58 protein-coding genes, 8 tRNA genes and 2 pseudogenes (1 of these 68 only partly in view) are annotated in these 56,997 nt (G+C 43.6%); 43 read left to right on the top strand and 25 right to left on the bottom strand.

From position 1 onward, the window contains the following. From BK820_RS10470 to BK820_RS10450, 5 genes are all read left to right on the top strand, one after another. A protein-coding gene (locus BK820_RS10470; protein WP_071320868.1) for a TetR/AcrR family transcriptional regulator crosses the window boundary here: on the top strand, positions 1-374 show its 3' portion. Its footprint begins 250 nt before the window's first position; 374 of the gene's 624 nt are visible here — the last part of the coding sequence; its start codon lies off the left edge, out of view; the stop codon is at positions 372-374. A 167-nt stretch (positions 375-541) separates the two neighbouring features. Next, a complete protein-coding gene (gene ahpC, locus BK820_RS10465; RefSeq protein ID WP_004813667.1) occupies positions 542-1,105 on the top strand; it encodes an alkyl hydroperoxide reductase subunit C in 564 nt (187 codons plus the stop codon). 325 nt (positions 1,106-1,430) lie between these two features. Then, complete coding sequence (locus BK820_RS10460) at positions 1,431-2,309, top strand: pirin family protein (protein ID WP_004813665.1); 879 nt, start codon at positions 1,431-1,433, stop codon at positions 2,307-2,309. Between the two features lie 414 nt (positions 2,310-2,723). Further along, on the top strand, positions 2,724-4,031 hold the full coding sequence (locus tag BK820_RS10455; protein WP_071320867.1) for an FAD-dependent oxidoreductase: 1,308 nt from the start codon (positions 2,724-2,726) through the stop codon (positions 4,029-4,031). 2 nt (positions 4,032-4,033) lie between these two features. Beyond that, positions 4,034-4,882: an SAM-dependent methyltransferase gene (locus BK820_RS10450; RefSeq protein WP_071320866.1), complete on the top strand. Its 849-nt coding sequence runs from the start codon at positions 4,034-4,036 to the stop codon at positions 4,880-4,882. A gap of 84 nt (positions 4,883-4,966) precedes the next feature. On the opposite strand, the gene BK820_RS10445 is transcribed toward BK820_RS10450, so the two are convergent. The 4 genes from BK820_RS10445 to BK820_RS10430 form a co-directional block, all read right to left on the bottom strand. Continuing rightward, positions 4,967-5,042, bottom strand: a tRNA-Thr gene (locus BK820_RS10445). 219 nt (positions 5,043-5,261) lie between these two features. Continuing rightward, positions 5,262-5,489, bottom strand: coding sequence for a hypothetical protein (locus tag BK820_RS10440; RefSeq protein WP_004813658.1), 228 nt, complete (start codon positions 5,487-5,489; stop codon positions 5,262-5,264). Between the two features lie 261 nt (positions 5,490-5,750). Further along, positions 5,751-6,101: a hypothetical protein gene (locus BK820_RS10435; protein WP_004813657.1), complete on the bottom strand. Its 351-nt coding sequence runs from the start codon at positions 6,099-6,101 to the stop codon at positions 5,751-5,753. A 470-nt stretch (positions 6,102-6,571) separates the two neighbouring features. Next, positions 6,572-6,662: transfer RNA gene (locus tag BK820_RS10430), tRNA-Ser, on the bottom strand. Positions 6,663-6,782: 120 nt separating this feature from the next. Here BK820_RS10430 and BK820_RS10425 point away from each other — a divergent pair. Next, positions 6,783-8,662: pseudogene (locus BK820_RS10425) on the top strand (potassium transporter Kup). Between the two features lie 64 nt (positions 8,663-8,726). On the opposite strand, the gene BK820_RS15860 reads toward BK820_RS10425, so the two are convergent. Further along, the gene (locus BK820_RS15860) at positions 8,727-9,188 is read right to left on the bottom strand and encodes a hypothetical protein (protein ID WP_071320865.1); all 462 of its coding nucleotides are present in this window, start codon (positions 9,186-9,188) and stop codon (positions 8,727-8,729) included. Between the two features lie 267 nt (positions 9,189-9,455). Between BK820_RS15860 and BK820_RS10415 the strand changes: the two genes are divergently transcribed. Together BK820_RS10415 and BK820_RS10410 are read left to right on the top strand one after the other, a co-directional pair. Next, on the top strand, positions 9,456-10,574 hold the full coding sequence (locus BK820_RS10415; RefSeq protein ID WP_004813653.1) for a DNA/RNA non-specific endonuclease: 1,119 nt from the start codon (positions 9,456-9,458) through the stop codon (positions 10,572-10,574). An 80-nt stretch (positions 10,575-10,654) separates the two neighbouring features. Then, complete coding sequence (locus tag BK820_RS10410) at positions 10,655-10,900, top strand: hypothetical protein (protein WP_004813651.1); 246 nt, start codon at positions 10,655-10,657, stop codon at positions 10,898-10,900. A gap of 188 nt (positions 10,901-11,088) precedes the next feature. On the opposite strand, the gene BK820_RS10405 is transcribed toward BK820_RS10410, so the two are convergent. Beyond that, positions 11,089-12,099, bottom strand: coding sequence for an AraC family transcriptional regulator (locus BK820_RS10405; protein ID WP_004813650.1), 1,011 nt, complete (start codon positions 12,097-12,099; stop codon positions 11,089-11,091). A 102-nt stretch (positions 12,100-12,201) separates the two neighbouring features. Here BK820_RS10405 and BK820_RS10400 point away from each other — a divergent pair, with 102 nt between their 5' ends. After that, a complete protein-coding gene (locus BK820_RS10400) occupies positions 12,202-12,807 on the top strand; it encodes a sterol desaturase family protein (RefSeq protein ID WP_004813649.1) in 606 nt (201 codons plus the stop codon). A gap of 343 nt (positions 12,808-13,150) precedes the next feature. On the opposite strand, the gene hisF is transcribed toward BK820_RS10400, so the two are convergent. Then, a complete protein-coding gene (gene hisF, locus BK820_RS10395; RefSeq protein WP_004813648.1) occupies positions 13,151-13,909 on the bottom strand; it encodes an imidazole glycerol phosphate synthase subunit HisF in 759 nt (252 codons plus the stop codon). A gap of 113 nt (positions 13,910-14,022) precedes the next feature. On the opposite strand from hisF, the gene BK820_RS10390 reads away from it, so the two are divergent. The 4 genes and pseudogenes from BK820_RS10390 to BK820_RS10375 all read left to right on the top strand — a co-directional run. After that, the gene (locus tag BK820_RS10390; RefSeq protein ID WP_004813647.1) at positions 14,023-14,970 is read left to right on the top strand and encodes a homoserine kinase; all 948 of its coding nucleotides are present in this window, start codon (positions 14,023-14,025) and stop codon (positions 14,968-14,970) included. A gap of 17 nt (positions 14,971-14,987) precedes the next feature. Further along, complete coding sequence (locus BK820_RS10385) at positions 14,988-15,614, top strand: DUF1294 domain-containing protein (RefSeq protein ID WP_004813646.1); 627 nt, start codon at positions 14,988-14,990, stop codon at positions 15,612-15,614. A gap of 25 nt (positions 15,615-15,639) precedes the next feature. After that, complete coding sequence (locus BK820_RS10380) at positions 15,640-16,032, top strand: DUF4870 family protein (RefSeq protein ID WP_005220665.1); 393 nt, start codon at positions 15,640-15,642, stop codon at positions 16,030-16,032. Positions 16,033-16,125: 93 nt separating this feature from the next. Further along, positions 16,126-16,473, top strand: a pseudogene (locus tag BK820_RS10375) (FAD-binding oxidoreductase); the annotation flags it as partial. An 81-nt stretch (positions 16,474-16,554) separates the two neighbouring features. On the opposite strand, the gene BK820_RS10370 reads toward BK820_RS10375, so the two are convergent. The 7 genes from BK820_RS10370 to hisB all read right to left on the bottom strand — a co-directional run bounded on the left by BK820_RS10370 (position 16,555) and on the right by hisB (position 22,328). Further along, on the bottom strand, positions 16,555-17,481 hold the full coding sequence (locus tag BK820_RS10370) for a DMT family transporter (RefSeq protein WP_071320863.1): 927 nt from the start codon (positions 17,479-17,481) through the stop codon (positions 16,555-16,557). Positions 17,482-17,553: 72 nt separating this feature from the next. Next, on the bottom strand, positions 17,554-18,276 hold the full coding sequence (hisA, locus tag BK820_RS10365; protein ID WP_071320862.1) for a 1-(5-phosphoribosyl)-5-[(5-phosphoribosylamino)methylideneamino]imidazole-4-carboxamide isomerase: 723 nt from the start codon (positions 18,274-18,276) through the stop codon (positions 17,554-17,556). Between the two features lie 196 nt (positions 18,277-18,472). Beyond that, a complete protein-coding gene (locus BK820_RS10360) occupies positions 18,473-19,243 on the bottom strand; it encodes a hypothetical protein (RefSeq protein ID WP_071320861.1) in 771 nt (256 codons plus the stop codon). A 452-nt stretch (positions 19,244-19,695) separates the two neighbouring features. Continuing rightward, positions 19,696-20,322 (bottom strand): 3'-5' exonuclease, encoded by a 627-nt coding sequence (locus BK820_RS10355; protein ID WP_071320860.1) that lies wholly within the window; start codon positions 20,320-20,322, stop codon positions 19,696-19,698. Positions 20,323-20,473: 151 nt separating this feature from the next. Further along, positions 20,474-20,983: a DUF805 domain-containing protein gene (locus BK820_RS10350; protein WP_071320859.1), complete on the bottom strand. Its 510-nt coding sequence runs from the start codon at positions 20,981-20,983 to the stop codon at positions 20,474-20,476. A 134-nt stretch (positions 20,984-21,117) separates the two neighbouring features. Then, entirely contained in the window at positions 21,118-21,735 is a 618-nt protein-coding gene (hisH, locus tag BK820_RS10345; RefSeq protein ID WP_071320858.1) for an imidazole glycerol phosphate synthase subunit HisH, read from the bottom strand. Next, positions 21,735-22,328 carry an imidazoleglycerol-phosphate dehydratase HisB gene (gene hisB, locus BK820_RS10340; protein WP_004813636.1) on the bottom strand — a complete coding sequence of 198 codons (594 nt, stop codon included), beginning with the start codon at positions 22,326-22,328 and terminating at the stop codon, positions 21,735-21,737. Before hisB ends, hisH begins: the two co-directional genes overlap by 1 nt. 96 nt (positions 22,329-22,424) lie before the next feature. Between hisB and BK820_RS10335 the strand changes: the two genes are divergently transcribed. The 7 genes from BK820_RS10335 (at position 22,425) to tehB (ending at position 26,745) form a co-directional block, all read left to right on the top strand. Then, positions 22,425-22,802 (top strand): GNAT family N-acetyltransferase, encoded by a 378-nt coding sequence (locus BK820_RS10335; protein WP_004813635.1) that lies wholly within the window; start codon positions 22,425-22,427, stop codon positions 22,800-22,802. Positions 22,803-22,995: 193 nt separating this feature from the next. Then, positions 22,996-23,071, top strand: a tRNA-Phe gene (locus BK820_RS10330). A 136-nt stretch (positions 23,072-23,207) separates the two neighbouring features. After that, positions 23,208-23,283, top strand: a tRNA-Phe gene (locus tag BK820_RS10325). Positions 23,284-23,556: 273 nt separating this feature from the next. Beyond that, positions 23,557-24,075 (top strand): hypothetical protein, encoded by a 519-nt coding sequence (locus BK820_RS10320; RefSeq protein ID WP_071320857.1) that lies wholly within the window; start codon positions 23,557-23,559, stop codon positions 24,073-24,075. 248 nt (positions 24,076-24,323) lie between these two features. Beyond that, a complete protein-coding gene (locus tag BK820_RS10315; protein ID WP_071320856.1) occupies positions 24,324-24,827 on the top strand; it encodes a hypothetical protein in 504 nt (167 codons plus the stop codon). Positions 24,828-25,002: 175 nt separating this feature from the next. Then, on the top strand, positions 25,003-25,752 hold the full coding sequence (locus tag BK820_RS10310) for a hypothetical protein (RefSeq protein WP_071320855.1): 750 nt from the start codon (positions 25,003-25,005) through the stop codon (positions 25,750-25,752). A gap of 120 nt (positions 25,753-25,872) precedes the next feature. After that, positions 25,873-26,745, top strand: a complete 873-nt coding sequence (gene tehB / locus BK820_RS10305) for an SAM-dependent methyltransferase TehB (RefSeq protein WP_071320854.1) — start codon at positions 25,873-25,875, stop codon at positions 26,743-26,745. 115 nt (positions 26,746-26,860) lie between these two features. Here the strand turns inward: tehB and BK820_RS10300 are convergent, their stop codons facing one another. The 5 genes from BK820_RS10300 to fadB all read right to left on the bottom strand — a co-directional run bounded on the left by BK820_RS10300 (position 26,861) and on the right by fadB (position 32,363). Beyond that, positions 26,861-27,286, bottom strand: coding sequence for a hypothetical protein (locus tag BK820_RS10300; protein WP_071320853.1), 426 nt, complete (start codon positions 27,284-27,286; stop codon positions 26,861-26,863). Between the two features lie 132 nt (positions 27,287-27,418). Then, a complete protein-coding gene (locus tag BK820_RS10295; RefSeq protein ID WP_071320852.1) occupies positions 27,419-28,210 on the bottom strand; it encodes a hypothetical protein in 792 nt (263 codons plus the stop codon). A gap of 1 nt (position 28,211) precedes the next feature. After that, positions 28,212-28,976: a hypothetical protein gene (locus tag BK820_RS10290; RefSeq protein WP_143045192.1), complete on the bottom strand. Its 765-nt coding sequence runs from the start codon at positions 28,974-28,976 to the stop codon at positions 28,212-28,214. A 48-nt stretch (positions 28,977-29,024) separates the two neighbouring features. Then, complete coding sequence (fadA, locus tag BK820_RS10285) at positions 29,025-30,197, bottom strand: acetyl-CoA C-acyltransferase FadA (protein ID WP_071320850.1); 1,173 nt, start codon at positions 30,195-30,197, stop codon at positions 29,025-29,027. A 12-nt stretch (positions 30,198-30,209) separates the two neighbouring features. Next, positions 30,210-32,363: a fatty acid oxidation complex subunit alpha FadB gene (fadB, locus tag BK820_RS10280; RefSeq protein WP_071320849.1), complete on the bottom strand. Its 2,154-nt coding sequence runs from the start codon at positions 32,361-32,363 to the stop codon at positions 30,210-30,212. 514 nt (positions 32,364-32,877) lie between these two features. Here fadB and BK820_RS10275 point away from each other — a divergent pair. Further along, positions 32,878-33,939: a diguanylate cyclase domain-containing protein gene (locus BK820_RS10275; RefSeq protein ID WP_071320848.1), complete on the top strand. Its 1,062-nt coding sequence runs from the start codon at positions 32,878-32,880 to the stop codon at positions 33,937-33,939. Between the two features lie 135 nt (positions 33,940-34,074). Further along, complete coding sequence (locus tag BK820_RS10270) at positions 34,075-34,491, top strand: PH domain-containing protein (RefSeq protein WP_071320847.1); 417 nt, start codon at positions 34,075-34,077, stop codon at positions 34,489-34,491. Between the two features lie 21 nt (positions 34,492-34,512). Here the strand turns inward: BK820_RS10270 and BK820_RS10265 are convergent, their stop codons facing one another. Then, positions 34,513-35,562 carry an AAA family ATPase gene (locus BK820_RS10265; protein WP_071320846.1) on the bottom strand — a complete coding sequence of 350 codons (1,050 nt, stop codon included), beginning with the start codon at positions 35,560-35,562 and terminating at the stop codon, positions 34,513-34,515. A gap of 225 nt (positions 35,563-35,787) precedes the next feature. Here BK820_RS10265 and uvrC point away from each other — a divergent pair, with 225 nt between their 5' ends. The 3 genes from uvrC (at position 35,788) to pgsA (ending at position 39,193) form a co-directional block, all read left to right on the top strand. Next, positions 35,788-37,587 carry an excinuclease ABC subunit UvrC gene (gene uvrC / locus BK820_RS10260; RefSeq protein ID WP_071320873.1) on the top strand — a complete coding sequence of 600 codons (1,800 nt, stop codon included), beginning with the start codon at positions 35,788-35,790 and terminating at the stop codon, positions 37,585-37,587. Positions 37,588-37,703: 116 nt separating this feature from the next. Further along, the gene (locus BK820_RS10255) at positions 37,704-38,498 is read left to right on the top strand and encodes an acyl-CoA thioesterase (RefSeq protein WP_071320845.1); all 795 of its coding nucleotides are present in this window, start codon (positions 37,704-37,706) and stop codon (positions 38,496-38,498) included. 107 nt (positions 38,499-38,605) lie between these two features. After that, positions 38,606-39,193 (top strand): CDP-diacylglycerol--glycerol-3-phosphate 3-phosphatidyltransferase, encoded by a 588-nt coding sequence (gene pgsA / locus BK820_RS10250; RefSeq protein WP_008302472.1) that lies wholly within the window; start codon positions 38,606-38,608, stop codon positions 39,191-39,193. 690 nt (positions 39,194-39,883) lie between these two features. Here the strand turns inward: pgsA and BK820_RS10245 are convergent. The 5 genes from BK820_RS10245 to argH all read right to left on the bottom strand — a co-directional run bounded on the left by BK820_RS10245 (position 39,884) and on the right by argH (position 42,445). Next, positions 39,884-40,105 (bottom strand): hypothetical protein, encoded by a 222-nt coding sequence (locus tag BK820_RS10245; RefSeq protein WP_071320844.1) that lies wholly within the window; start codon positions 40,103-40,105, stop codon positions 39,884-39,886. 17 nt (positions 40,106-40,122) lie between these two features. Continuing rightward, positions 40,123-40,371, bottom strand: a complete 249-nt coding sequence (locus BK820_RS10240; protein WP_071320843.1) for a hypothetical protein — start codon at positions 40,369-40,371, stop codon at positions 40,123-40,125. A gap of 17 nt (positions 40,372-40,388) precedes the next feature. Next, positions 40,389-40,637, bottom strand: a complete 249-nt coding sequence (locus BK820_RS10235) for a hypothetical protein (RefSeq protein ID WP_071320843.1) — start codon at positions 40,635-40,637, stop codon at positions 40,389-40,391. A 78-nt stretch (positions 40,638-40,715) separates the two neighbouring features. Continuing rightward, positions 40,716-40,985 carry an oxidative damage protection protein gene (locus BK820_RS10230; protein WP_005220695.1) on the bottom strand — a complete coding sequence of 90 codons (270 nt, stop codon included), beginning with the start codon at positions 40,983-40,985 and terminating at the stop codon, positions 40,716-40,718. 29 nt (positions 40,986-41,014) lie between these two features. Next, positions 41,015-42,445 carry an argininosuccinate lyase gene (argH, locus tag BK820_RS10225; protein WP_171260612.1) on the bottom strand — a complete coding sequence of 477 codons (1,431 nt, stop codon included), beginning with the start codon at positions 42,443-42,445 and terminating at the stop codon, positions 41,015-41,017. Here argH and BK820_RS10220 point away from each other — a divergent pair. The 18 genes from BK820_RS10220 to BK820_RS10135 all read left to right on the top strand — a co-directional run bounded on the left by BK820_RS10220 (position 42,436) and on the right by BK820_RS10135 (position 56,807). After that, positions 42,436-43,590, top strand: a complete 1,155-nt coding sequence (locus BK820_RS10220) for a sensor histidine kinase (protein ID WP_071320842.1) — start codon at positions 42,436-42,438, stop codon at positions 43,588-43,590. The two genes, argH and BK820_RS10220, sit on opposite strands and share 10 nt — an antisense overlap. 56 nt (positions 43,591-43,646) lie before the next feature. Further along, the gene (locus tag BK820_RS10215; protein WP_004813599.1) at positions 43,647-44,387 is read left to right on the top strand and encodes a LytR/AlgR family response regulator transcription factor; all 741 of its coding nucleotides are present in this window, start codon (positions 43,647-43,649) and stop codon (positions 44,385-44,387) included. Positions 44,388-44,493: 106 nt separating this feature from the next. Further along, positions 44,494-45,414, top strand: a complete 921-nt coding sequence (gene hemC, locus BK820_RS10210) for a hydroxymethylbilane synthase (RefSeq protein ID WP_071320841.1) — start codon at positions 44,494-44,496, stop codon at positions 45,412-45,414. A 5-nt stretch (positions 45,415-45,419) separates the two neighbouring features. Next, positions 45,420-46,199: a uroporphyrinogen-III synthase gene (locus tag BK820_RS10205; RefSeq protein ID WP_071320840.1), complete on the top strand. Its 780-nt coding sequence runs from the start codon at positions 45,420-45,422 to the stop codon at positions 46,197-46,199. Beyond that, complete coding sequence (locus BK820_RS10200; RefSeq protein WP_071320839.1) at positions 46,196-47,023, top strand: hypothetical protein; 828 nt, start codon at positions 46,196-46,198, stop codon at positions 47,021-47,023. The genes BK820_RS10205 and BK820_RS10200 overlap by 4 nt, the downstream gene beginning before the upstream one ends. 6 nt (positions 47,024-47,029) lie before the next feature. Further along, on the top strand, positions 47,030-48,223 hold the full coding sequence (locus BK820_RS10195; protein ID WP_071320838.1) for a heme biosynthesis HemY N-terminal domain-containing protein: 1,194 nt from the start codon (positions 47,030-47,032) through the stop codon (positions 48,221-48,223). A 10-nt stretch (positions 48,224-48,233) separates the two neighbouring features. Then, entirely contained in the window at positions 48,234-48,662 is a 429-nt protein-coding gene (locus BK820_RS10190; protein ID WP_071320837.1) for an acyl-CoA thioesterase, read from the top strand. Positions 48,663-48,804: 142 nt separating this feature from the next. Next, on the top strand, positions 48,805-49,131 hold the full coding sequence (locus BK820_RS10185) for an H-NS histone family protein (protein WP_026056799.1): 327 nt from the start codon (positions 48,805-48,807) through the stop codon (positions 49,129-49,131). Positions 49,132-49,315: 184 nt separating this feature from the next. Then, the gene (gspN, locus tag BK820_RS10180; RefSeq protein ID WP_004890585.1) at positions 49,316-50,059 is read left to right on the top strand and encodes a type II secretion system protein N; all 744 of its coding nucleotides are present in this window, start codon (positions 49,316-49,318) and stop codon (positions 50,057-50,059) included. Then, entirely contained in the window at positions 50,059-50,925 is an 867-nt protein-coding gene (locus BK820_RS10175; RefSeq protein WP_071320836.1) for a type II secretion system protein N, read from the top strand. The genes gspN and BK820_RS10175 overlap by 1 nt, the downstream gene beginning before the upstream one ends. Positions 50,926-50,963: 38 nt before the next feature. Continuing rightward, on the top strand, positions 50,964-53,216 hold the full coding sequence (gspD, locus tag BK820_RS10170; protein WP_071320835.1) for a type II secretion system secretin GspD: 2,253 nt from the start codon (positions 50,964-50,966) through the stop codon (positions 53,214-53,216). A gap of 64 nt (positions 53,217-53,280) precedes the next feature. Beyond that, on the top strand, positions 53,281-53,934 hold the full coding sequence (locus tag BK820_RS10165) for an FHA domain-containing protein (RefSeq protein WP_071320834.1): 654 nt from the start codon (positions 53,281-53,283) through the stop codon (positions 53,932-53,934). An 82-nt stretch (positions 53,935-54,016) separates the two neighbouring features. Continuing rightward, positions 54,017-54,685 carry a phosphoglycolate phosphatase gene (locus BK820_RS10160; RefSeq protein ID WP_048882243.1) on the top strand — a complete coding sequence of 223 codons (669 nt, stop codon included), beginning with the start codon at positions 54,017-54,019 and terminating at the stop codon, positions 54,683-54,685. A gap of 108 nt (positions 54,686-54,793) precedes the next feature. After that, positions 54,794-56,287 (top strand): anthranilate synthase component I, encoded by a 1,494-nt coding sequence (gene trpE, locus BK820_RS10155; RefSeq protein WP_071320833.1) that lies wholly within the window; start codon positions 54,794-54,796, stop codon positions 56,285-56,287. 98 nt (positions 56,288-56,385) lie between these two features. Beyond that, positions 56,386-56,461 (top strand) — tRNA-Thr (locus BK820_RS10150). Positions 56,462-56,517: 56 nt separating this feature from the next. Beyond that, positions 56,518-56,601: transfer RNA gene (locus BK820_RS10145), tRNA-Tyr, on the top strand. A 38-nt stretch (positions 56,602-56,639) separates the two neighbouring features. Beyond that, positions 56,640-56,715: transfer RNA gene (locus BK820_RS10140), tRNA-Gly, on the top strand. Between the two features lie 17 nt (positions 56,716-56,732). Continuing rightward, positions 56,733-56,807: transfer RNA gene (locus tag BK820_RS10135), tRNA-Thr, on the top strand. Positions 56,808-56,997 lie beyond the last annotated feature (190 nt).

Raw genomic sequence — 56,997 nt, 5'->3', positions numbered from 1 at the left:
TATCCCAAGCGAAAAGTGCTGAACAGGGTATTCATGCCATTATCCGAAGTTATATTGATTGGGTCATCAGTTATCCAGACTTTGCCCGTTTTCTCTATGCGGCCCATCATGTGGTACATACCTCAGAACTGCGTCAGGATCTGGAACAGCGTACCAGCCAGCGCAATCAGGATTTAAAGAAATGGCTGGCCCAGCAGTCAGATGCCGCTTGTCTGCAAGCTGTACCACCTGCTTTACTGACCTCTTTAGTAATTGGCGCGACAGAAAGCTATTGCCGTACCTGGCTGGCAGGTCGAGTCAAGGATTCTCCGCAAAAACATGCATCTGCTTTGGCGCAGTCAGTTTGGGATTCTTTACAGCATTTCTCTCGGTAGAGGTCAGGAGTTAAATTGGAATAAAAGATAATAAGTAAAAAATTAATAGAATTTATAAATCTAAAAAAACGATAGTTTTTATAAAAAGTTACGGTTTTATCTATTATTAGTTTTTGCGTATTCTTAGTTCATCGAATGAATTCCCGCGAACTGATAGGAAAAATCACATGAGTTTAATCAATACTGAAGTTAAGCCATTTAATGCAACTGCTTACCACAATGGTCAATTTGTTGAAGTATCTGAGCAGGACATGAAAGGCAAATGGTCTGTTGTATTCTTCTATCCTGCTGACTTCACTTTTGTTTGTCCAACAGAATTAGGCGATCTTGCCGATCAATATGCTGAATTCCAGAAACTGGGTGTAGAAATCTATGGTGTATCCACGGATACGCACTTTACGCATAAAGCTTGGCATGACACGTCTGACGTGATTGGTAAAATCCAGTATCCAATGATTGGCGATCCAACCTGGGCTCTGGCGAAAAACTTTGAAGTGCTGATCGAAGCTGAAGGTTTGGCTGACCGCGGTACTTTCGTGATCGATCCGGATGGTAAAATCCAGATCATTGAAATCAACGCAGGTGGTATCGGTCGTGACGCACAGGAACTGCTTCGTAAAGTAAAAGCAGCTCAGTACGTACATGCTCATCCAGGTGAAGTATGTCCTGCAAAATGGAAAGAAGGCGAAGCAACCCTAGCTCCTTCAATCGACCTGGTAGGTAAAATCTAATTCGATAAATCTTTATCAAATCTAAAAAAATCCAGCCTTCAGCGCTGGATTTTTTTATGGTTATTCGAAAATGAAAGGACAATTAAATCATATAGCCTTGATGACTTCCGGCTACGGCACGCAAACCTTCAATCAGATGCTCGATCAGTTTTTTCATCACCCGACGCTGGCTTTTACATAAGGTATAAACCAGTTGTAGGGTACCAGTACTGACACCAGTATTGTCTTATATTCGGGATACTGCATTTCATTGGCATAGTATCGATAGCTGTCCACAACGCATACAATGACTGCATGTTCATCCTATTCAGATAGGAGTAAAAAGATGAAAAAAGTCATAGGCGTTTACCGTAATCAACACATGCATTGGGTCGGTGATGGATTTCCGGTTAAAAACCTGTTTTCTTATGACCGTCTTGGTCAGGTCATCAGTCCGTTCCTGCTGCTGGATTATGCAGCGCCGTATCATTTTGATCCGACTACGGTGCAGCAGGGTGTCGGTTCACATCCACACCGTGGTTTTGAAACCGTGACAATCGCCTATCAGGGTGGAGTAACGCATAAGGATTCTGGCGGTGGTGGCGGTACGATTCAGGCAGGTGATGTACAGTGGATGACTGCAGGTGCAGGCGTGGTGCATGAAGAATTCCATTCTCCAGACTTTGCCCGGAATGGTGGTCTGTTTGAAATGGTCCAGCTGTGGGTAAATTTACCTGCCAAAGACAAAATGACTACACCGCGTTATCAGGCACTGACGGCAACTGATATTCCTCGGATTGAAATGGATGAAGGTGCAGGGCATATTCGGGTCATCGCTGGTGAACTTGATGGGCATCATGGTCCGGCGCATACCTTTAGTCCGGTCAATGTCTGGGACGGTGAGCTCAAAGCAGATTATGAAACGATGCTGCAGATACCTGCCGGTCATAATGCTTTGCTGGTGCTATTGAGTGGAGAGCTGGTAGTGAATGCTGGCCAGAAAGTTCTGGACAGTTCTATTGTGATATTTGCTCAGGATAGCGATCCTATAATCCAGATTCAGGCTTATCAGGACAGCAAATTCGTAGTCTTGACCGGTGAACCCTTGAAGGAACCCATTCAAGGTTATGGTCCTTTTGTGATGAATACCAAGGAAGAAATTGTCCAAGCCTTCCAGGATTTTAATCAGGGTAAATTTGGAGAAATTCCGGTAGCTGCTGAATAAAAATGTCAGTCCAGAAAGAAAGAAGCCTCTGCAGTGCAGAGGCTCTTAAATAGTTATGCGCTGTAAGTTCTTCTGATTATAAGATTTTTTAAATAACTTCAACACTGTGGAGGGCGATGGAGTTATCATTTTATTATGCAGAAAATTATAGCGCTTCTTGTATCTTTTGTAAAACGAAAGTTAAAAAATTGGTTAATTTAAATGTATTGTTTTTAAAGGATAATTTTTTTAAAAATACAAAAAATATCAATAAAAGCATAAATTTAAACAGTGTTAACTTTTTATATTAAAAATGTAAAAAATTATGAATTTTCAAGCGCTTTAGTCCATCTGAAAAAAACGCAATCTGGAAGATTTTAATAGCCTAATTACGGCAGGCTTGGTACATAATTTCTAAAAGTTTCTCAATGACGGATGATCAGTTTGGATATCGCAGTAATTGGTAGTGGCATGGCCGGACTGGCTACAGCCAGAATTCTTCAGGATGCAGGACATCACATCACTATTTTTGAAGCGCTGCAAGGGCGCGGCATGGACAGTCACAGCCTCGAGTTTGAAGGTGGGCTGGTAGATGCTCCTTTGCGTGTGATGAATCCGTACTTGTGGAAAAATACGCTAAGTCTTGCGACTCATCTGGGGATCAAGACCTATCCGGTACGCACTTATATGGCGTGCAGCTGGTTATTTGAGGACCGGACTGAAACCTGGCTGACGACTTCGCGTAGCCGAATTGGTAACTTTCCGATTATCAATAACCGTAAAGGCCTTCAGCAGTATGGCTGGCGTCTGGTTAAAGGTTTATTACAACTAAAAACAGCGTTGAACAAATTCTTTAAATCTAAAAATCAGGATATCAGCCTGGCAGAATTTATTAATCGCAATGATATTGAAGAAGTATTCTGGCATGGTGCGGTGATGCCAGTGCTGTATACCATCTGTACCTGTAACCCAAAAACCATTGGTGAATGGCCAGCCAAGCCCTTATTGATTTTCCTACGTCAACTGACAGATGGCGATGCATTATTACGTATGCAGGGCGGTACACCAGCCTTGGTGGATAAACTGATTGAAGGCATCGACATTGTCAGTGGTGCAGCAACCACGCTGGTACAACAGCAGGGTGATCAGGTCCGTGTAGAAAATGCGGCGGGTTATTCCAAGTTATTTGACCGTGTCATCGTTGCTACACCCACCAATAAGATCGAGGAATTTCTTGATAAAGACCAGTTTGCAACAGATATTGAATTACTAAAAAAATTCCAGTTTGAGCAGGGGCAATTGGTGATTCATACCGATACCAGCGTTATGCCGCCGAAACGTAAAGACTGGGCAGTACTAAGCTATATGATGGACCGTAAGTTTACCCGTCAGCAGTTCACGGTATGGCTCAATGCGGTTGAACCAACATTAGTGGGTAAATCTCCGGTATTCCAGACCTGGCGTCCGGTGACTGATATCGATCCGAAGAAAGTTATTTCTTCTGTGACACTGACCCGCGCAGTGGTTGATGCGCATACTGTAGCCTTGAACAAGGAATTACAGCAACGTCATCTGGATCAGGACCGTAAGGTATTCTATTGTGGTTCATGGTCATGTGATGGCTTGCCAATTCTGGAATCTGCAGTTACTTCAGCGATGAAGATTGCAGAAATCTTTGGCGCACCATTGCCATTCGAGGGATTAAAACCGAATATTGAGGTTGCACCACAACTCGGTTATTAAGCATGAAACTGTTCCAGGCCTTTCGGCAGCGTCTACCCGAGCATAAATATGCTATTAATGCGGCATTGCTTGGAGATACTTCATTATTGCCCTGGAGCAATCTTGGTTACTGGCAGACAGGGCAGCAGGACTATGTTGCTGCTTGTCAGGCTTTGGCTGATCATCTGGCTGCAACCATTCATTTAAATTCAAAAGATAAATTACTGGATCTTGGCTGTGGCCAGGGTGCCAGTCTGCTGCATTGGCAGCAGCACTATCAGGTGCAATACCTGGCAGGCGTAGAGCTACAGAAAACTTGTGTTACCAGGATTCAGCAGCATTTACCTGAACTGAATGCAATTTATCATGCTTCTTTTCTTCGACTAAAAGATATCCATTTCCCACATAAGTTTAACGCTGTGCTGTGTCTGGATGCGGCTTATCACAATAGCGTACCAAGCTTGCTGGAACAGATAGTCCCAGTTTTGAATTTAAAAGCGCGAATCGGTTTTCATCATCTAGTCTTGTCTGAGCGCTGGAAAACTTTAAATTCATTTCAAAAGCATAAATACCAGCTTTTGCTGAAATCAGCAGATGTCAATTTAAGTGATTTGATGCCGCTCGGTACGCTATATGAATGTCTGGATCAGTTTGAATTCACAGATGTTCAGGTTGAAGATCTGTCAGAATCAGTATTTGCCGGTTTTGCCAGGTATGTACAGCAGGATTTAAATTCAAAAAAAATGGTTCAGTCTGTAAAGACGTCCAGACTAGATGAATTTAAAATTCAGATGACCGCAAAACTATGCCGAAAGCTTTTTAAAGAAGGTGTGGTGCGGTATGTGCAGATCAGCGCAAAAGCAAAGCACTAGAACAGTGCCTGAAAAGATTAAGCCCGAAGAAAATGCAGACTCCAGAAACATCAAATCCTCACTAAAAAAGCGAGGCTAAGAAAATGGTGCCGGCACACGGATTCGAACTGTGGACCTACTGATTACAAGTCAGTTGCTCTACCAACTGAGCTATGCCGGCGTTGTGGTGTGCATTCTACAGATTTTTTGAGGTGATGCAAGCCAAAAAATAACCGTTTAAATGCTTTGGTAAAATTTTAAGTTTGATTGAATTCTGCATGATACGAAAAGCTGCAAAACTTGAAATACATCAGCTGGATTCATGAAAATCGCCCACATGCGAAAGTGTGGGCGAGGGTGGAAAATTTAAACTGGTTTCAGAGATGAATAAAAACTAGGTTTATCGGCTTTTTAGGATACGGTCCAGATCCTGAGCACATTCCTCCAAGGTAAAGGCCATGTCAAACTGCATTTGGGGTTTGAGTTCTTGAGCGAGGCTTCTCCACTGTTCGATGAGTCTGAGGGCTTTTTGAATCTTGTGTTTGTTGACGTCTTTGGCAATGGTCGGAGTGTAACCGCCACGTTTAGCATTTTTGATCTGTTTTGCATAGTTTGCGCTGTTATTCATGTTCGCTCCCGAATAGCAGTGTGTCTATCTTTTAGCTTTTAGTTTGAATCAAGATCAATGGCGTGGTTGGTTGGATCTACTGGTTTTTTTTCTCCTTTTATGTGCCCGCTAAGAGCAACATAACATAGCGATGATGACAATAAAATTAAGCTATTTTTATGCCAAGTTAGAATTCAGTAACTGAATTTTTTGTATAACTTTCATGAAGTATATATAGGGAAAAGAGGGCAATTCATTTGTTCATTAATTAAAAGACAAGCATTAGCAAACGACATTGTCCTTCTTCTTATAAAAATCCAGTGCCAGCTTCAAATCCTGTGCTAACTGTTCTTTTGTGTTTTCTGGCGCAATTTTTATAAAGGCAGGTACATATTCTTTAAAATACACCTCAGGATAATCTTCGCAAATGATTTTCTTGCGAAGTTCCATAGGCGTAGCCGGGTTATCTAACTGGTCCAGAAAACCACTGATTTTCTGATCCGCCTGTTCAAACTGAATGACATCTACAGAGTTTTTATCTGTCGACATTGCAGCTTCTGCCTGCTCAGGCTGCTTTTGGCAACCAGCAATAACAAACATAACGAGCAGGGTAGTAAAGGTTAGTTTTTTCATCGTCTTTTCTAGTTGTTATCCGGGGCTGAATAATAAGAGTATAAGAGAATTCACCACTGTATAAGAACTGATTTTTTTTAAAATAAAAAAATACCTCCATCATAAGGAAGGAGGTATTAAATTGGAAAAGAAACTACAGCGAGCTTCTGATTACACATTTTATATTAGATCACTTTTCAAACAATTGGCAGAATATTACAAGCTTAATAGTGATTCATAAAATTAAAATTAATGTAACTTCTAAAAATGGAATTTAGCCAACATGCTTAATGAGTTTTCCTTTATTAAGCCGTAAAAATTAAAGAATCTGATTAAATATTTATGCTTTTCTAGGAGCTAAAAATGAAGGCGTTGAGGAATAGCCAATAGTGAAATTGCAGCATGATATGTAATTACAGCCAACAAAAAAGGCTTAAACCCTTAAAATTTAAGCCTTTTGGTATTCCACAGGACATTATGGGAATGAATCTTGGCGGTGAAAGAGGGATTCGAACCCTCGATACGCTATTAACGTATACACACTTTCCAGGCGTGCTCCTTCAGCCACTCGGACACTTCACCATGGCGGTGGATGATATAGAAAAAAAACCAGTCTGCCAAGCTTGAAACAATTGATTTGCAGAAAAAGTTTAGAGGCAGTGCTATGATTCGCAAAAATGCTTTCTAAAACGAAGACAATATATGCAAAGTACTGCACAAAAAGCAGCTTTACCAGTCATTACGCTGGCTGCGCTTGGGGTCGTTTTTGGTGATATTGGTACCAGTCCTCTTTATGCACTACGCCAATGTTTCCTGACCTCGCATCTTGCCATCAGCGAAGCCTCGGTACTGGGCATTCTCTCCCTGATCTTCTGGTGCATCATGCTGACGGTGAGTTTTAAATACGTCACCATCATCATGCGTGCTGACAACAATGGTGAGGGCGGCATCATGTCACTGCTGGCCCTCAACCTGCGGACAACACTAATCTCGGATAAGAAAAAGATTTATCTGATTGCTTTAGGCTTTATTGGTGCTTCATTGTTCTTTGGTGATGGGATTATTACACCTGCGATTTCTGTACTCTCTGCCATTGAAGGATTGAGTATTGCTACGCCAGTGTTTAATAAATGGCTGGAGCCCTTATCCATCGGAATCATTGCCGGCCTGTTTCTGGTACAGCGTCATGGTACCGGGACCATGGGTAAATTTTTTGGTCCACTGACTTTGCTGTGGTTCCTGTCGATTGGTGGCTTTGGTTTATGGAGCATCATCCAGACGCCGACGGTCCTGCATATGATCAACCCTTATTGGGCTTATCATTTTGTGGTAGATCAACCTTATGTGGCTTTCCTGACCATGGGCGCAGTGATTCTGACCATGACCGGAGGCGAAGCGATTTATGCAGATATGGGACATTTTGGTCGCCTGCCAATTCGTCTGGCCTGGTTCATTATTGTCTTGCCATGTCTGTTACTCAATTATGCAGGGCAGGGTGCGCTTCTGCTACGTAGTCCAGAAGCTTTGGCTAATCCATTCTATATGCTGCTGCCGGAATGGAGCCTGTATCCAATGATTGGTCTGGCAACGGCTGCTGCGGTCATTGCCTCACAAGCCGTGATTACCGGGGTATTCTCGATGGTCAATCAGGCAATTCAGCTGCGCTATTTACCACGTTTGAGCGTGAAACACACTTCAGCTGAAGAACGTGGCCAGATTTATCTGCCATTCATTAACTGGATGCTGTTTATTTCGGTCGTGATTCTGATTTTGTTATTTGAGAACAGTGCGAGACTTGCCAGCGCCTATGGGGTGGCAGTAACCATGACCATGCTCTGTGGCACGATCTTGATCTCTATTTTGGCTTATGGTTTCTGGCGCTGGCCAATCTGGAAAGTACTATTATTCGCGGCTCCTTTTCTGGCGCTCGATCTGATTTTTGTCGCATCTACTTCACTGAAAATCTATTCGGGTGCTGGGTGCCAATCATGCTTGGCGCAGTATTGTTTACGATACTCATGACTTGGAAGGATGGCCGCGAACTGTTACTCAAACGTATGCAGCAAAATACCTTGCCAATTGAGCTATTTATCAAGAGTGTTTCTACCGGTGGCGGTACCCAGTTTGTGCCGGGAGATGCCATTTTCCTGACCGGAACTCCGGATGTCGTACCACATGCCATGCTGCATAACATCAAGCATAACAAGGTACTGCATCAACGTAATATCATGGTTACGGTGATTACCCGGGATATTCCCTTTGTGGGAGAGGAAGATCGGGTAGAAGTTGAAAAGCTGAATGAGCATTTTTACCGGATTTATGCCTATTTCGGTTTCAAGGATCAGCCTGATATTCCACGGGCGGTCAAGCAAGCCTACACGGAATGGGGCTTTGACTATGATCTGATGCAGATCAGTTTCTTTATCTCTCGTGACCGGGTAATTCATGCAATCGGAGAAGGCATGTCACCATGGCGTGAAAAACTGTTTATCTCAATGCAACGTAATACCAGTCCGGTGAGTGATTTCTATCAGATTCCAACTAACCGGGTGGTGGAACTTGGTAGCCAGATCGAAATCTAGCAACAATACTCAAAATGAAAAAACCAGAGTTCAGCTCTGGTTTTTAATATCTGTTTCAGACCCGTTATGGAGTAGTTACACCTGGAGCAGTAGAGCCTGCTGGTGTCATCGGGGAATCTTGCTGCATCTCAGGCAGAGTACGAGGATCGTTGGGTTGCTGCATGTCTGGAGTTGAACCTTGTCGCATCATGGCAGGATCTTGAGAATGGCGCATCATACCCGGAGCCTGAGACATGCCCGGCTGACCAGATTGCATGCCAGATGACGGATTACTTTGCATAGCAGGTGCCTGACTTGGCTGCACTAAACGAATCTGACCAGAATTGACCAAATTTTCCAGAGAAGCATTCTGACCGTTTACAGTGGTGCTAATTCGTGCCTTGGACAGGCTTTCTAATGTTTCGCCCGGCTGTACTCGTGGTTCAGCCAATGCACTGAGGCTCATTACACTGGTAAATACACCTAAAGCCAGTAATTTTGAATAATGAGTTTTGCAAGTATGGGAGTTTTTCTTCAGCGATAACATCACAATGCTCCTTCGTATATTTCTTCGAGGAATTAGAGTTTCTTACAATTGCATAATTAAAGAGTAGGCAGCAAGGAAAGCTACATAAATGGGTTGAAATCTAGTTCAAGTATTCGTAAAAAACCGACAGGCTGTTACATACTTAATGGATGTTTATTTACATATCGCTTATTTGTTAATCGATTAGAAATGTCATGATATACACGGCTTACAGGGCTTGTTAAGCTCGGCAACACCCGCTGTAGATGTTCTAAAGTAGCTGTAATCATGGCCAAGAAGCAACGTACCAAAAAAAATCCTGTCTTTCAGTTCCTTAACGAAAATACTGTAAAAATTATCCTGGGTGTGGTGGCATCGGGTAGTTTTGCGATTGCCTTTGGTCAAGAAAAAATCAGCCAGTGGGTATCGCTGTCTTCACCATCAAATTCTGCCTGTCTGGATCAGTTTTACCGGGATGTGCCCCCCTACTTAATGAAGGACAGCTTAAAAAAGAACAGCTATGCACTGTGCTTTAACGGCTTTAATGTCATGTATTCTGGTGTCTCCAAAACACCATTATGGGTGGCAGAACTATTGACGCCATCTCGCCTGAGTCAAAAGATTCCGCGTGAAGACAGCTTCCATGAGGAAGAACGTGTCAGTTCGGCGCATCGCGCAACTCTGGCAGATTACCGCGGTACTGGCTATGACCGTGGACATATGGCACCAAATGCCGATATGCCAACCAAGCAGGCACAATTTGACAGTTTCTCCTTAGCCAATATGGTACCGCAAGCCCCGAAGAACAATCAGCAAGCGTGGCGTGAACTGGAAGAAGCCACTCGTGCGGTGGTGACCAAACAGAAACAGGATGTCTACGTGGTTACAGGGCCGGTTTATAGCGCGAAAAAGCTGGAGACGATTGGCAGAGGCGTAATCGTACCAAATGCGACCTATAAAGCAGTATATATGCCGAAAACTGGTGCAGCCGGGGTGTATTATGTGGATAACAACCTGAAAAATCCGGCACCAAAAGTCCAGATCATCAGCGTCTGTGCCCTGGAGGAACTGGTTAATATCAACATCTTCCCGCAACTGACTGAAGAACAGAAACGTAATACCTATAAGCTGCCTTTGAAAGCCAGCGAGGTGAAGGCCAATAAGCCTATCACCTATGCAAACTGGGATGCAGAAAGCCAGTGCGCCGAAGATGTATCCAAAAGTGACCTGGAAGCATTACAAGAGGAATTCAAACGTTCTGGTGGCAGTCGTACGTCTGTGAGCGGGAATACTTCAACATCTGAGGGCTCCACTAGTGACGCAGCAGGCAATAATGATCCGCAAGGTGCATTGATCAAGCAGTTGCTGGAAGCAGTGCTACAGTTCATTTTACAGCTTTTGAAATAATTCTGTTGTGCCAGACAGGATTCAGGTAGCATAAATCTGTCCGGTACAATTAAAAAACAACAAGGAAGCGACAGAAGAAAATGTTTAAACCTTATGAAAACGGCACCGAATCACATGCGATTCATGACCTGACCATTGAAAATGATGTGGACTGTGTCAGCCTCTATGGAAACTTGCAGTTAACCAAGGATCAGGCCGGACTGAAAGCAGCCAAGGCCTTGCAGGCGCTACTCAATGATGTGGTACAGCAACTGGAAAATACCCCGGATCTGCCTGACAAGATCCAGCGTGATGACGCTCAGGAAATTGATAATCCATTTTTATAATGGGTCATTTTTTAAAATTTCATGACTCTTCCATGCGAAACAGAAAAAGCTCAGGATTAATATGAGCTTTTTTTATTCAGGTTTAAAAGTTTATTTCTCTTGAATTATTTTTATTATTTTTACTCAAAAATCTAAATTTGATATTGGGTATTGAGATTGGCCTGCATCGGGTAATCTAAAAATTTCTCCTATGTTTTGTTTTTCAGATAATCTGAGCGCCACTGTTGCGGCGTCTGACGGGTCCACTGCTTAAAGGCACGCTGGAAGGCACTTTGTTCTGAATAACCCAATAACAGGGAAATCTCGTGCAGGCTTAGATTTTCATCGGTCAAATATTGCTGGGCTAGCATAAAACGGATTTCCTGCATTCGCTGCTGATAGGTCTTGCCCTGTTTTTGCAAATGACGCTGTAACTGCCGAACCGACCAGTGTAACTGACGGGCAATATGCTCAATCTGAAACATGTTTTTTTGCAGTCCGGTCAGGATCGCCTGCTGAATCCGATGATCTATCTGTGAAGTATTCGGCAGTTTTTCCAATAAGGCTTCTGCCTGTTGTTTTAACAGCTTCTGTAGCGTCTGGTCACCTTGACGTAATGGTTTTGCCAGTTCAGAAACATGCATAAAAATCACACTCTTTGGCTGATCAAAACGGACCTTGCAACGGAAGTACTGTTCATACAGATTGAGATACTTGTTGGTCGGCTGACGGAAATGAACTTCATGTAAGTGAATATCATCGGTAGCCATCAGCGAACGTACAAATTTCAGCATCAATGCCATGGCGACTTCATCTGTCAATTGAGTCGCCAGATTTAGAGGAACATCGACCCAGGCAATTGACAGGTAGTCATTTTCGACACGGACTTCTAAAGGACTGCCGTCATAGACCAGACGATGATAGTCATGATAGCGCATCATGGCTTCGCTCAAGGTTTCACAGGACAGCGCCAGATAGGCAATAATGCCGAGATGTCGGGGTTGTACGAAATTAGCAATTTCCAGGCCTAAGGCAGGAGTCTGCAACTTTTGCTGTAATTGCATGAGCAACTCACGCCAGATGACAAATTCAAAGCGTTCAACGTCCTGTATAGCGAGTAGTTTTTCTGGAATGGGGAGTTGTTTGGATAGATAGAACTCCAGCAACAAATGTCCCAGACCTCCATAAACCGTGCCTGCATCGTCCTGTATGCTGTGCATTTTTTAATTCTTTTTTGTCGTGTTTTGTCAATCATATTGAATTTTTTGGTCAATATCTAGCCTTTTAGCTCACCTATAGTAAATAAAAAGGAGGGACAGACAATGCTAAAAGGTTTTCTGGCAGGACTGGTAATTGCCAATGGTTTTGAATGGTTTGCGCATAAATATATTCTGCATGGTATACCTCGCAAAGGTCAGGCTCGCTACAGTCCAGTACCGCAGAGCATGCGTTCACACTGGGAGCATCATCGGGAGGTGCGTAAGACGGCATTCTCTGATCATGGCTATGTAGAAGGCTGGCAGAACTGGCGTACCCGTAATGAAATTGGATCTCTGGTTGTTGTTGCCAGTGTATTTGGTCTGGCCTTTTATCCGGTTTCAAAAGGAATGTCGCTCGCAGTGCTTTATAGTGCCTGCAATTATTATTATGTGCATCGTCGGGCACATCTGGAACCAGAATGGGCCAAGCGAAAAATTCCCTGGCATTATGACCATCATATGAATAGTAATCAGGATGCCAACTGGTGTGTGACCCGACCATGGTTCGACTACGTTATGGGGACACGGGTGATTTCATCGCCTGAATTACAGGAACAAAATCCACTCGGCATCTATCTACCCAAAACGGTTTCTCAAGCCCTGAGCAGCAGTATTCAGCAGATCTTTCCAGCCAAATGGATTGAGAAAAATAGAGCCTTAAATCCTTAAAAGAAACCTAGAAGTTTTAGATAAGGAAATAAAATGCATTTGCACGCTATTTTTGTCGTGATTTGTCAATAAATCCTGCTTAAATTGTCAATATTCGGGGTGTTTTTTGACCTATATTTACACCTGTCAGCGATATAGCCTAACGCTGACAGGTTGTTATGAATACTTGAGTTATGGTTAGATTTTACTGGTTATGTTGACACCAAGCGCTGTAGTCTATTCTTGGTTTTATAAGGAGTCGCAAGACTCCTTTTTTTTTGTCCATAATTCATGTGCTCAAATTTTCAAGTCATAAAAAAGGCATGATTAACATGCCTTTTTCAGATCTTGTCTCTAAAAAGAATTAAAGACGCATTTCAATGCCTTGCGCTGCCAGATAGGCTTTTGCTTCTGGAATGGTATGCTGGCCGAAGTGGAAGATTGAGGCTGCAAGTACAGCATCTGCGCCTCCTTTTAAAATCCCGTCCGCCAGATGTTGCAGGTTGCCGACACCACCAGAAGCAATTGTTGGAATGTTAACGCGGTCATTAATGGTACGCATGAGTGCCAGGTCATAGCCCGCTTTAGTACCATCAGCATCCATTGAGGTCACTAACAGTTCACCGGCGCCGTAGTCCGCCATTTTCACGGCCCATTCAATCGCATCAATACCTGTTTCCTTGCGGCCACCGTGAGTAAAGATTTCCCATTTATTCTCGCCGGTTTTCTTGGCATCAATAGCCACCACGATACATTGTGCACCAAAACGCTGAGAAGCCTCCTGGACGAATTCAGGATTATAAATAGCTGCTGAGTTGATGCTGACTTTATCCGCGCCAGCATTTAACAGTAAACGGATATCTTCAACTTTACGGACACCACCACCTACAGTTAACGGTACGAATACAGATTCGGCCATACGCTCTACAGTACGATAAGTCGTGTCACGTCCATGATGTGTAGCGGTAATATCAAGGAAAGTAATTTCATCGGCACCTTGTTCATTATAGCGACGCGCCACTTCGACCGGGTCGCCCGCATCACGAATATCAAGGAACTGAACACCCTTGACCACACGACCATTATCAACGTCGAGGCAAGGAATAATACGTTTAGCTAGCATAAATTTTTCCAATTATTACAGCCGATTATGAAACTCACCCACGCAAGCGCTACACCTTGGCAGATGGAAACGGTATTCTAGCAAAAATATGTAAGTTTTTTCGCAGGTTTTCTATGTCGGTTTATACCACTTTGACTTTAAAGGAAGTTCAGGATTTTGCAGCGCCTTATGGTCTCAAAGCGATTGATCTGATTCCCATTCAAGGAGGTATCCAGAACACCAACTACTTTCTGGTCTGTGAAGACCAGCAATATGTATTGACTGTGTTCGAGGACATGGATGAACAGGCTGCTGGTGAACTGGTTCCCGTACTTAAGCATCTGGGACAGGCAGGGGTGGCTGTGCCCGTCCCATTATCGCATTCAGGCAAGGCCATTCATAGCATCAAGGGTAAGCCAGCCCAGATCGCGCCACGGATGCTAGGCGAACATCCTATGCCAGCGACTAAGGCTCAGGCCGAAGCCATTGCCATTGCGCAGGCAAAAATGCATGTAGCACTAAAAGATTTTAAACTGGAACGCGAATTCGTACGTGATCATGCCTACTGGTATGCCGTGGCGCAGGAAATCAAGCCAACCCTGAATGCTGCTGATAATGTCCTGTTGGGTAAGTTGCTCGGCCTGTATGAGGCATTGACAGCCGTTTATACTGATCGCCCACGTGGCTTTATTCACTCAGATCTGTTCCGTGACAATACCCTGTTTGAGGGAGATCAGCTCAATGGCATTCTGGATTTTTATGAATTGAATAAAGATGAGCTGCTGTTTGATATTGCCATTACCTTAAATGACTTCTGCACAGATTATCCCGCAGTGACCTTGAATGAAGAACGTGCGGTTGCTTTTCTAAAGGCTTATGAAAGTATCCGTCCCTTGACTGAGGATGAAAAAGCCTGTCTGCAGCTTTACCTGGCGATGGCAGCCGGTCGTTTCTGGATGATGCGTTTACAAGTGGCACAGAAAAATGCGGCTCAAGGCCGTACCGGAAACGATATTCTGCAAAAGAATCCGGAAGAAATGCGTAATATGTTGATCGAACGACTTAAGTTTGTTACCGCTTAACCAACAGGAACAACAATATGCGTGATCAAGGGCGTTTGGTGGAATGGTTTGATGAAAAAGGCTATGGATTTATTCAGCCGAATGATGCCGGCAAGGAACGTGTGTTCCTGCACATTAAGGACTTTGCGCGCCCTGGTCCGCGCCCGATTGTTGGTTGTGCCTTGGATTATGCCGTGATTCTGGATGATCAGGGCCGTTATCGTGCTCAGCAGGTGACTTATCTCAAAGCTGCCCAGATCAAGGCGTTGACGGCTAAACAGAAAACAGTCATAAAGAATAAAAAAGAAAAATTGCAGCCGATGCAAATCCTCTGTGTGGGATATATTCTGGCGCTTGTGGTACTCAGTTTCAGTGGCCTGTTGAGCGGGATGGTAGTGTTGCTGATCAGCCTGATGAATGTATTGAGTTACTGGCTCTACGCCCAAGACAAGGAAGCAGCCCAATTGGGCAATCGCCGTATTCCTGAAAATGCGCTACATCTGGTGGCTTTTCTTGGAGGTTGGCCGGCAGCTTGGCTGGCCCAACAAAAACTGAGACATAAAACACAAAAACAACCATTCCGTCAGATTTATTTTTGTACCATAGCCTTTAACATCATTTTGATTCTATGGCTTATTTCCCCTTTAAACGGCTTAAATATTTAAGGGAAATTGATAAAAAGGAGAGGGTATGAACTATTCGATTGACAAGGACCCTAACCGCACACTGACTCTTATTCTATATATTCTTTATATTGTGGCGATCTTTACCGGTGGCCTGCTTGCTGTCATTGCGCTGGTAATTAACTATGTGAAACGCAGTTCGGTTCGCGGCACAATTTTCGAGAGCCATTTTACCTGGCAGATCCGCACCTTCTGGTGGTATCTGATCTGGAATATCGTTGCCTTTGTTCCATTTTTCTTCCTGTTCTTTACCGGTGAAGATCCGGATCTGTTTGCAGGTGTAGCATTTGGTGCCACCACTTTCTGCCTGATTGTGATTGGCTTGGCCTGGATCTGGATTGTGTATCGTGCAATTCGCGGGATTATGCGTTTGAATGATAATCTGCCGATGTATCGATAAATCAAATTGGGATCTGGAAAGAGCAGCATATCGCCGCTCTTTTTTATAGCTCTATGATTTTTGGCAGCAGAATATCCGAATGAAGTAGGCACTATTCAGCATGTCTTCCCGCAGTTAAAACAGGTCGAACTTAATTTTGTCTGGAGTGGTACAACTGATCTGACCATGAATGGCGCAGCCGACAGCCGCAAGTTTGGTGATAAATTTCCAATCTATGCAGTACAAGGTTGGAGTGGTCATGGCGTGGCGCGAACTGTGCGTATTGGCAAAGCGATTGCAGATGACTTCTGTGGCAAAGCCGATGACTTTAATATGTTAACCAGTATCCAGCATCAAGATATCCTATTTGGTCGAGTACTTGCACCGGTGGTGACTCTAATGGTGAAAACGGCCTATGATTTAAGTGCTTTGGTCAATCTGGGCAAAATGGTATCTTTTTAAAATTCAATATAGATATAAAAAATCCCCCTTTTTAAAAGGGGATTTAGGGGGGATTCATAAAGGGTTAGGGGGAGGGAAAAATTAAGAAAGATCTTCCTTCAATTCTTCCCTTTTTTCTGTTCTTAAAAACTTCGGTTTCCATTCACTGGCAATTACACCCAGTACCACCATTAATCCGCCCAATAAAGCCAGAGCAGGTAAACGTTCTCCAGCGAGTCGGCCAAACAGACTGGCCCAGATCGGTTCACCTGCATAGATGATGGCAGCCTGAGAAGGATCAACCATTTCCTGTGCCCAGTTCATGACCAGTTGAATCACTGCGCTGGCTATACCGAGGCCAACTAAAATGATGGCAAGGTGAGGATGGAACTCAGGTAGCAGAGGTTCGCCGAGCATTGCTGCCATAATAAAGCAGAACAGTGATGCGAAAATCAGCTGTAACACGGTCACGCGGCGCGTATTTACCTTCGGTGCAAAGTAACTGATAAAGATGATTTCAAGTGCAATTGCAATCGAACCCAAAATTGTCAGTAGCTGTCCAAAACTCAGTTGAATCGCACCAAAGCCATTTCCTGTTAAGAAGACCAGACCTAAAAAGGCAAGGGCTGCCCCAATCCATGTCATGACATGTGGTTTTTTACGAAACAGCAGCCATAGCAAGATAGGCACGAGTGGAACATATAATGCGGTTAAAAAGGCTGACTCACTACTGCTAATCGTTTGTAGTCCAACTGTTTGCGTGCCATAGCCCAGTGCAATGAGCAATCCGATGACCGCACCAGCAAAAACTTCAAAAGCGGTCATGCCTTTGAGATATTTCCAGGAAATGAGTGTCACGGCAATAGCAGCAGCCATAAAGCGCAAGGCGACAAAAAGCACGGGACTGGCAAAGGTCAGTCCGTATTTCACCACCACAAAGGTTGTACCCCAAATGATGGTAATTAAAATCAGAGAAAGCTGGGGGAGCTTCGCTTTCCATATTGAGGATTCAGAGGATAAGGTAGACATGGGAGATCAGTATTCAGGTAAAAACAAAAAGAGGCCCGAAGACCTCTTTTACAGCAACATCAATCTTTCAGATTAAGCGTCTAAAACCGCTTGTGCTTCACGAAGATTTAAAGTGCCCTCATAGATCGCACGACCAGTAATTGCGCCAAGAATACCCGGTTGGCCTTTTAAGCCATGAACATCATCGATATTAGTGACACCACCAGATGCAATCACTGGAAGACCTGAGTAAGTTGCCAGGTTCACAGTTTGCTCAATGTTCACACCTTGCATCATGCCGTCACGTGCGATGTCGGTATAGACAATGCTGGACACACCTGCATCTGCGAAACGTTTAGCCAGATCAGTCGCTTTCACATCACTCACATTGGCCCAACCATCCGTTGCGACCATGCCATTCATGGCGTCAATCCCAACAATGATATGACCAGCGAACTGTTTACAGGCTTCTTCAACAAACTCAGGCTCTTTCACTGCTTTTGTACCAATGATCACATAAGATACGCCTGCATCTAGGTAATGCTCAATAGTTTCCAGTGAACGGATACCACCACCGATTTGAATCGGTAAGTTTGGTTGTGCTTTAGCAATCGCTTCTACGACTGGCTTATGAATCGGGGTACCTGCAAAAGCACCGTTCAGATCAACCAGATGGAGACGACGCGCACCTTCATTTACCCAATGCTGCGCAGTAGCCACTGGATCATCAGAAAATACAGTATCGTCTTCCATACGACCTTGTTTTAAACGGACACATTTGCCATCTTTCAGGTCAATTGCAGGGATGATCAGCATGCTTTCGCTCCTGGCCTAATCGTCGATTGAATTTGAATGGCTGCCATCTTAACAAATAAACGGCGGATTTCTAAATCTAAATACTGAATCTTGCATATGAAAAAAACCTGTCATGGACAGGTTGGAGTGAGTGAGTACAGCTCATTGTTATTTTTATATCTGATCAGGCTGATCATTCAGCATGGATGAAATTCAATTAAACATATGCGAGATGAAGTTCCAGATCCAGTGAACCTACTTTGCCAAGCTGAGTACCCAGGTCATAAAGACCGTCATTGACTGCACCTGCTGTGGCGCCTACAGTTGTGACGATACCGCCAATAACTGGCAGATCCGCTGCCGTATCAGTAATCGGGGCAAGATCATCCAGCAGTGCATCGACAGTGCCTGAGACATCTTGCAGGACACCGCCCACACTCGCTACCGGATTACTGAGTACATCATTCACCAGATCTAGTGGCTGAATGCCAGCAACATAATCACCCGTTTCTGAAATTAGTCCACTCAGGTTAGAAGTAGTCTGCCCGACTGATGCAATCACATCACCGATGACTGGCAAAGAAAGCAGTGGAGCAGTCAGCGGCGCCGTAGTATCTAAAACGCTATCCAAGATATCTGAGACGCCATCTAAAGTTTGACCGACCAGGTCTGTAGTTCCATTTAGCAGTGTGTCTATACCATCAGATAAATCTCCCTGTAATAGCTGGTCTGATACGGCATGCACGCCTTGACTCACATCTGCTAACAGTCCTGTACTGGTATCCAGGACAGTTTTTAACGTATCGCCAACTACAGGTAATTGTGTCAGTGCGTCCGTCAAAGGTGCCGTCAGGGTACTGACTGTTTCAACCACTTCATCAACTAAGGTAATAACCGCCTTAGTCAGGAAGCCTACAGCTTTGCTAATACCTTGCACTGCCAGTGTGAATACCCCATTGAACTTACCGCCGCCCAATAAACTTGCCATGATTTTTACCCTCTAGAAATTTGAATCACTTAACGATGGAGAATTGTTATGTACATCATGTTTTAGCAAAAATCTGCCAAATTTATAGAGCCTAGAACCATAATTTTGACCATAAGTCAGGAAAATGTTATGGAAAATTCATGTTTATCAAGGGATTGATAATAATTTTATATTTGTGAAAAAATGTAATTAAAAACAATGGTTTATATTGGTTATTTTGGTGCTTGTAAAGGAAGGGTAGTGTTATTTTTGTGCATTTCTATCGTTTAGCTTAATGTTCAATTGAAAGAATAGTAAAAAAGTTGAGTAATTTACTCAGATTTTTAGAAAAAGTGATTATTCTTTTGCTGAATTTTGGTGCGTTATATAGTTTACATTACCTTACAATCGGTCGGCGCTTAATTTCTCAAGTAACAGTGTTAAGGAACATCCAGAAGCAATGATGGTTTTCTTTAGGAAAGTTTCAATTCTCGGCTTAGGAGTTTCCGTTGCCAAAGTTCTTCTAGAATCAAAATACAGGCATAAGCATCCGCAGCCGCGTATTCAATTTGAGCCTGACTGAGTTTTCGTGCTGCCCAGTTAGATGTACTGATTCTTTTGGACTTTGGGAGATTCACCTGGAACAGGAGTGCCATCGCATTTCTGACCCCAACAGCCTGTTTAAGCTCAAAACTGCCAAAGCATTTGGAGAGTTCCAGTACCCCATTCAGTTCAACGCCTTTTTTACGAAACAGATGCTTGTCATTTTTTAAGCCAAAGCCAGCTTTCATCTGATTGGGATTAGCAAATATCGGCTGTAAAAAATGCCATAGTTCCGTATTCATTTGAAATAAATACGCCCTTTCTCGGGTAGCTAACTGAATTAAATGCGGTCCTGTAGACTGTTCACCGGCTTTAAATATGGGCTTGGATTCTGAGTCAAAGCCAAAGACTTGTACCTGTTCAAGTTCTTCACGTATTACTTGTGCCTGTTGAAGATTCTGAATCACAATAATTTTTTCAAAGGAGATATTTTGAAATCGTGGAAGTGTGGCGATCTCTTCTTTGGTGGGTAAAATTGGAGAATGAAGGGCATCCATGACGAGTCTGTGTGGGTCCGTGTATGAAGATGCAGCTTAAGACTTTTTCAATTCAGTCTAAAGCGCTTTTAAGAAAATTATTTTTAAATCAAGATGAAAAGCCAGACCTATTTTTAGATCTGGCTTCTGAATTGAGTTGACTGGATTAAACTTATTGCTGTTGCAAAGTTGCCTGTTTTGCACGATTGACATAGTCCTGATAAGAGGGAACAGCCATCGCTGCTACAATCCCCAAAACAATCAGCAGAATATAAAGAATCGCCAGTACATTTTCCCAGCCACGTGTGGTACGGGGGTGTCCAAACTGGTTGTGATTGCGGTTACCCGGAGCAAACAGAGCATACAAGGCAAATAAAATATTGGCGATAGGTACCAGCATCAGCAAAGACAGCCAGCCGCTATGGTTTCGGTCATGCAAGCGACGAATTAAAAAGATGATACTGAAATAAATTACTGCAATATAAATTAATCCCATGACTACCAGTGATAGCATAGGCAAGGAGCCATCTGGACTCAGAAATGGATTTGCGCCTGGTAGAATGACAGCAGCTAAAATACCGACAAGCATTAAACAAAAGCCCATCAGCATATTCCAGGCCAGATATGAACGACGCCCAAAACGTCCCCCTGCATTTAAAGCAGAATCATTTAAATTACTCATTGTTATTTCCTTGTTTTTATCATTAAGATTTTTATAAGTAAATGAATGATATAGTAATTTATTAAAAAATAAAAGATTAAATATTGAGCAATAAAAAACCCGCTTCAAGCGGGTTTTTTTAAACATGGATAGGATTAGATATTCCATTCCACGAAGTTTTTCAGCAGTTGTAAACCTGCGGTATGGCTTTTTTCCGGGTGGAACTGGGTCGCAAACAGATTTTCTTTATGCAGTGCCGTACAGAATTCTAAACCATAGTCACATGTCGCAGCCACGATGCTTGGATCTTTCGGCTCTACATAGAAGCTGTGTACGAAATAGAAACGTGCATCCTGTTCAATGTCTTTCCACATTGGATGACCTGGATCAGCCTGATGCACCTGGTTCCAGCCCATATGCGGTACTTTTAGACCTTCCACATCCGGGAAGCGTTTCACTTCGCCTTCAAAAATACCCAGTGCATCTGCGCCGCCATTTTCTTCAGAACGTTGCATCAGCGCCTGCATACCGACACAGATTGCCAGTACCGGCTTATTGAACACCGCATGACGCACCACATCATCAATACCTGCTTCATGCATACCGTGCATACAGTCACGCATTGCGCCTACACCCGGGAAAACAATCTTGTCTGCCTGAGCAATCAGCTTCGGATCATTGGTCACATCTACTGTAGCACCGACATGTTCTAATGCTTTGGCAGCGGAGTGAAGATTTCCCATGCCATAGTCAAGAAGGGCAATACGGGTCATTACAGGGTACCTTTGGTTGAAGCAACAGTATTGGCAGCACGTGGATCAACTTCACATGCCATACGCAATGCACGGGCAAACGCCTTAAATACGCTTTCAATCTGATGGTGACTGTTTTTACCTTTTAGGTTGTCAATATGTAAAGTCATCAGCGAGTGATTTACAAAGCCCTGGAAGAATTCAGAGAACAGGTCTACATCAAAACGGCCAATCATGGCACGGGTAAATGGAATATCCATAAACAGACCCGGACGACCAGACAGATCAACCACGACACGGCTCAAAGACTCATCCAGCGGGGCATAGAAGTGACCATAACGGCGTAAACCTTTCTTGTCACCCAATGCTTGTGCAAAGGCTTGACCCAGGGTAATACCACAGTCTTCTACAGTATGGTGATCGTCAATTTCCAGGTCGCCGTCACAATGAATATCAATATCAAACAGACCATGTCGCTTGATTTGATCAATCATATGATCTAAAAATGGAATACCAGTATTTAAAGTGCCTTGACCAGACCCATCGAGATTCAAGCGAACTCGAATTTTGGTTTCGTTGGTATTTCTTACCACTTCACTGATACGATCTGTCATAGACACGTTCCTCAAATACGTCAAAATGATTGATGTAGAAAATATTTTCGCCGTGACGACGTCACCGCATATTAGATTGCTCAGGAGGGTTTATCAATGCCTATAACCGTACATGCCTATACTTCTTTGGAAAATGATGAAGTGCGCAGCCAGCTTGAGCGACTGTATGACACCAGCCCGGAGTTTAGTGATGGGGCCGATGCCATGGAACAACTAGAGCAAAACCTGCAACAGTATACCGTACTTTATACCGCAGAATTTAATACCCGTATTATTGGTGCGATCTGGTGCACGGGTCAAGGCGAAACCCGCCTGCTGGAGTATGTCGTTGTACATCCGGCCAATCGTGGACGTGGGGTTGCAGAAAGGCTGGTCAGTGAAGCCTGCCGAATGGAAGAAGAAAAAGGTGTAAAGGTGTTTGAACCTGGCTGTGGCGCGATTCATCGCTGTCTAGCGCATATTGAAAAAATTTAAACTTTTCTTGTATCAAGGCAGCCTCAGGGCTGCTTTTTTATGCAAATTTTTGACTGAAAATGAATAATTTAGGCCATTTTAATTAAAAATTAAACAAGTGATAATTAAATCTGCTGCAAAAGTAGACGATTGATAAAAATTATACTTTTCATGCTTGACGGCATTGGGCTGAAACGGTTTAATACGCGTCATCGGCGTGATAGCTCAGTAGGTAGAGCAACGGATTGAAAATCCGTGTGTCCCCAGTTCGATCCTGGGTCTCGCCACCATATTCCAAACGATTTAAAGTTTTCAATCCCTGATCCCATCAGGGATTTTTTTTTGGGTCAAATTTTACACATTCAATCATTTTTTTTCTAATTTCGATTGACTAATGTGTGCAGATACGGCTTAATACACCGCATCGGCGTGATAGCTCAGTAGGTAGAGCAACGGATTGAAAATCCGTGTGTCCCCAGTTCGATCCTGGGTCTCGCCACCATATTCAAAAAACCTCAAACCATGTTTGAGGTTTTTTTTCGCCTGTCATTTTGTTATTCAATAGAAAATGATCTTTGCTTATTATCCGGCTTTGAAACTGTGAGCGTCATATGCTTTTAGGTTTCGAGATCATTTTCCTGAGATGCCATTCATCCGAGCAGGCATGAGTTGTCCAAATAATCCAGGTAATCTAATAGATAAGAATATTAAAAATAGTTTATGACATCTGCAGTTATACAACTTGGGTGATAGAAAATAAGGGGGAGGCAAGACAATGAATATTATGACAATTTCTGCATTTTGGTTTGCATTTGGAATCATGCTGGGCACATTCAGCATGGGAGCACTAGCCGACGATGATAAAGTAGCGGTAACGCTGCCGACCTTGACCGTGATGGCGGAACCTGAACTGAGCAATCAAACTGGTTATGTTCCTTTTGTCCAGGAAGAAAAGACTCAGCGTGCCTTACAGCATCAGGTGATGCGCAGTTCCAAGGAAGCCCAGAATTTTGTACTGAATGCAGAGGTGATCGAAAATCTGGATTTTCAGCCGCAGAGCCAGCCTGACTTTAGTTCGGTTTCTCCAATGCTGCAGCAATATGTCATGAGTATTGCCCAAGGCCTACAATCCAGTGATCCAACTCAGGGTTTAAATATCATGCTACAGCCGCTGGGGATAGATCGTAGCAATAGCCAATCTGCTGAATATCGTTTTCAACTGCAAATTAATCCGAGCACGATCAAACTCGGTATGCAGGATTATTTCAATAAACTTTCCCCTGCTCTCCCTTAAGCTCAAAGCAAGCAATCTAATCTTAAGTCTTTGAATCCTCGTTAGTCGGGGATTTTTTATATCTGGAATTTGCGAGAGATTTACCTTTTATTCAAAAGCAATCTGCATAAAAACCGTTTACATCGAACACCAGTAATCATACGGTATTAACCGTCTATCGACGCTCACAGTAATACTCAGCACCTTTACATAAGTTCAAGCAAGAATAAGGTTTCTCCCACTGAAATGACGATGCGGAGGTTTTCCTTATGCGTCCCCTCGACACAACTTTTCTGATGCTACTGAGTCTGTTTACTGCACTGCGTCTGATTAATGCACATGCTGCACCCGATTCCGTCACCTTGCCGACACTGACTGTGATGGCAGATCGTGAACTGCGTGAAGAAACCGAGTTCATGCTTCCCCTGCAAGAACAATCCAGCCAGAAACAGGCCTTAAAGATGCGAATGATGAAGATTGAACGCGAACTGCAAGACTATACGGTTAATGCTGACTTCGCGGGTGATATCGAAATTCTGCCTACCACCAATCCGGCACGACTGGATAACCTGCCACCAGGGCTGCAACAGTATGTGCAGGCCATTGCCGATGGTTTGCGTTCTCCTGATCCACGTGATGGTATTTATCTGATGCTGGTGCCATTTGGTATTAACCGCGATGCCACTTCAGTTCAGGCGGCTCGGGAACAGTTTAATCCGAATAATGTTGACCGAACGCTGATTAATGAATGGTGTGCTGCCAACGGTTGCTAGGCAGGATTAAACGATTCAGAGCTGGCTTAAAAAAGGAATTTCAGTGAAATTTCCTCGTAGCATGAACTATGTTCCTGCATAGGGTTTTTGTATAGAACAATTGATTTATGTCTAAAAAATCAGCATATTGGTTAAAAGTAAACCTATACATAACTTGCAGCAGGGGAGCATGTGCATGCCGCGTGTCTTTATGATCCTGGCTGGTGCGACACTTGTTGTCTTTGCATGGCTATTTTATCAATACACTGCGCAACAGCAGGAAGAAGCCGAGCTGATCGAATATGAAATTGTTCTGAATGAAAAGACAGCTGAAATCTTTGAACAGGCACAGGACTGGAGCCAGCCGATTCAGTTGGACATTGAAGAAGACCGTCTGGATGGTGATTATGCGGTCATGGCGGAATATGTATTGGGACAGATGCGAGATCGCGCTGAAGAACGTAATCAGTATTTACGAGATCTGAAAGCAGCGAACTGGGAGCATTTTCTGGATATTGACCGTCTGGAGAAAGATCAGGCGCAAGGTTATCAAGAAACTGAGACCATGCTCAAGCAGGTGCATCAGATTGTGCAGAACTATGAGCCGACCATCCAGCGCCGTGAAGAAAGCCAGATTGAACAGGTCAAGCGGCTCGATATCAAGCAGCGTTATCGTCAGCAGTTGGCACAGAACCTGAAAGCAACCCAGCAGGAAAGTGATGCTTATGCCATCTTCGAAATTGAAAAGCAGAGTCTGGCCAAGGCTGATCAGCTATTTGCCTTGCTCAAGAAATATAAATGGGAAAAACGCAACCGCATGTTTATGTTCCATGATGAAAAAGCGGTGCAGCCCTTTATCGCATTGTATAAAGATATTGAAAACCTGAATAAACAGATGCAGCAAATTAAGACCAAAAATCAGAAAATTGTCGAAGAAGCTTTGTAGCCTGAAAGAGTCATTTAGCTATAAATCATCCTGAGCATGGTGCCAAAAACAGAAGCATGCTATAGATAAACAGGAAATTATCAGTTGAATAAAATGGTGCGAGAACAGGAGCAATGCTGCATGACTCAGGACTTAGTCTGTTATAAGGAAATGCCGATCTGGACACAGGAGCAGATTCCTCAGGGCTTTCAGCGTCCGCATAATACCAAGGCGGGTACTTGGGCCAAACTGACAGTCTTAAAAGGTGAGCTGATTTTTGCCTTGGTTGATGAAGGCGGAGAAGTGCAATCTACTCATGTTTTTACACCTGAGCAGCAACCGCCATTGATTGAACCGCAGCGCTGGCATCAGATTGTCTCTGCCAGTGCAGATGTGGAATGCCAGTTAAAATTCTATTGCGCCCCACAAGATTATTTTCATAAAAAATATGCGATTTCTCCAACACATTCTGAAATTGTGGCTGCTACGCCTTACTTAAGCAGTGGTCGCGCACTGGATGTCGGCTGCGGAGAAGGACGGAATTCGTTGTATTTAAACCAGATGGGCTATGAGGTTGATGCCTGGGATGTGAACTCCCAGAGTCTGGAAAAATTTCAGAAAATTATTGATGCTGAAGATATTCAGCAGATTCATATTGCACAGCGGGATTTGAATGCCGACCCAAGTATTTCTGGCAGCTATGATTTTATCTGCTGTACCGTAGTGATGATGTTCCTGCAAGCCAAGACCGTTCCAGCACTGATTGTTCAAATGCAGCAGGCGACCAAAGTGAATGGCTATAACCTGATTGTGTGTGCCATGGATACTGATGACATTCCAGCCCAGCCAGATTTTCCTTTTGCCTTTAAGCAAGGTGAATTAAGTGCCTTATATCAAGACTGGAAGCTGATTAAATACAATGAGGATGTTGGTGAGCTATATCGCAGGGATGAGCAGGGTAACCGGATTAAACAACATTTTGCCACGATGCTGGCGCAGAAGGTCTCAGCTTAATTTTTTTAATATTTGAAAAATACAGGCTGATTACTTAGTCGCAGGCCGTATTTAAAAATAGATGATAATAAAAAGGGATGTCAGATGACATCCCTTTGCAGTTTAAATTGCAGGATTAAGCTGCTTTTTTAAACCAAGAGAACCAGCCTTTTTTCTCAGCTTTTACGTCTGCTTGAGCAGCTTCAGCTTTTTCAGCAGCTGCGTCTTTTACTTCAGCAGCAGTTTCAACAGTTGCTTCTTTCGTTTCTGCTACTTGTGTTTTTGCAGCTTCAACTTGTTGTTCTGCTGTTGCTTGTGCAGTTTCTACTTGAGCAGTTGTTTCAGTTTTTACAGTTTCAACTTTTGTTTCAGTTGCTTGTTTGGCATCAGCAACAGTTGCTTGAGCAGCTTCAACTTTTGCTTGCGCAGGTGCAACCGCTTCTGTAGCAACAGTTTGAACTGTAGTAGTTGTAGCGGCAGGTGCTACTTGAGCTTCAGTTGCCATTGCCGATGCAGAAGTTGCTAGGATTGCAGTCGCAAGCATTGTTTTAAGCATGTTCATATAAACCCCTTAAGGATGTAGGATAAAAGAGGCTTGATCATACGCTTATAAGAATTTAAGTAATTCATAATTAAGGTTTTAATGGTTGAAAAATAAACTAATTTTACAAAGGGATAACATTACTAAGAAAAGTTAAGGGGTATTAATTATTTTTTCTAGTAAAGTTGATTTCAGAGGAAAAGGAGTCTGATTTTTTGATATATATTGTAAAGCTAATGCTTCATTTTTTTTATTTAATGAATAACCATGAAAAATAAAAATAGCTACAATTATAAAGGAAATAAGCCACATAAAATTAAAGTAAGCTTTTTTAATTTTTTCATTAAGGAAATAAAAAAACAATATGAGGAATCCTAAGATACAAGACCACATTAATAAAGTAATTGTAAGGGTTTCTTCAATTGAGGTAGCTTTTGAGAAAATATTTACATTTACTGAAATAAAAGTAAAAAAAGCTGCAAAAAGTGCAATTGTTGTGAAAACTGAATTTCTAGCATCTTTAATTTCATTTTCTGCTTTTAATACGATTTTATCTAAATCCTTCGTTTTGTTTGTCACTTGGGTATTAATTTGGGTCGTAGTTGATTGAATTAAAGCCTGTTTTATTTCTTGAGATTGTTGAGCTAATTGCTCTTCTATTGTTTTGATAAGCTGAGTTTTCATATTTTTAGTTTGAGTTGTAATTTTCTTTTCATTACTTTTTTCTAATGCATTATTGTAATTCGTAATTTCTTTAAAATACTCCTTTAGCTGTTCTTTGATAATAGCCTCAATTTGTTCTTGATTAAGTGTATTTTCTTGATTTTGAAATGATATTTTTTGTGGATATCTACTAAAATTAGTAGAAAAATTTGTGCTCGAGGAATTGTTTTCTCTAGATGAAGTTGTTAAAAATTGAGTAGAATTATTTTGTGAATCAGACATATTAAGCTAACTCATTATCAATATAATTTGATTCTAAATATATTTTTGAATAGGTTGCAAATTTTTCTAATATAGTCAAGTCTAATGGGAGACTATTAAATTGATCAGAGTTTATATCAATAGTAATTAATAATACAGGTTCATTATTTTTTTGATATGTAGTCTCCTGAATATTAATTGATCCTGATTCTAGTTGAAAAACATGATTTAATTTTAAAAAATCTATAGTTTGTCTTTCGACAAGACGAATATTACATTCAATATAGTCCTTATCGATTGTAGAACTTAAATAATTATCTGAAATATATTTAGCAGGTTCAGAAATTATTTTATAATTTCTTGAAACTGCTCCAATTCTAATGATTTTAAAGCTAAATTCTTTAATTAAGTTTTCAGAAATTTTATAAATTAAATCCATAAAATTTTCTAAACAAGAAATTTTTTCATTATTAGCTATAAACTGTACCTGATTTCCCGATATTTGAAGACGAATTAAACCGTCATGAGTTTCCATACTCATACGTGGAATTTCGTTTGGTACTTCTATGCCTATAGGTAAGGGAAAGTAATTCGCAGGAGATATAAATGGAATGCCGGTGATTTCTCTTATTACAGATGAAATTTTTTCTAATTTTTGCTGTAAATCATTTAAAGGAAGAAAAGTAATCACAGATAAGTATTCAAGAGTTTTTACTTTCGAGTCCATAGTTAAATTTTGAATCATTAATTTATTGCTATTTATAGCGTATAATTTTTTATCTAACAAGTAAAACCCCGCAATAAGCGGGGTTCTTTTTGTCGATGTATTTAAGAATTAAACACGTTCGATCACTGTTGCAATACCTTGACCTAGGCCGATACACATGGTCGCAAGACCGATTTGAGTATCTTGTTGTTCCATCACGTTCAACAACGTTGTTGTGATACGCGCACCAGAACAACCCAATGGATGACCCAATGCAATCGCGCCACCGTTATGGTTCACAATGTCTTGCTTGTCATAAATGCCTAAGCCTTTAAGAACAGACAGACCTTGTGCAGCAAATGCTTCGTTCAATTCAAACGTTTGAATATCAGAAATCGCAAGACCAGCGCGTTTAAGTGCTTTTTGTGTTGCCGGAACCGGACCAAAGCCCATGATCGCAGCATCACAGCCTGCAACCGCCATAGAGCGAATTACAGCACGTGGCTTAAGACCCAACGCTTGCGCACGTTCAGCAGACATCAATAACATTGCAGACGCACCGTCAGACAACGCTGAAGAAGTCGCAGCAGTCACAGAACCGCTTTTCGGATCGAATACTGGACGTAATGCTTTGAACGCTTCAAGGTTTGCATCAGGACGAATTACTTCGTCGATGTCGCAAAGCTGTTTAAAACCGTTGGCATCATGACCTTCAATACCGATGATTTCGTTCTTGAAACGACCTTCCTGAGTCGCAGCCCAAGCACGGCGATGAGATTCAACACCGAACGCATCCTGTTCTTCACGACTAATACCGTTCATACGACCAAGCATTTCAGCAGTTAAGCCCATCATGTTCGACGCTTTTGCATAGTGCTTAGACGCTTCAGGGTTCAGGTCGATGCCGTGCATCATACCTACGTGACCCATATGCTCAACACCACCAATGATGAACACATCACCTTGGCCAGTCATGATTTGTGCCGCAGCAGTATGGATTGCCTGCATAGACGAACCACACAGACGGTTAACCGTTTGACCTGCAACAGTCTTAGGAAGATCTGCCAGTAACGCGATGTTACGACCGATGTTCATACCTTGTTCTAGAGTCTGGTTTACACAGCCCCAGATTACGTCTTCAACTTCGTTGACATCGAACTGGTTACGAGCAACAAGCGCACGTACGAGTTCAGCAGAAAGGCTGTCAGCACGTACATTGCGGAACATACCATTTTTGGTTTTACCCATTGCTGAACGTACGCCATCAACGATGACAACGTCACGTGGATTTAAAGTAGCCATTCACGTTGCTCCTTAACCGTAGAATTTTTTGTTGTTAGCAGCCATGTCACGCAACATTTGTGGCGCTTCATAAGCCTTACCTAAGTGTGCGTACTTGTCGCAAAGTGCAACGTATTCAGCTACACCAGTCTGGTCGATATAACGGCATGGACCGCCACGGAATGGAGGGAAACCTACACCCATGATCATCGCCATATCTGCTTCAGCAGGCGTAGCAACGATGTTGTCTTCTAAGCAACGAACAGTTTCGTTACAGAATGCAAGCATCATACGGTCAATGATTTCTTGCGCATCAAATTCACGCTTCTCAGCTGTTGCAACAGAAGCCACAAGTTCGTATGCAGTTGGATCAACCACTTTGGCTTTCTTGCCTTTACGGTCCAATTCGTATTTGTAGAAACCAACGTCATTCTTTTGACCAAGACGTTTGTTTTCGTACATCACCTGGATTGAACCTTTGTAGTCAGGCTTCATACGGTCAGGGAAACCTTCCGCCATCACTTCTGCACCGTGAACGCCCGTGTCGATACCAACAACGTCGATTAGGTAAGCAGGACCCATAGGCCAGCCGAATTTTTCCATCACTTTGTCGATTTGCTGGAAGTCAGCACCATCTTTCAGTAGAAGGTCGAACGCACCAAAGTAAGGGAACAATACGCGGTTCACCAGGAAGCCCGGGCAGTCATTCACCACGATCGGTGTTTTACCCATTTTCTGAGCAAGTACCACAGTGGTTGCAATCGCTTCGTCAGAAGTCTTCGCACCACGGATCACTTCTACCAATGGCATCATGTGCACTGGGTTAAAGAAGTGCATACCGACGAAGTTTTCAGGACGCTCCAGGTTTTCAGCCAGACGCGTGATTGAAATCGTAGAAGTATTCGAAGCAATGATCGTGTTTTCACGAACTTTCGCTTCAGTTTCTTTCAGTACGATACCTTTCACTTTTGGATTTTCAGTCACCGCTTCAATCACGATGTCCACTTCTTTAAACTCATCATAGCTTAAAGTTGGGCGGATGCGCGCAAGAGTTTCACCCATTTGAGCAGGCTTCATCTTCTTGCGTTCAACTTGTTTGGTCAGTAAGCCGTTTGCTTCTTTCATACCTAAAGCAAGTTGTGGATTACCAATGTCTTTCATAATGATTGGTGTGCCTTTGCTTGCCGCCTGGTAAGCAATACCACCACCCATGATACCTGCGCCTAATACAGCCGCTTGGTTCACAGGGTGTGCACCTTTCTCATATTTCTTGGAAGTTTTCTTCACCACTTGATCGTTGATGAATAGACCAATCAACGCACCTGCTTGCGGTGTTACTGCAGCTTTGGCAAAGCCTTGTGCTTCTGCTTTTAATGCTTCATTACGTGGAAGGCTTGCACCTGTCTGTAGTGAATCAAGCATCAATTTTGGCGCTGGATATTGAGCAGGGTTTGCTTTTGCAAGAACCGCACCTTTCGCTGTATTGAACGCCATCATTTGCTCAAGCATGTTCAACTTAACAGGATCTAGTTTTTCCTGGCGTTTTGCTTTCCAGTCTAGACGACCCGCAATCGCCTGTTTAACTAGATCAATTGCAGCGTCTTGCAGTTTGTCCGCAGCAACTACTGCATCAACAGCACCGTCTTTCAGCGCAGCAGCAGGTTTCTTTGGATTGGCCATTGCCATCCATTCAACCGCATTGTCGATACCGATCACACGGCTTAAACGAACAGTACCACCGAAGCCCGGGAAGATACCGAGTTTGATTTCAGGCAGACCCACTGCAGCCGTTTCAGACATCACACGGTAGTCACACACTAAACACATTTCAAAACCGCCGCCCAATGCTTGACCATTGATTGCAGCAACTTTAGGAATGTCTAAATCTTCAAAAGAGTTGAAGATGTCATGAACAGGCAGCGCCCATTCTACAATTGCCTGTTCGCCTTGCGCGAAGTTCGCACCGAACTCAGTAATGTCTGCACCTACGATGAAGGTTGACTTCGCTGAAGTGACGATTAAACCTTTAATGTCAGCGTCTGCTTTTACCGCGTCAATTGCAGCTTTAAAATCTTCAATTGTTGCACGGTTAAATTTGTTGACCGACTCACCTTGTAAGTCAAAGCGGAATTCTGCAATTCCGTCCGAAAGCATTTGGACGGTAATGGCATTGCCAGCGTGGATCATGCCTGATCTCCTTTATTTTGGAGGACTTCTAAGTTGATGTTGTGAAGAGCCTATGCGCGATTCCTGCGCATATTTATGCTTCGCCAATCTTACGATAACTATATCCAAAAAGAACATAACAAGTTGTATCAAGCCGTGACGCAAGGGTCATCTATTTTTGCCTGAACTGTTTTGACTGTTATGCGTTCTAGTATGGCTCTTATCAAGCACAATGAACTGAAGATTTTGTTTCAGCTCACAATTTTTTAATGAGAACTCCATTTATATTGGGTGATAGCGAGGCTTTTCAAGTCTTTGAAAAAATCGTTTTACTGTCAAAAAAGTCAATTTAGGGCAGAGAATTTCTTTGTTGCTGTTTTGCAGCCTGATCAAAATCGCGCTCCAAGTCCAGCTTTGTTGCAGTTTGGTTGTGAGGTGGTAGTTTGCCGATAAGCTGGCTGGGATTGTGAATCGGCCCGGCTTAGAATGGGTGAAAATAAGTAAAAACCTAGAACAATAATAAGAAGATCATTGCATGAAATTGACAGATCAGACGCTGATGCAGCAGATGCAGATTTCATTGCCCGACATCCAGCGCCGCAAGCAATTACTTGGACTGACCGAAGAAGCCCTGGCAGCACTGGCGACCGTGCGTGAACTGATAGAGCCAGGCTTGCAGGACACTGTGGCTGAATTTTATGACTATCAAACCTCTGTACCCGAAATTAATAATCTGATTGGTGATGTCGATACACTTAAACGCCTCAAGGTCGCCCAGCATCAATATATTCTGGATCTGTTTTCTGGCTGCTATGACAGTGTCTATGTCAATAACCGCTTGCGTATCGGATTGGTGCATAAACGTATTGGGGTAGAGCCGCGTCTGTATCTGGCTGCCTTGCATCAGATTAAATTAGGCATCTTTAAACTGGTGGAACAGTATGTGGCGGATGCAGCCCTGGCGCGGCAGGTGCAGGACACCCTGGAAAAACTGTATACCTTTGATATTACCTTGGTGGTTGAAACCTATATCTGGAGCCTGGTCAAAGAAGTGAATAGCTCCCATCACAAACTGCAGGAATATGCCATGGCACTTGGTACACATGCACAGGAAATGGAAACCCTGTCCCGGCTGGATCCACTGACAGGGCTTTATAATGTGCGTAGCCTGACCTCGATGTTAAATGAACTACTTTATCGTGCACGGCAACAGCATGCGCCTGTGACCGTGGTATTTATTGATATCAACGACTTTAAACTGTTAAACGACCAATATGGCCATGTCTATGGTGATCAGGTGATTCAGGCAGTAGCGAGTACCTTAAAGCAGATTGCCCGGGATGAAGACTATTGTTTCCGCTATGGCGGTGATGAGTTTCTAGTGGTATTGCCGAACTGTACCGAGGCAGATGCCTTGCAAAGCTTTATTCCACGCGTAGAGCAGACTTTGAGCCAACTGACAATGCCGGTCAGTCTTAGTGTCGGGATTCATCAGGCCGATGCCAATAGCGGCTATCTGGATAGCGCCAGCCTGATCCGCTGTGCCGATGACAAGATGTATGCGGTCAAGAAACAGCACAAACTAAAAGGGAAATAACAGTAATCAATACGGCAATTCATGATTGCTATTTCATGCTGTACCACTTTTAAAATATCTGATGAGTTAGGTAATTTTGCTGGTAGATCCTATTTTTAGATTTACAATAATAGCTTTAAGAATGGGGGAGCACACATGCAGGTATTTCGTTCCAAAAAAGACTGGTGGCTGGTGGCCTTTCTGGTGTGTATGACCGGGCTATTGGTGCAGTTACTGCTGGTGATGTCAGCCAAAGGCACCATGCAGCAATATCCATTGCATACCGCAGTTTATATGCTGACGATTGTGATGATCTGGTGGCCTGTACTGAATACCCGATATCAGCTTACTGCGGATCAATTGATCGTCAAAAGTATGTGGTTTAGCTGGCAGATTCCCGTAGCTGCTATTCAGGCGGTCACTCCAACTGACTATTCAACTGTTGCGCCCGCTTTGTCCCTAAAGCGTTTACGCGTGGATTATCGTGAAGATGGAACCAATAAATTTGTGCTGATCTCACCCAAAGACCAGATGGCATTTATTAATGCGGTACAAAACCAGCAGGCATCTTAAGCGCTCATTCTGTGGTTGAAGCTATTCGGGCTGAATCACTAAATTGCCTTCAATACAATCTAGCTTCAGCGTAGACTGTTCAGGCTGATTTAAAAAATATACCGCTAAAACTGGTTCTAGTTCGATACGCATCTTGCGACCCAGATGACGTGCGCCATAGCGAATATCATGCCCTTGATAGAAATAGGCCTTGGCTGTATCGGTCAGGATCACAGTTCGCTTCTGATGCTGTAATCGCTGATTGAGTTTTTCCAGCTCAATCTCAACCAGTCGTGGCAGAGCATCATTTTGTACAGCCTGATAATGCAGGGTACGGTCAATCCTGTTCAAAAATTCAGGATCAAACTTACGCTGCATGACCTTTTCAATAATGCGCTGTGTCGGTACTTTTTTCAGGCACAGATTCTGAACCTGCTGCGGCAAATAACTGAGCTTTTCCAGATATTGCTGGGCAGCTTGCGCGCCAACATTACTGGTCATAAAGATCATACAATTCCGAAAATCGATGGTCTTGGTGCCTGCTGTGAGGTTTAAACGACCTGTATCCAGCACGTTCATTAAACCTCGAATGACTTCGGTTGAAGCCTTTTCTAATTCATCAAATAGCATAATGCCCGGACGGGTATGGCTACCTGCAATCGCAGTTTCATCGAACAGGCTATGACCTTCTTTTGAGCCGACATAACCCGGGGGCGCACCTGTTAGCGCTGCGGCATAATGTTCTTGCGCCAGCGTATTCATGTCGATACGGCAAAACGCATCTGGACGTCCATAGATAGCCTCGGCGATCAGGCGCACGGTCTCGGTTTTACCTACTCCGGTTGGGCCAAGCATCAAGGTCACGGACAGGGGGCGATCCGGGCTGGAAAAATCAGCCTTGACCACATGTAGCATCTTTTCAATTTCATTCAGCGCAGCATCCTGCCCAATAATCCGTTCCCGAAGCAGGTCCATGACTGCCTTGGATTCAAAGTGAAAGCGTGGCTTGCCAATCAGGCGGTCACGTTCCGAAGCAGTATGCGTGGAGGTACCAGGCTGGACGATATGGAAACCGGAATGCTGCGTGGTCATCTTGGGGAATCTCAAAAACGAACCCGTCGAGCATAACAAAGATATCAGTTGAAATTTATAGCTTTTAGCAATCACAGTATAACGGCGAGCCTATAAATTAACCGGGATTGCATATTTATAAACTTCACTTGTGGGCAGGCTTGATGGTAATTTTGTCACCGCGCTTGAAAATCAGGCAATAAGCATCACATTATCTGCATATTGCATGTGAAAAATAGGTTGCAGGTGAACGAGAACGCGCGTCCCCATATTGAAAAAATCCTGGCGAATATGACCACACTTCCGGGGGTATACCGGATGTATGGCAAGGATGGAGAATTGCTGTATGTGGGGAAGGCAAAAAACCTGAAAAACCGCGTATCCAGTTATTTCGTCAAGACCCTTGAACATCCGAAAACCCAAGCATTGGTGGCGCGGATTTATGATATTCAGACTTTGGTTGTGCGTTCTGAAACTGAAGCATTACTGTTAGAGCAAAACCTGATCAAGCTGCATCGTCCACCGTATAACATCATGCTGCGCGATGATAAATCCTATGTCTATATCTTTGTGTCTAGTGATAAACCTTATCCACGGATTGCAGCAGGTCGAGGCAAGGGCAAACATCAACCGGGCAAGTTTTTTGGACCTTATCCAAGTGCTTACAATGCTAAGGATACCCTGATCGTTTTACAGAAACTGTTTAATGTGCGCCAGTGTGAAAACAGCTATTTTGCACAGCGTAAGCGCCCCTGCCTGCAATACCAGATCAAGCGTTGCTCAGGCCCCTGTGTCGGACTGATTTCACCTGAAGACTATCAGGAAGATGTCAACAACTCGATTCGCTTCTTGCAAGGCGATACCAAGGAGCTGAATCAGCAGCTGATTGCCAAAATGGAAGCTGCTGCCGAACAGCTCGAATTTGAAAAGGCTGTATTTTATCGGGACCGTATGGCTCTGTTACGTGATGTTCAAGCCAATCAAGCGATCTACAAGGTCAAAGGTGAAGCCGATATTCTGGCGATTGCCCATAAGGCCGGCGTGACCTGCGTACAGATCATGCATGTGCGTAATGGTAAAATGCTGGGAGGTAAAAGCTATTTCCCGGATATCCAGAGCGATGATCTCAGTCAGATGTTGAGTGATTTTATTGCCAACTTCTATTTCCAGGTTGCGGATGAAATTCCAGCAGAACTGATCGTCAATGTAGAAGTGACTGATCGTAACGAGCTGGAACAGGCATTGGCCCAGCATTTTGATAAAAAAATCCAGATCAAGTCCAAGGTCCGCGAAACCCGTGCCGAATGGCTGGAACTGGCACAAATGAATGTGCTGCAAGGGATTAAATCGAAACTGGCGAATCACTTTGAATTGAATGAGCGTTTCCATCAGCTGGAGCAGGTGGTGGGACATCCTGTGGATCGGATTGAGTGTTTTGATATCTCACATACCATGGGGGAGGAAACGGTCGCATCCTGTGTGGTGTTTGATAGTGGCGGTGCGCGTAAGCGGGATTATCGCCAGTTCTCGATTAACGACATTACCGAAGGCGATGACTATGCTGCAATGCGTCAGGCGCTGACCCGACGTTATAAAAAGCACATGTTGCCCGACCTGTTACTGATTGATGGGGGTAAGGGACAACTGCATATGGCAATGGAAGTCATGCAGGATCTTGGTCTGGACGCTTTTATGGTGGGTGTATCCAAAGGTGAAGGACGTAAACCAGGCTTAGAAACTTTACATTTTACTGATGGCACCAAGATTCAACTTCCCGAAGATCATAAAGCCCTGCATCTGATTCAACAGGTACGGGATGAAGCACACCGCTTTGCAATCACCAAGCACCGTGCCAAACGCGACAAGAAACGAGGCTCTTCAGTTCTGGAAGTGATTCCCGGTCTGGGTCCAAAACGCCGTCGTGACCTGCTGACCCATTTCGGCGGCATTCAAGGTGTGCTGAAAGCTTCAGAGAAAGACTTGATGTTAGTACCAGGCTTAGGTGAAGTCATGGCTCGTACTATTTATAAAGTACTGCATGAATAAAAATCCAAATTAAATCATTTGCCAAAGTGCTCAGTGACGGAGAAGTTATTGAGCATTCACATCAATTCAAATTTATTGAATGATATCAGAACTAAAATGAACCACAGGGATGCACAATGACACTGGAACAGGTGTATGTAGCGATTGCTGTTGAGGAATGGGTTGATCTTCCAGCAGGATGGTTACAAGGACGGACCCTGTATGGTGGTCTGGCTGCGGCGATGATGATGCAAAAAGCGGTGCTGAGTATTAATGACCCGGCGAAACATCTTTTAAGCACCAGCGTAACTTTTGTGGGGCCGGTCCAGCAACGGCCAGTCAGGTTAACTGCAGAAATTCTGCGTGAGGGTAAATCCGTCACTACGGTTGAAGTTCGCCTGTGGCAGGATGATGCAGTGCAGAGTATCTTGTTAGCCAGTTTTGGTGTAGCACGTGACTCGACTATTCAAGTACATCAGGAGGCATCTGCTCCGGATTATCCAGCTCCAGAAAGCCTGTTTAGCATTCCTCCAAACGTAGGTATGCCGGAATGTTACCAGCAGTTTGAGGTTCGTTGGGCTGAAGTGAATTTGCCATGCACGGGGAGTGATCATCCTGATTTTGGCGGATGGTGCCGTTTTGATCCAGAAAGACACGCAAACCGCAAATTTGAAGTTGCTGACCTGATGGCAATTTTTGATATCTGGCCACCCGGTGTATTGCCGATGTTTAAGCAAATTGCACCAGCCAGTAGCCTCAACTGGACGGTGACCTATGTGCATCCAGTACAACATCAGTTGAATGATTGGTTTAAATATAAAGTATTTACTGATCATGCAGCAGATGGCTACGCGACAGAACATGCCTATCTGTGGGATGCTGAAAATCGCCTGATTGCGATTGCCAGACAGACAGTGACAGTGTTTGCCTAGTGACACTGCTGGCCAATTCGTATAAAGTGAAGCCTATTAACGATGGATCAAACCTCAATAAAAGTGTGCATTTTCATCGTACATGAGGGGAACAATTGGCGGTGTCTATGACTACAGGTCGTATCCTGAATATTCCAAACATCTTGACCTTGGCACGTATTGTCCTGATTCCAGTCTTTCTATTGGTGGCCTATTGGCCGCCGGCGATGGGGATTGATGAAAGCAATCCGGATATGACGCGTCATATGCTGTTGACTGCAATTTTTGTGGTTGCGGCGGTAACGGACTGGTTTGATGGCTATCTGGCGAGAACATTGAACCAGACTTCGGCTTTTGGTCGATTCCTGGATCCGGTGGCAGACAAGCTGATGGTTGCAGCTGCACTGATTGTACTCGTGCAATGGCAACCTTCGATCTCCATGGCCTTTGCTGCAATTGTGATTATCTCGCGGGAAATTACGGTATCAGCTTTACGTGAATGGATGGCTGAACTGGGTGCGCGAACCAGTGTGGCGGTGTCTACAGTCGGCAAATACAAGACCGCCTTCCAGATGATCGCAATTACCGTATTTCTGCTTAACTGGCAGCCGCTAGATATGCTGGCTTATGCATTGCTCTATACTGCAGTTGTGCTCACCTTATGGTCGATGTTTATCTACCTGAAAGCGGCTTGGCCCTACCTGAAACAGCCTTAATCGAATATTGAATCAAGCCCCAGTCACTGGGGCTTTTTTTATGGGGTATAGTAATTTGCAGGCAAAAAAATACCCAGCCTTTGGGGGAAGAACTGGGATGAAATCGGGGATATTTATCGCTATTATACAAAGATGTTGCCATCCTCTTAATTGCTATTATAGGAAATCCATTTTTTAATTCATGTACATTCTTGTAGTGTAATGTTGCATTTCTATAGTGGCATGTATCTGCCGTTTACAATCTATTATTTTGAGATGAATGAAGGGCTTAAATCTAATAAGACTCATAATTAAATTCTTTAAATTGGATAAGTAAATTCAGCATTTTTAAACTTAATTGATTAGTAAAACTTCATATTTAAAATAAATTTAATCTATAAAATAAATAATATTGACAAAAAATGATCTTAAAACTGATGCAAGCTGTTGTTCTGAGAAGTTTAGGAAAAGAGGAAGGATATGATCTATTGATTAGAAAATAGATAACTAGATGAAGGGAATTCTAGGGATTTTATTTGCTTATTTATGGTACATTTCTGCAATCAAGAGAAAGGTAAGTGAAAAAATTAAAAAAATGCTTTAAGAAAACCTTTTTCGGATTTCACTTGAGGGACGGTTCCTGTCTTTCAGCATGTTGAGCGTCGTATAAAAAGTCTGTCTAATGATGGAGATTTTTTTAGATTGAAGCCTCTACGCAATAAGTTGCTTATTAGGCGGAAAAATACTCCCAAGTAGGGAGTCTGTCATAGGCAAGCTTACGCGGATCTTCGGTACTTGTTTTGCATAATACTTGAAGCAATAAAAAAGAATCCCCAAAGTTGGGGATTCTTTTAGATTAAAGCCTACGCGCAGCATAGCTGCTTGTTTTTCGGCGAGGCAGAGCAGTGCTCTATCAAAGAAAAAGAGCTTCATAAGAGACTCTTTTAAAATTAAAGCCTACGCACGCCTTCGGTGCTTGTCTTACAGCGTGGCGGTATAGTGCCTAAAAAAGGAGTCTTCTTAGACTCCTTCTTGATATTTGAAACTACGCGATTCGCTTGTCTTGCGTAATTTTTAGAGCAGTGCATAAAAAAGAATCCCCAAGTTGGGGATTCTTTTAGATTAAAGCCTACGCGCAGCATAGCTGCTTGTTTTTCGGCGAGGCAGAGCAGTGCTCTATCAAAGAAAAAGAGCTTCATAAGAGACTCTTTTAAAATTAAAGCCTACGCACGCCTTCGGTGCTTGTCTTACAGCGTGGCGGTATAGTGCCTAAAAAAGGAGTCTTCTTAGACTCCTTCTTGATATTTGAAACTACGCGATTCGCTTGTCTTGCGTAATTTTTAGAGCAGTGCATAAAAAAGAATCCCCAAGTTGGGGATTCTTTTAGATTAAAGCCTACGCGCAGCATAGCTGCTTGTTTTTCGGCGAGGCAGAGCAGTGCTCTATCAAAGAAAAAGAGCTTCATAAGAGACTCTTTCTAATTAAAGCCTACGCACACCTTTGGTGTTTGTCTTGCGTAAAACTTAAAGCAACGCTTTAAGTTTCACTCAGGCTTTAGCCCTTCAGCTTTTTCCAATGATTCATCATTATTGAAAAACTTCTCACGTTGTTCTTCAAGAAACTTTTTTGCATCCGCTTCAAACACGTTTAAACGCTTTTCATTGATCAAGGTAGTTTGATGCTTCAGCCATTCCTGCCAAGCCTGTTTAGATACAGTATCAAACAGTTCCTGACCCTTTGCACCTGGGAAGGGTGCAAAGTCTAAGCCTTCCATTTCTTTTTGATACTTACGGCAAAATACTTGTCGAGACATATCAATACTCCGAATTTAAGATAGCGCAATTAAGCGTAAAGTTTTTCCAGACGTGCATAAGCACGTTCGATTGCTGCTGCGACTTGTACAGGTGCAGTACCACCAATGTGGTTACGCGCATTTACAGAGGCTTCTAAAGTTAACGCTTTTTCAAATACATCTGCCTGGATTAGGTCAGAGAATTGCTGTAATTGTTCAAGGGTGAGTTCAGACAAGTCTTTGCCTTCCTGAACACCAAGCGCAACGGCTTTACCTACAATCTCATGTGCATCACGGAAAGCAACACCATTTTTCACCAGGTAATCTGCAAGGTCAGTTGCAGTCGAGAAACCACGAAGCGCTGCTTCACGCATGATTTCGATATTTGGAACCAATGCAGGAATCATATCCGCAAATGCCATCAATGAACCACGAACGGTATCAATTGCATCAAATAGTGGTTCTTTGTCTTCCTGATTGTCTTTATTGTAGGCTAATGGCTGACCTTTCATTAGGGTCAACAAGCTCATCAGATCACCATATACACGGCCGGTTTTACCACGGATCAGTTCAGGTACATCTGGGTTTTTCTTCTGTGGCATGATCGAAGAACCAGTGCAGAAACGGTCTGGAATATTTACGAACTTGAACTGAGCCGATGTCCACAGGATCATTTCTTCAGACATGCGAGACAGGTGCATCATGATTAAAGATGCTGCTGCATTGAATTCGATACCAAAGTCACGGTCAGAAACAGCATCAAGTGAGTTTTCAGCTACAGCTTCAAAACCTAGAAGCTCAGCGGTATAAGCACGGTCAATCGGGTAAGTCGTACCTGCCAGAGCAGCAGAACCGAGTGGCATACGGTTAACACGTTTACGGCAATCAATCAGACGCTCAGAGTCACGTACCAGCATTTCAAACCAAGCCATCAAGTGGTGACCAAAAGTTACTGGCTGTGCAGTTTGCAGATGGGTAAAACCTGGCATGATGGTATTGGTATTTTTCGCTGCCAGACCCAGGATGCCTTTTTGTAATTTCTCTAATAATTTTAGGATGGCATCAATTTCATCACGGACATAAAGGCGGATGTCGGTTGCCACCTGGTCATTACGGCTACGGCCAGTATGTAATTTTTTACCTGTAATGCCGATACGCTGAGTCAGACGTGACTCAATGTTCATGTGCACATCTTCAAGGTCAATGCGCCACTCGAAATTACCTGCTTCAATATCTGCCTTAATCGCAGTCAGGCCTTCAATGATGTCATCACGTTCTTGTTCAGTCAGCACGCCCACTTTTGCAAGCATGGTTGCATGCGCAATTGAACCCGCAATATCTTGTTTATAAAAACGTTGGTCAAATTGTACAGATGCTGTAAATTCAGCAACAAAAGCATCAGTCGCTTCAGAGAAACGACCGCCCCACATACCCGAAGTCTGGGCTTGTGATGGATTTGAGGAATTAGAAGATGTGGTCATGTCGGCTCAATAAGATTAAAAGCAGTAGAACGAAAAAGAGTATAGCAAATTCAACGGCTGTTGCCGAAGTCCCATCTGCTCAATCTGTTACAGATCCGATGGGGCAGCAACAATCTTCTTATTTTTTTGGCCAGATTGGCAATTGGCGTTATCTGCTGGAACTGTTTGTTGGCGGTAATGTTTTGGCTTTGGTACTGAGTCTGGCAGAAGCCCAGTCCTGGCAAGCGCTCAATTTTATGCACTTGCTGCAATACATCCTCTATATTAACTGGGTGTTGCTATCATTTGCGGCTTGTGTAGAACTGTTTCACCAGTATTTTGATCGTATGGGGATCAAATCTGCATTGATTACCGGATTCTTGTTATTACAGGCTATCGTGCTGGTAACGACAGTTAGTTTAAACATTCTGATACATTTTGGCATAAATTTTCATCTGTATGATCTTACATCTGAAATTGCTTTTAAGCAGGTCGGAATGCACCTGAGTTTTGGAATTTTGCTCGGAACTTTGTGTTTTCGTTATCTTTACTTAAGGGAGCAATGGACACGTCAACGCCATAGCGAGTTAAATTCACGGATTCAGGCCATGCAGGCCCGGATTCAACCACATTTTTTATTTAATAGTTTAAATAGTGCTATCAGCCTGATCAGCATTGATCCCGATAAAGCGGAACATATGCTGCTCAATCTGTCCCGACTGTTTCGTGCCAGCTTTCAGGAATTAAAGCTGGTCAGCTTGCAAGAAGAAATCGATTTGTGCCAACGTTATCTGGAGATTGAGCAAATCCGGCTTGGTGATCGTTTGCAGCTTGAATGGAAATTAGAAAACAAAGACTTATACTCACAAGTCCAAATTCCATTACTGACTTTACAACCCCTATTAGAAAATAGTATTTTCCATGGAGTTGAAAAAATTCTAACAAAGAGTACGATAAGCGTATTGATTGAAATCCTGCAAAATCAAATTAATATTATTATAACAAACCCATATTCACAGGATCATGCAGCATTAAAGCGGGGAAATGGTATTGCAATTGAAAATGTTCGACAGCGTTTGAAGGCCTATTATGGCCCGAGAGTAACCTTTAGAACCTATGCCGGCAAGGGAATTTTTACGACGGTTGTGCAATATCAGTATAAATAACAATAAAATGCAGTTAACTTAACAACAATGACATGCCGTTAACTGAAGGAGGATAAATGGACATCCTGATCTGTGATGATGAGCCTCTTGCCATAGAGCGTTTGGCACGCCTGGTCAGCCAGCTCGGCCATACTGTGGTTGCAACCGCAACCCATGGTCAGCAAGCCCTTGATCTGGCCCATCAGCACGAGCCCGATGTCATTCTATTAGATATTCAAATGCCCGAAATGGACGGTCTGCGTTGCGCACAACATCTGCGCCAGCTTGACCCAATGCCGGCAATTGTTTTTTGTACGGCCTATGACAACCATGCGCTTGATGCATTCAAGTCGAATGCAGAAGGCTACTTGCTCAAACCAGTGATGCAACAGGAGTTAGCACAGGTATTCGAGCATTTAACCAAACTTACCCAAGCTCAGATGAGCCAACTAAAACAAAAAGAAAATATGGAAGAACTCAATATCAGCCGCCATCAGATTGCGGCAAAGACTTATCGCGGGGTGGAGCTTGTCCCTGTGGAAAATATTTACTATTTCCTGGCTGATCAGAAATATGTCACGGTACGGCATAAAAATGGCAGTGTCCTGATCGATGAAACATTAAAGGACTTGGAACAGGAATTTGGCCAGAATTTTATCAGGATTCACCGCAATGCGCTTGTGTCTGTGAACTATCTGGATGGACTGGAAGTGGTCAGTTCGGGGCAGTATCAGGTGCGTTGCCGTGAGCTGGATGAAAGACTTGCAGTAAGTCGGCGCCATTTACCATTTTTACGTGAACGCATTCATAAGCTCTGAAGCGTATGGGATCGGGTTGCAGTTGAAACTTGCATAAATTCACTTGCATTTTAAAGTGATCAGGTTAAGTTTAGACTATTGTTCTCATTCACTGTATTTGAAATTTATGAAGACCCTAAAAATTGCAACTCGACAAAGTCCTCTTGCACTATGGCAAGCGGAGCATATCCGTGCACGTCTGCAGGAACTGCATGCCGACCTTCAGGTCGAGTTGGTCACGTTTGTGACACAGGGTGATAAAATTCTTGATACCCCATTGGCAAAAATTGGTGGCAAGGGCCTGTTTGTTAAAGAACTTGAGGCTGCATTACTGGATGGTCGTGCAGACTTGGCCGTGCATTCCATGAAAGATGTACCCATGGCACTGCCTGAAGGTTTAAGTCTTGCAGTGATCTGCGAACGTGAGGACCCATTGGATGCCTTTGTGTCTAATACCTATGCCAGCTTTGATGAGCTGCCACAGGGCGCTAAAGTAGGCACATCCAGTCTGCGTCGTAAAAGCCAGATTTTAAAGGCACGTCCGGACCTTGAGATCATTGATCTGCGAGGTAATGTCGGCACACGGCTGTCGAAACTCGATGCAGGCAATTACGATGCTATTATTCTTGCCAGTGCCGGTTTAAAACGTCTGGGACTGATAGATCGTATTCGTCATACGCTTAAGCCTGCAGTCAGTTTGCCAGCTGTGGGACAGGGTGCGCTTGGTCTTGAATGTCGTGATCGTGATCAGGCCGTACTTGACCTGATCCTGCCACTCTTACATGCGGAGACTGATGCCTGTGTCCGTGCTGAACGCGCATTTAATGCCTATCTGGAAGGTGGTTGTCAGGTGCCGATTGCAGGTTATGCAACTTTACAGGATGGTAAAATTGCCATCGAAGGCCGTGTGGGTAGCGTGGATGGTGCCACTTTATTAAGAGCAGAACTACAGGGTGATGTAAATCAGGCGGAGCAGCTCGGTGTGGCTCTGGCACAGAATTTACTGGCCCAAGGTGCGGGTGATTTGCTTACAGCACTATATTCATAAGATTCATGCTGTTTATCAATACTCGTCCTCAGGATCGTGCTGTCCGACTCACACAGCAGTTACAGGCAGCACAAATTCCTGTGGTAGAGCTACCTTTGCTGGAACTGGTTGCACAGCCTTATTCAGCAGAATTGAATAGCTTGTATCAGCAGTTGAATTGTGCTCAAGTCATTGTGGTGGTGAGTCCGACTGCGGTGCAGATTGGCATGCGATATCTGGCACAGGCAGGCATTGAACTGGCTACATTGGCCCATATACAGTGGATTGCTGTAGGGCGAAGCACTGAACAGGCATTGCTACAATATGGCATTCAAAGTCATGTGCCTGAGGTTGAAACCTCTGAAGGAATGCTACAGTTACCGATCCTAGATGGTCTTGAAAAAGATGCTGTTGTAGCCTTTTGGCGAGGTGAGGGTGGTCGATTATTTATGATGGAGCATTTGCGTCAACAGGGTGTTGAAGTACTAAATTTTGTACTGTATCAACGTCAGTGTCCGGTTCAGTCACAGCAGGCTATAGCTGCGCTCTTGCCTCGATTGCAGGACAATCGTCATTATGTGGTTCTGATGAGTAGTGAAGCCAGCTGGTTAAACTGGGTGCAGCTAATGCAGCAGGACATCTCCCTGATCAGCAAGGGAATTTATTTAGTTTTAGGCCCACGTTTGGCCGCTATTTTAGGGGAATACCGTCAACATCATGCTGCAGCATTTGAGTATATACAACTCGAGAACCTGAGCAGCGATGTGATCGTACGGGAGATGAAGCGAGTACTGGGGAACTCATGAAGAAAATTTTAATCGTGCTGTTCATTGTGGCATTCGCCTGGATGGTCAAAATCAGTTATGACCTGTTCAGTTTGCGCCAGGCCCATACAGAACTCAGCTCCAGCTTTACTCTATTGCAGCAGCAAAATGCCAGTTTGAATGACAAGGTAGTTGCACTTAAACGCCAGGTAACTGAACAGCGCCAGGATGCACCAGCTGTATCCAACTCACAGGTAGCTAATGCACCTGAATCGCACGATGCCGAACTGGTTCGTCAGCAACTCAGCCTGATTGAGTTTGCTTTGCAGCAGCAACAATACAGCACAGCATTGGAAAAACTCAGTCAGCTGCAACTGGATTTGCCGAATTATACGCTTGCACCGGCTTTATTAGACGGTTTGGAGCGTGTACTCAGTAAAGATCAGGTAATGTTGCAACAGTTCATCAATAGTCGTCTGGTACAGCAGAATAAAATCCGGGATTTACTTAATCAAATGGATGCTGAAATTGCCAGGGAGTTAAAAGCCCAGCACAGTGCCACACCGGCAGAGTCTGGTTCCTTCTGGCGCAATCTGATTCAAATTGAAGCTGTGCAGCAGCCAAGTACGATGTTAATGCAGCGAGGACTAGTGTTGAAAGAGGCGCAATTACGTCTATTGATGGCACAAAACGCACTACAGCAAAGTCAACAAATTCCTTTCCAACAATCGCTTGGTGCCGTGGCTGAAGTCCTCAAACAATTACCGGATGGGAAAAGCCAGCAATGGGTTAAACAGCTGGAACAGATCCGCACCATACCGCTGACACCGGTTCCTTCTCTGAATGCCCGTACCTTAATGAGCTGATCGCTTATGAAACAGATTTTGCTTGCCTATTTATTTGTCAGTCTGCTCGGTATTGCGGCTTTAAGTCTACTCAGTTACGGTCACGGACCAGGGTATGTCTATATGTACTGGCGTAACTGGCAGGTACAGACCAGTCTATGGATACTGGCAGCGCTACTGGTTACGATCAGCTTTGTCATGCATATGCTGTGGTCTGCGGTTACGCGTTATCTGAATCGCGAGCAGCGCAAAAAACAGCGCGTTTTCAGTTTTCATCATTTACATCCTTATGAACAACTGGCAGTGGTGTGGCTGCTCAATGCCTCACAGGATCAACGTGATTTTATTCAGCAGTCTTTTGCCCAGTCTGGATTATTAAAAGATATTATTCATGCACGTTTGTCTTGGGGGCAGCAGGATTTTGATGAGGCTTTAAAATCTTTAAATCAGTCCAATCCAATGGCATTTGAACTGGCTGAATTACAGCGTATTGAAGTGTACTTATCGCAACAGGATGGTCAGCAGGCATTAACCCATCTTGAATTCTTAAATCAGCATGAATTATCCCCTTGGCTGTTTAAAGTTAAATCAGCTTATGAGCAGAGATTAACCAAATTATGGGGGCAATTTGCCTTAAAGTTTCCCTGGTTGTATTTAAGATCAACTCAATATGGTCATTTAGAGCAAAATACTAAAACACTTTGGCTAGAACAATTATTACTGGCTTTTGAACAGGCGGATCAGGAAGATTTAAAATACTTGCAACAGCGCTATATCGACTTAAGCGACGAAATATTTAAACGTGACTATACGGTCAAACTGCTGTGGCTGAAATTGTTATTTAAAATGCCTGAAATGAGCGCCGAGCATGAAGCGCTAGCAGTGCATTTATTGGAACAGCAATTTAATCAGGACGTATTTTATTTATGGTTTCAGCAACAATTACTTCGACAAAATCCTGATTATGAAGTTATTAACCAGCAAATTTCATTATGGGAAGAAAAATATACAGCAGTGCCGGTCTTAACATTTGCCAAATGGCATGTACTGCAAGCTGCGGGTCGAGTAGAGGAAGCCCAGCAACTGCTTGCACTCTATCCAGATGATGTGCGTATGAGTTATCTGCGCATTAAATCTGCCTTGCAGGGGCAGGATGAGTTACAACAACAACTGAATCAGGTGTTTGAATCAAATGCCAATTTTATTGATACAAGAATATAGGGGATAATATATGGAATCACTTGCGCAGTATCCAGTGATTTTTGAGCAACGCGTGGCTTGGGGTGATATGGATGCCTTTGGTCATGTTAATAATGCGGTGTATTATCGTTATATTGAAAGTGCCCGACTGGCTTATCTGGATCGATTAAATATACTGGTTGGTCCATTATTAACTGTTGTGGCTACGAATCAATGTCGCTATTTAAAGCCTGTGGTTTATCCGGATCAACTTAAAATCGGTGTGCGTATTGAAGATATAGGCACTACCTCATTTCGTATGAGTTATTTATTATGGAGTGAGCAGCAGCAAAGTGTAGTGGCAATTTCTGAAGCGGTTCTGGTTTGTATAAATAAAAATAGCATGCAAAAAATGCCAATTCCTGAAGATGTACAGGAAATAATAAGAAATTTAGAAAATACGGTTGAACATACAGTTTAAAATACGAGAAAATTATTTAATTTTGTAATTAATTTTATTATTTGTTGTTATCCGTTCAAATTTTTTTATTGAATATTTTATTTAATCTAAATATTATGAAAAAGTTATTTATAAAACGAATAATATTATTTTTATGGAGAGAGTGATGCCAGACATTACGAATTTATCAGTTGAAGAGTTAAAGCGTTTACAAGCTGAAGCTGAAGCATTAATTGCGTCTAAAAAAGACCAGGAAATCGAAGATGCTTATAATCAGGTATTAAGCATTGCAGAAAAAGTAGGTATGAGCATTGAGCAGTTGCTCGAGTTCGGTGCCTCTAAGCGCAAGAAATCATCTCGCAAGACTGTAGAACCACGTTACCGCAGTAAAGCAAATCCGGAAGAAACTTGGACAGGTCGTGGTAAACAGCCACGCTGGCTGGTTGCAGAACTGGAACAAGGTGCCAAGCTGGAAGATTTTCTGATCTAAAGATTTGACTGTGAATGTTGTCATAGGTCAGTCATGGAAATGATCTATATATCTTTAACCAAGCATCATTGCTTGGTTTTTTTATGCCCATCAATTGGCGTGGTGAAAAAAGTATGCATAATGTACTTATATTAAGAAAAGAATCATAACCAGGAACTGAAATTGATGGATTGGTTGGGGTGGGATGAGCAGTAAACCGAAAACTTTCAAATGGTTAATTCTTGCCATAGTCGCCTTTTTTATTTTTGTGGTTTTGCAGGTGCCGGCTGCCTGGCTGATTTCAAAATTTTATAAAAATAATCAGGTACTGCATAATGTCAGTGGCAATATCTGGCAGGGAAGTGCTGACTGGAAAAAAGGTCAATTGCGTGGCAGCCTCAACTGGCAGGTCCGTCCATTGGATTTGCTATTATTGCGTCTCGGGGCAAATGTGGAAGTACATAGCGGCAATACTAAACTTGCCGGTGTAATGGCTTACGGTCTGACCAAAACGCTAGTCGCCAGGAATCTGGAAGGACAGGTCGCACCAGAAACCTTGAAAAATCTGGCAGACTGGCAATGGCCAACCAATGCAATTCAATTTAAGCAGCTCGATTTTAAATATAAGAAACAAAATGGCTTTAGTGATGTGAGTGGTCAGTTGAATTGGACCGGGGGAGAATTGATCTATACCTTTGCACAGCGTCAAGAGCGGATGAGTGTTCCTGTTCTTGCCGGGAAGCTGGCAGATGAGTCAGGTAAATTATTGCTGGATGTTCGCGATAGTCGTGATCAGAAAATGCTGAATATTGAACTTGATCCCGATCTGATGCTGAATGTGCAACTGACACAGCGTATGTTACTGAATGTTCCTTCCTATGAAGGTAAAGCTGGACTGGACACTTATGTCATCAGCACCCGTCAGCCGTTGATGGGAGGCCTAAACTGATGGCCATCAATATAGATAAATTTAAACAGCTGGATCTACAGGCGTTTAATAAAGCGGCACCCGCACTTTTAGTTTTACTGATTCTGTATCTGTGCTGGAAACTGGCAGCCCTATTCTGGCTGGTTGTTGCACCGCCTCAAGCCCTACAGGTAGAACGTGTAGAGCTGGGCTCACAGCAGTCACGGATTCCGAATATCAGCTCTTTCGCCTTATTTCAGGAAACTGGACAAAGTGCGGCAAGTGCGGAAGTCTTCAATATTCTGTTACAAGGGGTGATGGTTGCCAGTCCAAGCTATTTGTCTTCAGCAGTATTGAAGTTGAATGATCAGGTCGATCGTTATCGTGTTGGCGAGAGCTTGGGTAATAGCGGCTATGAGCTGGCTGAAGTGTACTGGGATCGGGTGATCATTCGTCAGCAAAATGGTGCGAGTAAGGAAGTTTTCTTTAAGGGCTTGGAAAATGGCTTAAATCAGCCTTGGCAGAGTAATGAGCAGAAAAGTGGGCGTTCATCGTCATCCTCAAATTGGGGTGGATCAGCGAATCAGCCAACAAATGAGCCTGCTTCACCGCAGAATGAGATTGGTCGCGCGATTCAGCAGATGAATGAAAACCGCGAACAGTATCTGGAAAATATGGGAGTTTCTGCAGGTGAAGGGGGTTATGAAGTCACTTCGCGAACTCCGGCAGTGCTACGTAACCGTCTCGGTCTCAGACCCGGCGACCGGATTGTATCCCTGAATGGTCAAACCGTCACTGCAGGACAATCTGAAGTACAGTTGCTGGAACAGGCACGACAGCAGGGCCAGGTAAAACTTGAAATTAAACGTGGTGATCAGGTGATGACCATTCAACAGGATTTAAAGTGATGTGTCATCACATATAGGGTTGGGAAGCATTTAGGTTTATGGCTTTATTTAATAATAATCGATCAGCATGGGCGCTTTGTGTTGCCGCACCTCTGGTGGCTATGGTCAGTACCGCAACTTATGCGCAGACCTGGAAAATCAATCTGCGTGATGCAGACCTGGCTGCTTTTATTAATGAAGTAGCCGATATTACGGGGAAAAATTTTGCCGTTGATCCACGGGTACGCGGCAATGTCACAGTCATTTCAAACCGGGCATTAAACCGGGCTGAAGTCTATGATCTGTTTCTTGGGGTCTTGAATGTTAATGGTGTCGTGGCGATTCCATCCGGGAATACCATCAAACTGGTGCCAGACAATAACGTCAAGAACTCCGGTATTCCGTATGATGCCCGTAACCGTGCGACTGGTGACCAGATTGTGACCCGAGTAATCTGGCTGGAAAATACCAATCCGAATGACCTGATTCCAGCACTACGCCCACTAATGCCACAGTTCGCCCATCTGGCAGCTGTACCGGGAACCAATGCCCTGATTGTTTCCGATCGCGCTAGCAATATTTACCAGCTGGAAACCATTGTGCGTAATCTGGATGGTACCGGTCAGAATGATCTGGAAGCGATTACCTTACAGTCGAGTCAGGCTGAGGAGATGATTGGCCTGATTGAGTCCATGACAGCTACAGGTGCTGCCAAGGATTTAAAAGGCGCACGTGTACGAGTCATGGCAGATCAGCGGACCAATCGGATTATCATCAAAGGCGATACTGCAACCCGTAAGCGTATTCGCCAGATTATTGAAACGCTGGATGTGCCTGCAGCGGATCGTTTAGGGGGGCTAAAAGTCTTTCGCCTGAAATATGCCAGTGCCAAAAACCTGGCTGAAATTTTACAAGGACTGGTTTCTGGGCAGGCTCAGGGGCGTTCGAGCTCTTCTTCAGAGAACAGCTCCGCAGGAACTTCGCTGAATACATTGGGCAATAACAGCTCTGCATCCAATATGTCTCAGGAAGCTTCCACTTCCGGGATTCAGTTAAATTCAGGATTAGGAAATAACCAGCAAGGAATTACCAGTTTTAATGCCAATGGTGTCAGTATTATTGCTGATGCGACCCAGAATTCATTGGTAGTGAAGGCTGATCCACAACTGATGCGCGAAATCGAGTCGGCGATTAATCAGCTGGATACGCGTCGTCAGCAGGTGTTAATTGAAGCCGCGATTATGGAAGTGGAAGGTACGGATGCTGACCAGTTGGGTGTACAGTGGGCACTTGGTGATCTGAGTAGTGGTATTGGTCTGATTAACTTTGATAACTTTGGTGCCAGTCTGAAAAATATTGCTGCCGGCTATCTGACTGGTGGTGCAGCAGGGGCAGGCAGTGCAATTGGTACTGGGACCTCACTCGTGATAGGTGATTATCGTGAAGGCAGTGACGGTTCCCGAAAGCTCTATGGTGCACTGATTCAGGCGCTTAAAGAAACCACGAAGTCGAATCTATTGTCTACGCCATCGATTGTGACCATGGATAATGAAGAAGCCTATATCGTAGTGGGTGAAAACGTTCCATTTGTAACAGGCTCGGTTTCTACGGGTGCGGCAGGTGTTGCCAATCCTTATACCACCATTGAGCGTAAAGATGTGGGTGTGACATTAAAAGTCATTCCGCATATTGGTGAAAATGGAACCGTACGTCTGGAAGTCGAGCAGGAAGTTTCTGCAGTTGCACGTGATAAGGGGCAGGCATCAGATCTGGTCACCAGTAAACGTGCGATCAAAACTTCAATTCTGGCTGAACATGGTCAAACCATTGTGCTCGGTGGTCTGATTTCAGATAACACCAGCTACGGTCGTCAGGCGGTACCGGGTTTGGGTGCAATCCCTGGTTTGGGGCGTTTATTCCGCTCAGAAGGTAAATCCAATCAGAAGCGTAATCTGCTGATTTTTATTCACCCAACAATTGTAGGGGATAAAAATGAAGTACGTAAAATTTCCCAGCAGCGCTATAGTCAGCTGTATAGCTTGCAATTGGCGCTAGATTCGGATGGTAATTTTGCCAAACTGCCAGAAAACCTGGATGATGTATATCAACAACGTCTCCCTGTTTCTAAAACACCCGTAGGGTCGAATTACCAAACTGTACCAACTGCACCTGTAGCCTCACAGCCGACGGCAGTAGTCACTACGCCAGTTGCAATTGAACCTGTAGTGCAACAGCAATCTGTGCAACCAGTACAAAATGTAGAAAAAACCCGAAATACAGTGACAACCACGACGTTGCGTCCGAAAAGCTAGAGGTGCGGTAGTTGCAAACAGCATGTTATGATCAACGTAACAGAATAAAAGAGAAGTGGATGTTATGACTTGGAAAATTCAAGCCATTACTGGCGATCTGACGGGACAGGAAATTAGCATTGACCGTGACATGCTGGTGGGTCGTCATCAGGCAGCAGATATTGTGTTGCAGGCTGCAGAAATCTCGCGTAAGCATGCTGCCTTTTTGCTAAAGGAAAATGCACTGTGGGTACAAGACCTGGGTTCTTCAAATGGTACTTTTGTCAATGATATGCGCATTGATTCAGAAGCATTGCTGAAACAGGGTGATATCGTACAGTTTGCCAGCCTGAAATTCTCTGTGCTTGAGCCAGCACAAGAAGTCATCGTTGAGCCTGAACTAGAACAGACAGCTGAACGTATTATTGAAGAGGCTGCTGAGAAGACTGCTGCCCATCAGATGAATGATCAGGGTATGCCAGAGCTAAAAGAACGTGATGCTGAAGTCCAGTTGACTCGTGATGGTATGCCAACCAATGTCGGTATTCCAAAACCGGCGCCAATTCCTGAAGGTATAGATTTATCTGCGGTTAAACCTGAACCAACACCAATTCCTGTTGAGCAACCAGTTTCTCGTGTAGAAGAAGCGAAGGAACAGCAAAAAAATGCTTCAGTCGGTTTGATTTCTTTAATTGTTATTGTGATTTTAGCAATTATGGGCTGGCTATTCTTTAAATAAGCCAAGTATTGGTTACAATTAAGGCATGCAATCGCATGCCTTTTTTGTGGCTGCGTGATGAATAAACATAAAGAGGGTAGAAATGTCTGTAGCACAACTGGATAAACGTGAGCTGATTTTATTTGATCTGGATGGCACCTTGGTGGATTCTGCTTCTGACCTGTATCGTGCCATGAATATGAGCTTAAATGTGCTGCAATTGCCTTTTGTGACTGAAGAACAGGTACGAGTCTGGATTGGAAAGGGTACTTCGAAGTTTTGTGAAAGCGTACTACTGCACCTGACTGGAAGTTTGGATCCAGCACAGCATCAGGAATTACTAAATACTTTCCTGGAAGTCTACAATGCTGATCCATGTGTCGATACCGTACCATTTCCGGGCATTATTGAATTTCTACAATGGGGTAGAGCACAAGGTAAAAAGCTCATTTGTGTGACCAATAAGCCCGAACAGCCTGCACGCAGTATTTTAGATATTTTGGATATGGCGAAGTATTTTGATGACACTATTGGTGGTGACCGTTTTACCGAGCGTAAGCCGGATCCGCGTCAATTGCTGCATTGTGTTGAGCATTATGCTGTCAGCAAGGAGCAGGTGCTGATGATTGGTGACTCGGTGAACGATGTCGAAGCTGCACGCCGTGCTGGTATAGATTGTATTGTAGTCAGCTATGGCTATAATCATGGTGAGAATATAGCAGACAGCCATCCTCAGGAGATTGTGGATGATCTACGTGAACTGCTGGCTTAATTAGGGTATTAGGGAATTAAAATGAATAGTTCTAAGGTTTTTCGATGGCGTCGCTCAGTCCAATTCTATTTACACACTGAGTAACCCTAATTTAAAGAGAAAAACCGAATGACCACTCAAGCACAATTCCAGCAACTTGCTGCGCAAGGCTATAACCTGATTCCCGTTTACCGTCAGCGCCTGGCCGATACTGATACACCTCTTTCTATTTTCGCTCGCCTTAAACAGCATCAACAGGCTTATCTGTTTGAATCTGTAGAAGGGGGCGAGAACTGGGCGCGTTATTCAATCATCGGTTTGGGTGAATCTACCGTGTTCTCCTGTAACGCAGGTGAACTGACGGTACAACATTCCGATGGCTCGATTGCAAAGCAGCACTGTTCAGACCCCTTCCAATACATTCGCGACTTTCAGGCGCAGTTTAAAGTGCCGACTCAAGCAGACTTACCTGCCTTACCAAGTTTTACTGGTGGTCTGGTCGGTTACTTTGGCTATGACTCGGTACGTTATATCGAGCCAAAGCTGAATAATGTCCCTGAGGCTGATCCGGTAGGCTTGCCAGATATCTGGATGATGCTGTCTAAAACAGTGATCGTATTTGATAACCTCAAAGATACCTTGTTTTTGATTGTGCATGCCGATACGAATGATGCTAATGCATATGAAAAAGCACATGAAAAATTAAATGAATTGGAAAATATTCTGGCAACACCAATCAGTCTGAAAGCAGAAAAACATACTCCACCACATTTTGAGTCATTAACCGGGCATGGCAACTTCCTTGCTTCTATTGAAAAAGTGAAAGAGTACATCCGTGCTGGTGATGTCATGCAGGTAGTACCCGGTCACCGTATGGTCTCTGATTTCGATGGTGAGCCTCTACAGGTCTATCGTGCGTTACGCCACCTTAACCCATCACCCTACCTGTTCCTGGTACAAGGGCAGACCTTAGAAAACAAGACACCTTTCCATATTGTCGGTTCTTCACCTGAGATTTTATCTCGTCTGGAAAATGGGATTGCTACTGTACGTCCCCTGGCAGGGACGCGTCCGCGTGGTAAAACCAAAGAAGAAGATCTGGCATTGGAAAAAGATCTGCTTTCTGATGAAAAAGAGATTGCCGAGCATTTAATGCTGATTGATCTGGGACGCAATGATGTTGGTCGGGTGTCAAAAATCGGTAAAGTGCAAGTGACTGATCAAATGGTGATCGAACGTTATTCGCATGTCATGCACATTGTCTCGAATGTACAAGGTGAAGTACGTGATGATGTTGACGCATTGGATGTTTTTAAAGCAACTTTCCCGGCAGGCACGCTTTCGGGTGCACCAAAAATCCGTGCCATGGAAATTATTGACGAAGTTGAGCCAGTAAAACGTGGAATTTTCGGTGGTGCTGTTGGTTATTTAGGCTGGCACGGCGAAATGGACATGTCGATTGCGATTCGTACCTGTGTCATTCGTGAAAATAAGGTCTATGTTCAGGCGGGAGCAGGGCTGGTTGCCGACTCAAACCCTGAATCTGAGTGGAATGAAACCCAAATAAAAGCTCGCGCAGTGATCAAAGCGGTTGAATTATCATCAAATGGTTTGATTTTATGAGTTTTTGACGTTTTTTTTGAAAAAAACACTTGCATGGTTTCTGAGTTTTGCTAAACTGCACACCGTTCCGATACGAAACGTACGAAACACTAAGAAACGCCGGCATAGCTCAGTTGGTAGAGCAACTGACTTGTAATCAGTAGGTCCACAGTTCGAATCCGTGTGCCGGCACCATCTTAGAGAGTTTCTAGTGTAGAGTAAAGAACAGCACTGATGTAAGTGTAAAAAATGGTGAGGTTCCCGAGCGGTCAAAGGGGGCGGACTGTAACTCCGCTACGAAAGTTTCGAAGGTTCGAATCCTTCCCTCACCACCAATTTTAAGACTTCAATAAGTGGTTTGTACCAACATCGTGCGGGAGTAGCTCAGTTGGTAGAGCGGTAGCCTTCCAAGCTACATGTCGCGAGTTCGACCCTCGTCTCCCGCTCCATTGAAGTACTAATATTTGCTCTTATAGCTCAGTGGTAGAGCACTCCCTTGGTAAGGGAGAGGTCTCGAGTTCAAATCTCGATAAGAGCTCCAGATTACAGTTTATCGCAACATTGTTGCAAAAGATTCCAAAAGCAGGCTATTTAGTCTGCTTTTCAAGTATTGGGCGTTTGATTTTTTTAGGCGATATGTCGGAGCTGAGTTTTACTCAGAATTGTGTTCGACGTAAACGAGGAAGATGAACATGGCTAAGGCTAAGTTTGAACGTAATAAGCCACACGTT

It is taken from the genome of Acinetobacter sp. LCT-H3, from assembly GCF_001866125.1.
Lineage (GTDB): Bacteria > Pseudomonadota > Gammaproteobacteria > Pseudomonadales > Moraxellaceae > Acinetobacter > Acinetobacter schindleri.
This window is presented reverse-complemented; position numbering and strand designations above follow the sequence as displayed.

Bases quoted from the DNA above. Each gene is read 5' to 3' on its own strand.
- BK820_RS10195 (WP_071320838.1), top strand. From the start codon at position 47,030: ATGAAACAGATTTTGCTTGCCTATTTATTTGTCAGTCTGCTCGGTATT.
- BK820_RS10235 (WP_071320843.1), bottom strand. From the start codon at position 40,637: ATGAAGCTCTTTTTCTTTGATAGAGCACTGCTCTGCCTCGCCGAAAAA.
- BK820_RS10350 (WP_071320859.1), bottom strand. From the start codon at position 20,983: ATGAGTAATTTAAATGATTCTGCTTTAAATGCAGGGGGACGTTTTGGG.
- BK820_RS10270 (WP_071320847.1), top strand. From the start codon at position 34,075: ATGCAGGTATTTCGTTCCAAAAAAGACTGGTGGCTGGTGGCCTTTCTG.
- BK820_RS10405 (WP_004813650.1), bottom strand. From the start codon at position 12,099: ATGCACAGCATACAGGACGATGCAGGCACGGTTTATGGAGGTCTGGGA.
- BK820_RS10230 (WP_005220695.1), bottom strand. From the start codon at position 40,985: ATGTCTCGACAAGTATTTTGCCGTAAGTATCAAAAAGAAATGGAAGGC.
- BK820_RS10165 (WP_071320834.1), top strand. From the start codon at position 53,281: ATGACTTGGAAAATTCAAGCCATTACTGGCGATCTGACGGGACAGGAA.
- argH (WP_171260612.1), bottom strand. From the start codon at position 42,445: ATGACCACATCTTCTAATTCCTCAAATCCATCACAAGCCCAGACTTCG.
- BK820_RS10320 (WP_071320857.1), top strand. From the start codon at position 23,557: ATGAATATTATGACAATTTCTGCATTTTGGTTTGCATTTGGAATCATG.
- gspD (WP_071320835.1), top strand. From the start codon at position 50,964: ATGGCTTTATTTAATAATAATCGATCAGCATGGGCGCTTTGTGTTGCC.
- BK820_RS10175 (WP_071320836.1), top strand. From the start codon at position 50,059: ATGGCCATCAATATAGATAAATTTAAACAGCTGGATCTACAGGCGTTT.
- BK820_RS10200 (WP_071320839.1), top strand. From the start codon at position 46,196: ATGAAGAAAATTTTAATCGTGCTGTTCATTGTGGCATTCGCCTGGATG.
- BK820_RS10450 (WP_071320866.1), top strand. From the start codon at position 4,034: ATGAAACTGTTCCAGGCCTTTCGGCAGCGTCTACCCGAGCATAAATAT.
- fadA (WP_071320850.1), bottom strand. From the start codon at position 30,197: ATGGCTACTTTAAATCCACGTGACGTTGTCATCGTTGATGGCGTACGT.
- BK820_RS15860 (WP_071320865.1), bottom strand. From the start codon at position 9,188: ATGTTATCGCTGAAGAAAAACTCCCATACTTGCAAAACTCATTATTCA.
- BK820_RS10355 (WP_071320860.1), bottom strand. From the start codon at position 20,322: ATGGATGCCCTTCATTCTCCAATTTTACCCACCAAAGAAGAGATCGCC.
- BK820_RS10440 (WP_004813658.1), bottom strand. From the start codon at position 5,489: ATGAATAACAGCGCAAACTATGCAAAACAGATCAAAAATGCTAAACGT.
- BK820_RS10215 (WP_004813599.1), top strand. From the start codon at position 43,647: ATGGACATCCTGATCTGTGATGATGAGCCTCTTGCCATAGAGCGTTTG.
- BK820_RS10245 (WP_071320844.1), bottom strand. From the start codon at position 40,105: ATGAAGCTCTTTTTCTTTGATAGAGCACTGCTCTGCCTCGCCGAAAAA.
- BK820_RS10380 (WP_005220665.1), top strand. From the start codon at position 15,640: ATGAACTATTCGATTGACAAGGACCCTAACCGCACACTGACTCTTATT.
- BK820_RS10410 (WP_004813651.1), top strand. From the start codon at position 10,655: ATGTTTAAACCTTATGAAAACGGCACCGAATCACATGCGATTCATGAC.
- BK820_RS10400 (WP_004813649.1), top strand. From the start codon at position 12,202: ATGCTAAAAGGTTTTCTGGCAGGACTGGTAATTGCCAATGGTTTTGAA.
- BK820_RS10265 (WP_071320846.1), bottom strand. From the start codon at position 35,562: ATGACCACGCAGCATTCCGGTTTCCATATCGTCCAGCCTGGTACCTCC.
- BK820_RS10435 (WP_004813657.1), bottom strand. From the start codon at position 6,101: ATGAAAAAACTAACCTTTACTACCCTGCTCGTTATGTTTGTTATTGCT.
- BK820_RS10220 (WP_071320842.1), top strand. From the start codon at position 42,436: ATGTGGTCATGTCGGCTCAATAAGATTAAAAGCAGTAGAACGAAAAAG.
- BK820_RS10385 (WP_004813646.1), top strand. From the start codon at position 14,988: ATGCGTGATCAAGGGCGTTTGGTGGAATGGTTTGATGAAAAAGGCTAT.
- BK820_RS10415 (WP_004813653.1), top strand. From the start codon at position 9,456: ATGGCCAAGAAGCAACGTACCAAAAAAAATCCTGTCTTTCAGTTCCTT.
- BK820_RS10390 (WP_004813647.1), top strand. From the start codon at position 14,023: ATGTCGGTTTATACCACTTTGACTTTAAAGGAAGTTCAGGATTTTGCA.
- BK820_RS10255 (WP_071320845.1), top strand. From the start codon at position 37,704: ATGACACTGGAACAGGTGTATGTAGCGATTGCTGTTGAGGAATGGGTT.
- BK820_RS10160 (WP_048882243.1), top strand. From the start codon at position 54,017: ATGTCTGTAGCACAACTGGATAAACGTGAGCTGATTTTATTTGATCTG.
- pgsA (WP_008302472.1), top strand. From the start codon at position 38,606: ATGACTACAGGTCGTATCCTGAATATTCCAAACATCTTGACCTTGGCA.
- fadB (WP_071320849.1), bottom strand. From the start codon at position 32,363: ATGATCCACGCTGGCAATGCCATTACCGTCCAAATGCTTTCGGACGGA.
- trpE (WP_071320833.1), top strand. From the start codon at position 54,794: ATGACCACTCAAGCACAATTCCAGCAACTTGCTGCGCAAGGCTATAAC.
- BK820_RS10335 (WP_004813635.1), top strand. From the start codon at position 22,425: ATGCCTATAACCGTACATGCCTATACTTCTTTGGAAAATGATGAAGTG.
- gspN (WP_004890585.1), top strand. From the start codon at position 49,316: ATGAGCAGTAAACCGAAAACTTTCAAATGGTTAATTCTTGCCATAGTC.
- BK820_RS10460 (WP_004813665.1), top strand. From the start codon at position 1,431: ATGAAAAAAGTCATAGGCGTTTACCGTAATCAACACATGCATTGGGTC.
- hisA (WP_071320862.1), bottom strand. From the start codon at position 18,276: ATGCTGATCATCCCTGCAATTGACCTGAAAGATGGCAAATGTGTCCGT.
- BK820_RS10205 (WP_071320840.1), top strand. From the start codon at position 45,420: ATGCTGTTTATCAATACTCGTCCTCAGGATCGTGCTGTCCGACTCACA.
- BK820_RS10315 (WP_071320856.1), top strand. From the start codon at position 24,324: ATGCGTCCCCTCGACACAACTTTTCTGATGCTACTGAGTCTGTTTACT.
- BK820_RS10240 (WP_071320843.1), bottom strand. From the start codon at position 40,371: ATGAAGCTCTTTTTCTTTGATAGAGCACTGCTCTGCCTCGCCGAAAAA.
- hisH (WP_071320858.1), bottom strand. From the start codon at position 21,735: ATGACCCGTATTGCCCTTCTTGACTATGGCATGGGAAATCTTCACTCC.
- ahpC (WP_004813667.1), top strand. From the start codon at position 542: ATGAGTTTAATCAATACTGAAGTTAAGCCATTTAATGCAACTGCTTAC.
- tehB (WP_071320854.1), top strand. From the start codon at position 25,873: ATGACTCAGGACTTAGTCTGTTATAAGGAAATGCCGATCTGGACACAG.
- hemC (WP_071320841.1), top strand. From the start codon at position 44,494: ATGAAGACCCTAAAAATTGCAACTCGACAAAGTCCTCTTGCACTATGG.
- BK820_RS10300 (WP_071320853.1), bottom strand. From the start codon at position 27,286: ATGAACATGCTTAAAACAATGCTTGCGACTGCAATCCTAGCAACTTCT.
- BK820_RS10370 (WP_071320863.1), bottom strand. From the start codon at position 17,481: ATGTCTACCTTATCCTCTGAATCCTCAATATGGAAAGCGAAGCTCCCC.
- hisB (WP_004813636.1), bottom strand. From the start codon at position 22,328: ATGACAGATCGTATCAGTGAAGTGGTAAGAAATACCAACGAAACCAAA.
- BK820_RS10360 (WP_071320861.1), bottom strand. From the start codon at position 19,243: ATGGCAAGTTTATTGGGCGGCGGTAAGTTCAATGGGGTATTCACACTG.
- BK820_RS10295 (WP_071320852.1), bottom strand. From the start codon at position 28,210: ATGTCTGATTCACAAAATAATTCTACTCAATTTTTAACAACTTCATCT.
- BK820_RS10310 (WP_071320855.1), top strand. From the start codon at position 25,003: ATGCCGCGTGTCTTTATGATCCTGGCTGGTGCGACACTTGTTGTCTTT.
- BK820_RS10455 (WP_071320867.1), top strand. From the start codon at position 2,724: ATGATCAGTTTGGATATCGCAGTAATTGGTAGTGGCATGGCCGGACTG.
- hisF (WP_004813648.1), bottom strand. From the start codon at position 13,909: ATGCTAGCTAAACGTATTATTCCTTGCCTCGACGTTGATAATGGTCGT.
- BK820_RS10190 (WP_071320837.1), top strand. From the start codon at position 48,234: ATGGAATCACTTGCGCAGTATCCAGTGATTTTTGAGCAACGCGTGGCT.
- BK820_RS10275 (WP_071320848.1), top strand. From the start codon at position 32,878: ATGAAATTGACAGATCAGACGCTGATGCAGCAGATGCAGATTTCATTG.